The following is a 55,390-nucleotide window of genomic DNA, read 5'->3' on the forward strand; positions in this document are numbered from 1 at the left end:
CGTGGGTTCAATTCCTGCCAGCCGCACCAAAATGTAGAAGCCCGTTACCGCAAGGTGACGGGCTTTTTACTTTGTGCGGCCACTTTCACGGTAAGGTACACGGCTTATGAGCAAAGCCTTTACCCGCGAAACCGATGCCGACCAGGACGAAGACGACGCCCCGGCACCCGCGCCCTTGCCTGCGGGCAGCAAAAACTACATGACCCCCCAGGGCTACGCCCGCCTGCGTGCCGAATTCACCGAGCTAATGGAAGTGGAGCGCCCCAAGATCGTGGACGTGATCTATTGGGCGGCCAGCAACGGCGACCGTTCTGAAAATGGCGACTACATCTACGGCAAGAAGCGCCTGCGGGAGATCGACCGGCGCATCCGCTTCTTGACCAAGCGCCTGGAAATCGCCGAGGTGGTAGACCCCAGCGTGCACTTTGGCAACGACCAGGTTTTCTTCGGGGCCACCGTGGCGTACGAGGATGCCACCGGCCAGGAGCGCACCATCACCATCTACGGGATTGACGAGGCCGACACCGCGCAAGGGCAGGTCAGCTGGGTGTCGCCGATTGCCCGCGCGCTGCTGAAAGCCCGCGTAGGCGATGTGGTGCGCATGCAGTCCCCCGTGGGGGTGCAAGACATCGAGGTGCTGCGGGTGGACTACCCGTCCCCGCCGAAGTCGGTTTAAGCCGCCGGTTTGGCCCGCACCGCCCGCAGCACCGAGGGCGTGCGCTTGAGTTGGCGCAGGGCCACTTCCAGGTGGGCGTGGTCGCGCACCGACACCAGAAACCGCATGTCGGTGGCTTCCTGGTCGCCTTCCTGTCCCATGTCCACATGGGTGATGTCCACTTCGGCGACCGAGAGCGCGGCCGCGGCCTTTGCCAGCACGCCTTTGCTGTTCTTGACGGTGACCACCACGCCGGTTTCGAAGGGGCGCACTGGCTCGTCTGCCCAGTCCACGGCGATGAAGCGCTCGCTGTCCTTGTATTGCAGGCGTTTGGCCACCGCGCAGTCGGCGGTATGCACCACCAAGCCTTCACCACGGCCCAGGTAGCCCACGATGGCATCGCCCGGAATCGGGCGGCAGCAGCGGGCAAACTGGACCGAGGTGTTTTCGCTGCCGTCCAGCACCACCGCACCTTGCGAGTAGCTTTCGTGCGCGGTGAAGCGCTCGCGGGTCAGCAGCAAAGCGTCGGGCTTTGCGCCGTTTTCGGTCAAAAGCAGCACCAGGCGTTTGGCCACGATGCTGGCCACGCGTTTGCCCATGCTGATGTCGGTGAGCAGCTCGGTGCGGGTGCGGTTGCCGGTAAAGCGCAGCAGCTTGTCCCAGATCGGCTGGCTCTCCAGCGTGGCCTCGGGCAAGTGCTCCAGCCCTTCGGAGCGCAGCGCCTGGGTCAGCAGCTTTTCGCCCATGCTCTCGGATTCGGTTTGCGCCATGCTCTTCAGATGGTGGCGGATCTTGGAGCGCGCCCGGCCCGTGCGTACAAAGCCCAGCCAGGCGGGGTTCGGGGCAGACACCGGTGCGGTAATCACTTCAATAATGTCGCCGTTGCGCAGCTCGGTGCGCAGCGGCACCTGTTCGCCATTGATCTTGGCAGCCACGGTGCGGTCGCCCACATTGCTGTGGATGGCGTAGGCAAAGTCCACCACCGTGGCACCGCGCGGCATGGCCATGATCTGGCTTTTGGGGGTGAATACATAGACCGCGTCGGGGAAAAGATCGACCTTGACGTGGTCCCAAAACTCGGCGGCATCGCGGGTTTCGTCCTGGATGTCGAGCAGCGATTGCAGCCACTTGGTGCCCAGCCGCTCGGCGGTGGCGCTATCGGCCTCGTTGTTTTTGTACAGCCAGTGTGCGGCTACGCCGGATTCGGCCACCAGGTGCATGGCTTCGGTACGCATCTGGAATTCGACGTTCACGCTGGACGGGCCCACCAGCGTGGTGTGCAGCGACTGGTAGCCGTTGAGCTTGGCAATCGCAATATGGTCCTTGAACTTGCCGGGTACCGGTTTGTAGAGCTGGTGCAACACCCCTAGTGCGGTGTAGCAGTCGATCACGCTCTGCACGATGACCCGAAAGCCGTAGATATCGGTCACCTGGGCAAAGGTAAGGTGCTTGTCATCCATCTTCTGGTAGATGGAAAACAGGGTTTTCTCGCGCCCGGCAATACGCACCTGCATACCGGTTTGTGCAAACACCGCCTCGACTTCCTGCTGCACTTTTTGCACCAGATCGCGCCGTCGGTTGCGGGCTTTGGCCACCGCTTTGGCCAGAATCGCGTAGCGCCAGGGCCGCAGATGGCGAAACGACAGGTCTTGCAGCTCGCGGTAGGTTTGGTTCAGCCCCAGGCGGTGGGCGATGGGGGCGTAAATGTCCAGGGTTTCCGAGGCAATCCGGGCCCATTTGGAGCGCGGCATGTCGCCCATGGTGCGCATATTGTGGGTGCGGTCGGCCAGCTTGATCAAAATCACCCGCACGTCGCGGGCCATGGCCAGCAGCATTTTGCGAAACGACTCGGCCTGGTTTTCTTCGCGGGTGTTGAACTGCAGCTTGTCGAGTTTGGTCAGGCCGTCCACCAGCTCGGCCACCGGCGCGCCAAAGCGCTCGATCAGCTCGGGCTTAGTTACGCCGCAGTCTTCCATTGCGTCGTGCAGCAGGGCGGCCATCAGCGCCTGGGCATCCAGCTTCCAGGCGGCGCACTGGGCGGCGACGGCAATCGGGTGGGTGATGTAGGGTTCGCCGCTGTTGCGCAACTGGCCCAGATGGGCCTCGTCGGCAAACCGGTAGGCCTGGCGCACCTGCTCCACGCTGGCGGCATCCAGGTAGTGCAGATTGGCCGTCAGGGCGGCAAAACTGGCGGCGGCAGCGTTGGCCGCTGCAGGGCTGGGCGTATGCCCGCCTTTTTTATGGGGAGGTTTGGGGGGCGAACCGTCGGCAGGAAAATGCTTGTCACTCATGGCTTGAATATAGCTTGCGCCTTGCGTCTGCCATGCGCGCAATAAAAAAGGCACCGCAAAATGGTGCCTTTTAAAGTGGGTTCAATCGGGTTTAGGCCCGATGCGATCAGTTGGGTACTTTTTTGAGCATCTCGATGCCAACCTTGCCCGCTGCGATTTCACGCAATGCGGTCACTACCGGCTTGTTCTTGCTCTCGATCTTGGGGGCGTGGCCTTGGCTCAGCATGCGGGCGCGGTAGGTTGCGGCCAGCACCAGCTGGAAGCGGTTGGGGATTTGCACCAGGCAATCTTCGACGGTGATACGGGCCATGAATTTCTCCAGAAAACTAACCAATGTTCAGGGATTTGAAAGTGTCGGCTCGGGCACGGCGTTGTGCCGCAAATTTGAGCCGCTGGGCATGCACAATGGTTTTCAGATCGAAAACTGCCCGGTCAAATAGCTCGTTGATTATAACGAAGTCGAATTTATGGGCTTGTGCCATCTCAATGGCGGCGTTGGCCAGGCGCAGTTCGATCACATCGGGTGCGTCTTCGCCCCGGCGCTCCAGGCGCGAACGCAGCTCTTCCCAGCTGGGCGGCAGGATGAAAATCAGTACCGCATTGGCAAAAATCTCCTTGATCTGCACCGCACCCTGGAAGTCGATTTCCAGAATCACGTCCGCCCCCTGGGCCATGCGCTCTTCAATGGCTTTTTTGGAGGTGCCATAGCGGTTGCCATGCACTTCGGCCCATTCCACAAAGGCGTTGGCCGCCACCATGGCATCAAATTCCGACTGCGAGGCGAAGAAGTATTCACGCCCGTGCTTTTCCTGGCCGCGCGGGTCGCGGGTGGTGTGCGAGACCGAGGGCTGCACTTTCGCGTCCAGCTCCATCAGGGCCTTGACCAGGCTGGACTTTCCGGCACCGCTGGGAGCGGCCACGACGATCAAATTTCCGGGGTAGTCCATGCTGTGTTCACCGTGTAGGTGGTCAAAAAATGGCACATTCTATATTTGCCCCATCTCCCGAGGCCGCAGGGTCGGCCCGTGCAATCGCTGACAATACGGCCTATGAATTGGCTAAACGATGTGAAATGGGACGCCCAAGGGCTGGTCCCGGTGATTGCGCAAGAGGCGGGTAGCGGCGATGTGCTGATGTTCGCCTGGATGGACCGCGAGGCGCTGGAGCAAACCGCCGCCTTAGGGCGTGCCGTGTACTTCAGCCGCTCGCGCCAGCGGCTGTGGTTCAAAGGTGAAGAATCGGGCCATGTGCAAACCGTGCACGAGATCCGGCTCGACTGCGACAACGATGTGGTGCTGCTCAAGGTGACCCAGCTCGGCCACACCCCCGGCATCGCCTGCCACACGGGCCGCCACAGCTGCTTTTTCAGTGTGCTGGACACCGATGCCGCAGGCGAAAAAGCCTGGAAGGCCACCGAACCGGTCTTGAAAGACCCGGAATCCATCTACAAGTAATGGCCATGACTTCTAACGACTCCCTGGCCCGGCTGGCCGCCACCATCGAAAGCCGCAAGGCGGCTAACGGTGGCGACCCCAGCGCCAGCTACGTAGCCCGCCTGCTGCACAAGGGGCCGGATGCCTTCTTGAAAAAAATTGGTGAAGAGGCCACCGAGGCCGTGATGGCTGCCAAGGATGCCGAATACGGCGGCAACACCCCCGCGCTGCAAGCCAAGCTGGTGGGTGAGGTGGCCGACCTGTGGTTCCATTCCATGGTGGCGCTGGCGCACTTTGGCCTCAGCCCCGCCGACGTGCTGGCCGAGCTGGAGCGCCGCGAAGGCACCAGCGGCATCGAAGAAAAAGCCTTGCGTAAAGTTTTAAACCGAGAAGCGGAGTCTCCATGAACGACATCATTGACGTGCGCGCCATCGATAGCGAGAAAGCCCAGGGCTTGAAAACCGTGGGCTGGATCAGCTATTTGCTGCACCTGGTCGTGGCGGTGGGCGCAGTGGTGCCGGGCGCGCAGCCGGGCGCGCTGCTGCTGATCGTGGCGCTGGTGATCGACCTGGTGAAGAAGAGCGAGGCCGAAGGCACCTGGCAGGCCAGCCATTTCAGCTGGCGCATCCGCTCGGTGCTGTGGGCCGGGGTGTTGTACGTGGTGACGGCACCGCTGTGGGTGCTGTTCATCTTGCCCGGCTGGATCGCCTGGGGCCTGATTTCGCTGTGGTTTTTGTACCGCATCGTGCGCGGTATGGTGGCCATGAACGCCAGCAAGCCTGTGGGAGACGCGGCATGAGCGTGCTGGCCCACGACCCGAATTGCCTGTTCTGCAAAATCATTGCAGGCCAGATTCCGTCCAAAAAAGTCTATGAAGACGAAGAACTTCTGGCCTTCCACGACATCCATCCCTGGGCACCGGTGCACTTTTTGCTGATTCCCAAACTGCATATCCCGTCGATGGCGCAGGTGCAGCCCGAGCACACCGCCCTGCTGGGGCGCATGATGGTGCTGGCCCCGCAACTGGCGGCGCAAGAAGGCTGCAGGCCCTACCCGCAAGGGGGGTTTCGGGTGATGGTGAATACAGGGGATGATGGCGGGCAGGAAGTGCACCATCTGCATGTGCACGTCATTGGCGGGCCGCGCCCCTGGCTCAAGGGTTAGTGCCACGGCAAGGGGCAATAGGGAGTCGGGCGTGGACCGTCATCTGCGCCGTCTAAAATCAGAAACACTTTGTTAGGAGTTATTCCATGGGTTCATTTTCTATTTGGCATTGGTTGATCGTGTTGTTGATCGTGGTGATGGTGTTTGGCACCAAGAAGCTGAAGAACATGGGCAGCGACCTTGGTGGCGCGGTCAAAGGCTTTAAAGACGGCATGAAAGACGGCTCTGCGTCGCCCGACGACGACAAGCCCACCGCCCAGGTGTCGGCCAGCGCGGCAGCGGCTGCGCAAAAGAACACCATCGACGTTGAAGCCAAGACCAAGCCCTGAGCCGGTTAAACGTTTGTGATTGATCTCGGTTTTTCCAAGATAGCGCTGATTGGCGCGGTGGCCTTGATCGTCATCGGCCCTGAGAAGCTGCCGCGTTTGGCCCGCACCGTGGGCACGATGCTGGGCAAGGCCCAGCGCTATGTGGCCGATGTGAAGGCCGAAGTCAGCCGTTCCATGGACCTGGACGAGCTCAAGAAGATGAAGGAGACGATGGAAGGTGCGGCGCGCGATGTGCACCAGTCCATCCAGACCAACGCCAGCGACTTCGAGAAGCAGTGGGCTGAGACCGATGCTACGCCCGCCTTGCCCGACGATGCCTACACCCAGTATCCCGAATACAAGCGCCCCCAAAAGCGCTGGCGCAGCAAGGTGGGTGCCACGCCGCAGTGGTACAAGGCCCGCGCCGGGGTGCGTACCAAGGCGCTGTCGGGTGCGGCCCGCGTGGCCCGCTACCGGCCCAAACCGGTGTCCCACAGCATTTAAAAAATCAACAACCTGGGGCCTTTCGGCCTCGGTGTCATTCTGGGCCAGGCCCTGTTTACCCTGTTTAAAGCCCCATGTCCGATCCCCATAAAAGCCCAGACGACGAACTAGCCGGCACCGAGCAACCCTTTGTGCAGCACCTGGTGGAGCTGCGCGACCGGCTCATCAAGGCCGTGATCGCGGTGGGCATTGCCGCTGCGGCCTTGTCGCTGTATCCCGGCCCTGCGGCCTTGTACGACCTGCTGGCATCGCCCCTGGTGGCCACCTTGCCCGCAGGCAGCTCGCTGATCGCTACCTCGGTGATCTCGCCATTTCTGGTGCCATTGCAGGTGATGTTCATGGCCGCCTTCATGCTGGCCTTGCCGGTGGTGCTGTGGCAAGTGTGGGCGTTTGTGGCCCCGGGCCTGTACTCGCACGAGAAAAAGCTGGTGCTACCCCTGGTGGTGTCGAGCACCTTGCTGTTTTTCATCGGGGTGGCGTTTTGCTACTTCTTTGTGTTTGGCCAGGTGTTCAAATTTATCCAGAACTTTGCGCCCGAGAGCATCAAGGCCACGCCTGATATTGAAGCCTACCTGAGCTTTGTGCTGACCATGTTCCTGGCCTTCGGTCTGGCGTTCGAGGTGCCGATTGTGGTGATCGTGTTGGCCCGCATGGGGCTGGTCAGCATTGCCAAGCTGAAGGATTTTCGCGGCTACTTTGTGGTGCTGGCCTTCATCATTGCCGCCATCGTCACCCCGCCCGATGTGGTGTCGCAACTGGCGCTGGCCATTCCCATGTGCATCTTGTACGAGATCGGCATCTGGGCGGCGCAGATCTTTATCAAGCACACCCAGGCTCCCGACGAAGAAGCCGCCACTACAAAATCTTAGCCAAATCGGCTGCTGGCGCTTATTCTATAAGCGTGAGCAGCTATTAAATTTGTAGTAGTTAGCGTTCCACCCGCGCAGGCGGCTTGGGGCGCAGCCCCGGGGTCACTTCCAGTGCCAGCTGCTTGTCCTGGCGCAGCACGCTGAAGCTGGAAGTCTTGCCGGGCTGCAGCATGGCCACGCTGGTCAGCAGCTCCGACACGTTGTTCACCGGCTTGCTGGCCACCTGCAAGATCACATCGCCGGGGCGGATGCCCGCCTGCGCTGCGGGGCCGTTTTGCAGCACGCCGGTGATGATCACGCCACGGTCGGCCTTCACGCCAAAGGTTTCGGCCAGCTCGGGCGACAGGTCGCTGGGCTCCACGCCGATCCAGCCGCGCCGGACCTGGCCGTCGGTAACGATGCCTTCCAGCACCAGCTTGGCGGTGGACACGGGAATGGCAAAACCAATGCCCATGCTGCCGCCCGAGCGCGAATAGATGGCGGTGTTGATGCCCATCAGGTTGCCGTCCACGTCCACCAGTGCCCCGCCGGAGTTGCCGGGGTTGATGGCCGCATCGGTCTGGATGAAGTTCTCGAAGGTGTTGATGCCCAGCTGGTTGCGGCCCAGCGCGCTGACGATGCCGCTGGTGACCGTCTGGCCCACGCCAAACGGGTTGCCGATGGCCAGCACCTGGTCGCCCACCTGCAGGGCATCGGAGCTGCCCAGCACCATCACCGGCAGCTTGTCGAGCTGGATCTTCAGCACGGCCAGGTCGGAGTCGGGGTCGGTGCCGATCACCTGGGCCTGCACGTGGCGGCTGTCGTTGAGCGTGACTTCGATGGCATCTGCGCCTTCGACCACGTGGTTGTTGGTGAGGATGTAGCCTTCGGGGCTGACGATCACGCCGCTGCCCAGCCCCACCTGGGCCTGCGCGCCGCGCTCGCCATAGAAGAACTTGAACCAGGGGTCGTCGCTGCGCGGGTCGCGCTCGGCCATTTTGCTGGTGTTGATGCTGACCACGGCGGGCGAGGCCTTTTGGGCCGCCGCGCTGAAGCCGCTTGCGGCAGGCCTGCCGGAGGGACTTGCAGGGGCTTCGATCAGCGAAATGCTGGAACCGCTGAAAGAGCGCTTGCCCAGCCATTCGGGCTTGAGCGTGCCCACCACAAAATACGCCGCCAGCAAGACGGTGACCGATTGGGAAAAGAGGAGCCAAAAACGTTTCATGTGCAGATTGTCCTTGAACTTGGACCACAATTCGGCGCATGGCCCACCAACCCACTGTACTGTCCGCCTTTGACGACCTGCTGCAACCCGCCCGCTTCAAGGACTACGGGCCCAATGGCCTGCAGGTCGAGGGCAAGCCCGAAATCCGCCGCATCGTCTCGGGCGTGACCGCCAGCCTGGCATTGATCGAAGCCGCCGTGGCGGCGCAGGCCGATGCTATTTTTGTGCACCACGGCCTGTTCTGGCGCGGCCAGTCGGGCACGGTCACCGGCTGGATGAAGCAGCGCCTGGCCCTGCTGCTGCGCCACGACATCAACCTCTACGCCTACCACCTGCCGCTGGACGCGCACCCCACGCTGGGCAATAACGCGCAGCTGGGTGTGCAACTGGGGCTGGAGGGCGTGGGCTGTTTCGGTGACAACGACCTGGGTTTCCTGGGCCAGCCCAGCGACGGCGGGCAATTCGATTCCGCCCAGCATTTGGCGGCCCACATAGAAAAACAGTTAAATCGGCCTCCCGTGCTTATTGCACCGGCGCAAGCAGCTATTAAAAAAATAGCGTGGTGCACTGGCGGTGCGCAGGGCTACTTCGAGGCCGCCATCGCCGCTGGGGCCGATGCCTTCATCACCGGCGAAATCTCCGAGCCCCAGGCCCACTACGCCCGCGAATGCGGCGTGGCCTTCATCGCCTGCGGCCACCACGCCAGCGAGCGCTATGGCGCACCGGCGGTGGCGGGCTTTGTTGCCGCCCAGCTCGGGCTGGAGCACCTGTTCATTGACATAGACAACCCCGCATGACGCAGCTTCCCATTGCCATCACCCTGGGCGACCCCGCCGGGATCGGCCCCGAAACCATCGCCAAGGCCTTCCGCGACGCGCCAGATGCCACCCAGGGCTGCTTTGTGGCGGGCGATGTGGGCACGCTGCGCCGCGCCAGCGCCCTGGTCAGCGGCCCCGGCCAGCCCGCGTTGCCGGTGGCCTTGATTACCGCGCCTGCCGAAGCCTGGGATGTGCCGCCGCAGTGCATCCCGGTGCTACAAATAACGGAGCTGCTTGCGCCTATTCCGTATGGCCAAATCAGCAGTTTGGCTGGAAAAGTGGCAGCCGACTGCGTGCTCTGGGCGAGCCGCGCCGCGCTGCGCGGCGAGCTGGCCGCGCTGGTCACCGCGCCGCTGCACAAAGAGGCGCTGGCCGCCGCAGGCCTGCCGTACCCCGGTCACACTGAGCTGCTGCAGTTCGAGGCCGCGGCCCACTTGGGTAAGGCTTTGCAGGACGTGCCGGTGCGCATGATGCTGGCCAACGACGAGCTGCGCACCGTGCTGGTCAGCATCCACATGTCGCTGCGCCAGGCGATCGAGGCCGTCACTTTCGACAACGTGTTGCAAACCCTGCGCATCACCCACCGCGCGGTGGGGGCGGCGCTGGGGCGGGCGCCGCGCATCGGCGTGGCCGGGCTGAACCCGCATGCGGGCGAAGGCGGTTTGTTTGGGCGGGAGGAAATCGACACCATCATCCCCGCCCTGCAGGCCGCCCGCGCCGAGGGGATGGATGTGCACGGCCCGTTTGCGCCGGACACGGTGTTCATGCGCGCCCGGGCCAAAAATGGCCAGCCCGGCGAGTTCGACGTGGTGGTGGCCATGTACCACGACCAGGGTCTGATCCCGGTGAAATACCTGGGCGTGGAGCAGGGCGTGAACGTCACCCTGGGCCTGCCCCTGGTGCGTACCAGCCCGGACCATGGCACGGCGTTTGACATTGCGGGTACCGGCGTGGCGGATGCGTCCAGCCTGGTCGCCGCGCTGCGCATGGCGCGGCGCTTAAGCGGATTTCAGGCATAAAAAAGCCCTCTACCGCTACAGCAGAGGGCGTGAGCAGCTACTAAAAGTGTAGTAATTACTTTTGCAGGCTGTCGCGGATCTGGCGCAGCAGCAGCACGTCTTCGGGGGTGGCCGGGGCGGCTTCGGGGGCGGCGGGGGCCTCATTCTTCATGCGGTTGATCTGCTTGACCATCATGAAGATGATGAAGGCCAGAATCGCAAAGTTCACTGCCACCGTGAGGAAGTTGCCGTAAGCCAGCACAGGCACCCCGGCCTTTTTCAGGTCCGCCAGCGCCATGCCGGTGCCTTCGGGCACCTTGCCCAGCACAATGAACAGGTTGGAAAAGTCGATCTTGCCAAACACCATGCCGACCAACGGCATGATCAGATCGGCCACTACCGAGTCCACAATTTTGCCGAAGGCTCCGCCGATGATCACGCCGACGGCGAGATCGATCACATTGCCCTTGACTGCAAACTCCTTGAATTCAGCCATCATGCCCATAAAAGTCCCTTTGTTGGTTAATTGACCGCCGTATTGTCCACAAAATGCCCTCGACACAGAGCACAAAGTGTTGCAGGCACGTGAAGTCGCCCTGGACCGCTCCGCTACAATCCGCGGTTGACCCCAAACGAGTGATGATTTTGAGGACCCCCATGAGTGACACCCCAGTCGACACCAGCAAGCGGACGTGGTTGATCGCATCCGGTTGCGCCGGTGCAGTGGGTGGCGTAGCTACCGCCATCCCTTTCGTGAGCACATTCCAGCCCTCAGAGCGCGCCAAAGCCGCCGGAGCTGCCGTTGAAGCCGATATTTCAGCCCTCAAGCCCGGCGAGAAGATGACCGTGGAGTGGCGCGGCAAACCCGTTTGGATCTTGCACCGCACGCCCGAGCAAATCGCCGAGCTGCCCAAGCTGGACAGCCAGCTGGCCGATCCCAAATCGCTGCGCAACCCGGCCGAGTTCACGCCCGAATACGCCAGCAACACCAACCGCTCCATCAAGGACAAATACCTGGTGGTGGTGGGCATTTGCACGCATTTGGGCTGCTCGCCGTCGGACAAATTCACGCCAGGCCCGCAGGCTTCGCTGCCCAACGACTGGGAGGGCGGCTTCCTGTGCCCCTGCCACGGTTCGACATTCGACATGGCGGGCCGCGTTTTCAAGAACAAGCCCGCTCCCGACAACCTCCCGGTGCCGCCGCACATGTATCTCTCCGATACCCGGCTGCTGATCGGCGAAGACAAGAAGGCTTGAGGGACATATGGCTACATTCAAAGAAATCTCGCCCAACGCCAGCGCGCCTGAAAAGCTGATGAACTGGGTGGACAACCGGTTCCCGGCCAGCAAGCTCTACAAAGAGCACATGTCCGAGTACTACGCACCGAAGAACTTCAACTTCTGGTACGTGTTTGGCTCGCTGTCGCTGCTGGTGCTGGTGCTGCAAATCGTCACCGGCATCTTCCTGGTGATGCACTACAAGCCCGACGCGAACCTGGCTTTTGCCTCGGTCGAGTACATCATGCGCGATGTGCCTTGGGGCTGGCTGATCCGCTACATGCACTCCACCGGAGCCTCGGCTTTCTTTGTGGTGGTGTATTTGCACATGTTCCGCGGGCTTCTGTACGGTTCGTACCGCAAACCACGCGAACTGGTGTGGGTGTTTGGTTGCGCGATTTTCCTGTGCCTGATGGCCGAAGCCTTCATGGGCTACCTGCTGCCCTGGGGCCAGATGAGCTACTGGGGTGCCCAGGTGATCGTCAATTTGTTTGCTGCCATTCCCTTTGTCGGCCCTGATCTGGCCTTGCTGATCCGTGGCGACTACGTGGTGGGCGATGCCACCCTGAACCGCTTCTTCAGCTTCCACGTGATTGCCGTGCCGCTGGTGCTGCTGGGCCTGGTGGCGGCGCACATCATTGCGCTGCACGAAGTGGGCTCCAACAACCCCGATGGCGTGGAAATCAAGGGCCCCAACGCCCCCAAGGATGCCGAAGGCCACCCGCTGGATGGCATTCCGTTCCACCCGTACTACTCGGTGCACGACATTTTTGCGGTCAGCGTGTTCCTGATGGTGTTTACCGCCATCATCTTCTTCGCGCCCGAATTTGGCGGCTACTTCCTGGAGTACAACAACTTCATCCCCGCCGATTCGCTGAAGACGCCGCTGCACATTGCGCCGGTCTGGTACTTCACGCCGTTCTATTCGATGCTGCGCGCCATCACCGACGAGATGATGTACGCCCTGATTGCCTGCGTGGTCGGTGGTGCTGTGCTGTCGGTGCTCAAGTTCAAGTTGCCCGCCTTCATCAAGGCGGCCATCGTGGTGGTGGCTGCGGGTGTGGTCGCCATGATGCTGAGCATCGATGCCAAGTTCTGGGGCGTAGTTGCCATGGGCGGCGCGGTGGTGATTTTGTTCTTCCTGCCTTGGCTGGACAACAGCCCGGTGAAGTCCATCCGTTACCGTCCGAGCTGGCACAAGTACGTGTACGCGGTGTTTGTCATCAACTTCCTGGTGCTGGGTTACCTGGGCGTGCAGCCTCCATCGCCCATTGGTGAGCGCGTCTCCCAGGCAGGCACCCTGTTCTATTTCGGCTTTTTCTTGCTGATGCCATGGTGGAGCCGCCTGGGTACGCCCAAGCCAGTGCCCAGTCGCATTACCTTCACTGCGCACTAAGCCGGAGACTCTGACTATGAAAAAACTGATTCTCGGCGTGCTCGCGGCCTTGACCCTGTCTTTTGGTGCCACCACTGCAGTGCATGCTGCGGGTGGCGAGACGATTGCCTGGGACAAGGCCCCCAATAAAACCAATGACCTGGCCGCGCTGCAAAACGGTGCCAAGCTGTTCGTCAACTACTGCCTGAGCTGCCATTCGGCAGCCTTCATGCGCTACAACCGCCTGCGCGACATCGGCCTGACCGAGCAGCAAATCAAAGACAATTTGCTGTTCGCCACCACCAAGGTCGGCGACACCATGAAGGCGTCGATTGATCCGGTGCAGGCCAAGGAATGGTTTGGTGCCAATCCGCCCGACCTGACCTTGATCACCCGCTCGCGCTCGGGCCACGGTGGCACCGGTGCAGATTACCTGTACACCTACCTGCGCAGCTACTACCCCGACCCTTCCAAGCCCACCGGCTGGGACAATCTGGTGTTCCCCAATGTGGGCATGCCGCATGTGCTGTGGGAACTGCAAGGCGACCGCAAACCGGTGTACCAGGAAGTGCAAGAGCACGGCCATGCGGTCAAGGTCTTCAAGGGTTGGGAACAGGTAAGCCCTGGCACCATGACCCCGCTGCAGTATGAGCAAGCCGTGGGCGACCTGGTCAGCTACATGCAGTGGATGGCCGAACCGGCCCAAAACACCCGCGTGCGTGTGGGCGTGTGGGTGCTGCTGTTCCTGCTGGTGTTTACCTTCTTCGCCTGGCGATTGAATGCCGCGTTCTGGAAAGACGTGAAGTAGACCCCATCTACCCCAACGAGGCCCGGACACGTTGTTTGGGCCACACAGAGTGGGCTGCACTGGCATCCCACTCTTTTTGATTTTTAGGAGCCCCCATCATGATGGTGTTGTACTCAGGCACGACCTGCCCTTTTTCCCACCGCTGCCGTTTTGTCTTGTTTGAAAAAGGCATGGATTTCGAGATCCGCGACGTAGACCTCTACAACAAGCCCGAAGACATCAGCGTGATGAACCCCTACGGCCAGGTGCCGATTCTGGTGGAACGCGACCTGATCCTGTACGAATCGAACATCATCAACGAGTACATCGACGAGCGCTTCCCGCACCCCCAGCTGATGCCCGGCGACCCGGTGGATCGCGCCCGTGTGCGCCTGTTCCTGCTCAACTTCGAGAAGGAACTGTTTGTGCACGTTGGCTTGCTGGAATCCCGCGCTTCCAAGGGCAACGAAAAAGCCCTGGAAAAAGCCCGCGCCCACATCCGCGACCGCCTGACCCAGTTGGCCCCCGTGTTCCTGAAGAACAAGTACATGCTGGGCGAGAACTTCTCCATGCTCGACGTGGCGATTGCACCGCTGCTGTGGCGCCTGGACTTCTACGGCATCGACCTGAGCAAGAACGCCGCACCGCTGCTGAAATACGCCGAGCGCATCTTCTCGCGCCCGGCCTATATCGAAGCGCTGACGCCTTCCGAAAAAGTGATGCGCAAGTAATTCGGAGCCACCGTTGTCCACCATGCAAGCCCTGGATTCGACCTCCACCCGTCCCTACCTGATCCGCGCGCTCTACGAGTGGTGTACCGACAACGGTCTGACACCCTATGTGGCCGTGCTGGTCGATGACACGGTGCAGGTGCCGCGCGAATACGTGAAAGACGGTGAGATCGTGCTCAACATCAGCTTTGACGCGACCAGTTCGCTCAAGCTGGGCAACGATTTCATCGAATTCAAGGCCCGTTTCGCCGGTACGCCGCGCGAGATTCTGGTGCCGATTGGCCGGGTGATCGCCATCTATGCGCGTGAAAACGGGCAGGGCATGGCTTTTCCGTCGCCGGTGGCTACCGCTCCTGCGGACGAGCCCGCCAAGCCATTTGCACTGGCCGGGGTGCCCGATGCGTCCTCGAAAGTGGTTCCCTTGTCGCCGGTAGAGTCCAGCGGCGACGAGCCACCCGAGCCGCCAAGGCCTGCGGGCGGGCCCCGTCCGGCGCTCAAGCGCATCAAGTAAAAAATTGCAGGGCCACCAAAATGCCCTGTTCGGTTCGGTAAAATGCGAAATTCGCCGATTTAGCTCAGTTGGTAGAGCACCCGCCTTGTAAGCGGAAGGTCGTCAGTTCGACTCCGACAATCGGCACCACACTGAAAAAGGTTCTGTCCCGCAAGGGCCAGAACCTTTTTTTATGGCCGTTGCAAAGTGGCGGCCCGCATCTGCACCTTGATGCGCAGGGCCGTCACGTCCCAGCCCTTGGTGCGCAAATGCGCCAGCAGCGCCGGCGTGAGTTGCCGCAGCTTGGCCGATGCGGCATTGCTGTTGACCAGCAGGCACCAACTGGCCCCGTCAATCGGGCCGGGCTGGATGGCTGACCACAGGGCCTCGGGGAGCAGGGTTTTGATGGCTTTGAGCCGGTCGTTGGAGTCTTGCGCCAGAGCCGACAGGCGGGCCAGTGTGGGCGAGTCGGCTGCGGCTTGCAGCAGCGTGAAGGAGCGGTTGCTTTGGCGCATGGTGGCCCAATTATCACAGCCGTACCGGCTTTGGGGCCCATGCTGGCAGATAGTAAAATCCCAAGGCTGTGGATTGCAAACTGGCCCCCAAGGGTTGACTTTTGCTGTCAAAGCCTCATCTGACTCCAAGATTATTTAGGAATTTCGATCGCCACCCCCTGGCTTCAGCGGCGGTGACGGTCTCGCATCCATGACCATCAACTTTCTGACCAAAATTTTCGGCAGCCGTAACCAGCGCTTGTTGAAGCAGTACCGCAAGACGCTCGAAGTGATCAATGCGTTGGAGCCGCAGTTTGAAAAGCTGTCCGATGAGGCCTTGCGCGAGAAAACGCTGTCCTTCAAGCAGCGGGTGGCCGGGGGCGAAACGCTGGATGCGATCCTGCCAGAGGCGTTTGCCCTGGTGCGCGAAGGCTCCAAGCGCGTGATGAAGATGCGCCATTTCGATGTGCAGATGCTGGGCGGCATGTCGCTGCACAACGGCAAGATCTCTGAAATGCGGACCGGTGAAGGCAAGACCCTCACCGCCACGCTACCGGTGTACCTGAATGCACTGTCCGGCAAGGGCGTGCACGTGGTCACGGTGAACGACTACCTGGCGAATCGCGATGCGCGCTGGATGGAGCGCCTGTACAACTTTCTGGGCCTGACCGTCGGTGTCAACCTGCCCAATATGCCGCGTGAAGAAAAGCAGGCCGCCTATGCCGCCGACATCACCTACGGCACCAACAACGAATACGGCTTCGACTACCTGCGCGACAACATGGTCTACGAGGTGCGCGACCGCGTGCAGCGCGGCCTGAACTTTGCCATCGTGGACGAGGTGGACTCGATCCTGATCGACGAAGCCCGCACCCCGCTGATCATCAGCGGCCAGGCCGAAGACCACACCGCCACCTATATTGCGATCAACAAGATCATCCCCTTCCTGACCCGCCAGGAAGGCGAGGCCGATCCGCGCACCGGCGAGGGTGTCACCAAGCCCGGCGACTTCACGCTCGACGAAAAATCGCACCAGGTGTTCCTGACCGAAGACGGCCACGAAAACGCCGAGCGCATTCTGGTCGAGCACGGCCTGCTGCCCGAAGGCGCGTCGCTGTACGACCCGGCCAACATCACCCTGATGCACCACCTGTACGCTGCGCTGCGGGCCAACCACCTGTACCATCGCGACCAGCACTATGTGGTGCAAGACGGCGAAATCGTCATCGTCGATGAGTTTACCGGCCGCCTGATGTCGGGCCGGCGCTGGAGCGAAGGCCTGCACCAGTCGGTGGAAGCCAAAGAAGGCGTGCAGATCCAGGCCGAGAACCAGACCCTGGCCTCGATCACCTTCCAGAACTATTTCCGCCTGTACACCAGCCTGTCGGGCATGACCGGCACGGCCGATACCGAGGCCTTTGAGTTCCAGACCATCTACGGCCTGGAAACCGTGGTGATTCCGCCCAACCGCGTCAGCCGCCGCGAAGACCAGCTCGACCGCGTCTACAAAACCACGCGCGAAAAGTACGAAGCCGCCATCAAGGACATCCGCGAATGCTACGAGCGCGGCCAGCCGGTGCTGGTGGGCACCACCTCGATCGAGAACTCGGAAATCATCGACCGCCTGCTCAATGACGCGAAGCTGCCGCACCAGGTGCTCAACGCCAAGCAGCATGCGCGCGAAGCCGACATCGTGGCCCAGGCCGGTCGCCCCAAGATGATCACCATCGCCACCAACATGGCCGGGCGGGGCACTGACATCGTGCTGGGTGGCAACCTGGAAATGGCGATCAAGGCCGTAGAGGCCAACCCCGCGCTCGACGAATCCGCCAAGAACGCGGAAATCGAGCGGGTGCGTGCGCAATGGAGCATTGACCACGAGGCGGTAAAAGCCCTCGGCGGCCTGCGCATCATTGCCACCGAACGCCACGAATCCCGCCGTATCGACAACCAGTTGCGCGGCCGCTCGGGCCGGCAGGGCGACCCCGGTTCGTCGCGCTTCTACCTGAGCCTGGACGATCCGCTGATGCGCATCTTTGCGGGTGACCGCGTCAAGTCCATCATGGACCGCCTGAAAATGCCCGAAGGCGAGGCCATCGAAGCCGGTATCGTCACCCGCAGTATCGAGAGCGCCCAGCGCAAGGTGGAAGCCCGCAACTTCGACGTGCGCAAGCAGCTGCTGGAATACGACGACGTGTCCAACGACCAGCGCAAGGTCATCTACCAGCAGCGCAACGAAATTCTGGACGCGCAAGACCTCACCGCCCAGATCGCCTCGCTGCGCGAAGGCTGTGTGGAAGATGTGGTGCGCCAGTTTGTGCCGCCCGAGTCGGTGGAAGAGCAGTGGGACATTGCCGCCCTGGAAAAAACCATCCGCGATGACTGGCAGCTCGAGGTGCCGCTGGCAGACAAGGTGCAGTCGGCCAGCTCCATCACCGACGAAGACATTCTGGAAACCGTGCTGACCGCGGCCAACACTGCCTTCCAGGCCAAGGTGGACCAGGTGGGCGGCGAGAACTTCACCCAGTTCGAGCGCATGGTGCTGCTGCAAAGCATAGACACCCACTGGCGCGAACACCTGAGCTCGCTGGACTACCTGCGCCAGGGCATCCATTTGCGCGGCTATGCGCAAAAGCAGCCCAAGCAGGAATACAAACGCGAAGCCTTTGAGCTGTTTGGCCAGTTGCTGGACGCGGTCAAGAACGACGTGACCAAGGTGCTGATGACGGTCAAGGTGCAGTCCAACGAGCAACTCGGCGAAGCTGCCGAAGCCATGGAAAGCCGGGGCGAGAGCATTGCCAACGTGACCTACACCGCGCCTACCGAAACCGGCGAAGTGGAAACCCGCAGTGACACCCGATCAGCGGGTGCTGCCATGCCCCGCGTAGGCCGCAACGACCCCTGCCCCTGCGGCAGTGGCAACAAATACAAGCTGTGCCACGGCAAGCTAGCCTGAGTAGCGCTTCGGTTTTTCAACGGGCTTCGGCCCGTTTTTCACATCTTCCTACCCTTTTGAAAGCCCACCATGCCCGTTAACCTGTCCGCCCCCGATCCTGCTGGCCTGCACCCCGTTCCCGGCGTACTGCTGGGCATTGCCGAGGCGGGCATCCGCAAGGTCAACCGCAAGGACTTGACCGTGGTGTTGCTGGAAGAGGGCGCGTCGGTGGCGGGCGTGTTCACGCAGAACCGTTTCTGTGCCGCCCCGGTGCAGATCTGCCGTGAGCATTTGGCGCTGGGTGTGGGCATCCGTGCCATTTTGGTCAACACCGGCAATGCCAATGCGGGCACGGGCCACGACGGCCTGATGCGCGCCAAATCCACCTGCATTGCGCTGGCGCAGCATCTGGACCTTGCGCCCGAGCAAATTTTGCCGTTCTCTACCGGCGTGATCATGGAAACCCTGCCGCACGAGCGCATCAACGCCGGGCTGCCCGCCGCCCTGGCCGATGCCTGCGCCGACCACTGGGGCCGCGCGGCCGAGGCCATCATGACGACAGACACCATCGCCAAAGCCTTCAGCACCCAGGTGCAGATCGGCGGCAAGACGGTCACCGTCACCGGCATCAGCAAGGGCGCGGGCATGATCCGCCCCAACATGGCCACCATGCTGGGCTTTATGGCCACCGATGCCTGTGTGGACCAGGCGCTGCTGGGGCAACTGGCCAAGGACCTGGCCGATGCCTCCTTCAACCGCATCACCATCGATGGCGACACCTCCACCAATGACTCGTTCGTGGTCATCGCCACCAACAAGGCCGCCCACGCGCCCATCACCTCGATGGACAGCGCCGATGGCCGCGCCCTGAAGGCCGCGATGCAGAAAGTCGCCCAGCAACTGGCCCAGGCCATCGTGCGCGACGGCGAAGGTGCCACCAAGTTCATCACCGTGCGCGTGGAAGGCGGCAAAACGGCCGAAGAATGCCGCTTGGCCGCCTACGCCATCGCCCATTCACCCCTGGTCAAAACCGCCTTCTTCGCCAGCGACCCCAACCTGGGCCGCATCCTGGCCGCCGTGGGCTACGCCGGTATCACCGACCTGGACCAGACCCTGATCGACCTGCACCTGGACGATGTGCACGTCGTCGTCCAGGGCGGACGCAACCCCAGCTACCGCGAAGAAGACGGCCAGCGCGTGATGAAACAAAGCGAAATCACCGTGCGCGTGGGCCTGGGCCGTGGCACCGCCGTGGATACCGTCTGGACCTGCGATTTCAGCCACGAATACGTGACCATCAACGCGGATTACCGTTCATGAACGAGAAGTTCGAACGCCTGATCGACCGCGCCGAGCACCTGATGCAGCGCATCGAGGCCGCGCTTCCCCAGCCCGTTTCCGCGCCCGACTGGACCGCCGCCATCGCCTACCGCTACCGCCGCCGGGGTAACGGCCACGGCGTGCTGGAGCCGGTGCGCCACATCGGCCACATGGCCCTGGCCGACCTGAAAGAGATCGACATCCAGAAGGAGAAGATCCAGCGCAACACCTTGCAGTTTGTGCAAGGCAAACCGGCCAACAACGTGCTGCTCACGGGCGCGCGCGGCACCGGCAAATCTTCGCTGATCAAGGCCTGCCTGAACACCTACGCGCCCCAGGGCCTGCGCCTGATCGAGGTGGACAAGGCCGATCTGGTCGACTTGCCCGACATCGTGGACGTGGTAGCCGACCGGCCCGAGAAGTTCATCGTCTTTTGCGACGACCTGAGCTTTGAAGACGGCGAGCCCGGCTACAAGGCGCTGAAGTCCATCCTGGACGGCTCGGTGGCCGCGTCCACGCCGAATGTGCTGGTCTACGCCACCAGCAACCGCCGCCACCTGCTGCCCGAGTACATGGCCGAAAACCTTACCTACACCCACACCGACGATGGCGAAGTGCATCCCGGCGAGGTGGTGGAAGAGAAAATTTCCCTGTCCGAGCGCTTTGGCCTGTGGGTCAGCTTCTACCCCTTCAGCCAGGACGAGTACCTGGCCATCGTGGCCCAGTGGCTGCAGTCGTTTGGTGTGGATGCCGCAGCCATTGCGGCGGCCCGCCCCGAGTCGCTGGTCTGGGCGCTGGAGCGGGGCTCGCGCAGTGGCCGCGTAGCCTACCAGTTTGCCCGCGACTATGCAGGCAAACACGCTGCGTCCGCATGACCGCGACTCCCTTGGTTGCCGACGCCCACCGCCCCCGCGAAGGCGGGCCGGACCGTGCCGTCGTGGACGTGGCCGTGGGCGTGCTGGTGCAGCCCAGCGGCGATTTTCTGGTGACTTCGCGACCCGTTGGCAAGGTCTACGCGGGTTATTGGGAATTCCCCGGCGGCAAGCTGGAGGCGGGTGAAAGCGTGGAACAGGCCTTGCGCCGCGAGCTGGTGGAAGAACTCGGCATCACCATTGGCCCCGCCCAGCCCTGGAAGGTGGAGCTGGTGGACTATCCGCATTCGCTGGTGCGGCTGCATTTCTGCAAGGTGTTTGCCTGGACGGGCGAGCTGGAGATGCGCGAGGGCCAAACCTGCGCCTGGCAGTCTTTGCCACTGCAGGTCGGCCCGGTCTTGCCCGGAACCGTGCCCGTGCTGGGCTGGCTGGCCGCAGAACGTGGCTTTTCCGGTGCTACATATTAAGTAGCTGCTCGCGCTTATGGAATAAGCGCTGGAGCCTTATTTCTTATAAATTTATTGCAGCCGTGCGTCGCCGAAGACCTGGTCGTCTGGCGGCGCGTCGGCGGGCAAGCTGAAGCTGGCGCTGGCCCAGGCACCAAAGTCGATGTTCTTGCAGCGTTCACTGCAAAACGGGCGGAAGGCGTTGCTCGGGGCAAACAGGCTTTTGCCTTTGCAGGTGGGGCAGGCGACCCATTTTTGCGGTGTGTCTGTCATGTTGAAAGCTAAGCGCACAGAGTGAGTTCAAACGACGCATCCTCGCTGCAGGCATGCAGGCGGTCGTCGGCACCGTGGCGCATCATGCGCACCGACACCATCAGGCGGTTGCCGCTGATTTCCGGAATCAAGTCCAGGTCCGGATCGATGCGCAGGCGCAGCAACTGGTAGGTGCGGCCCTGGGGCAGGTTTTGCTGGAACTGGCCACCGGGGGCCACCACTTTTTGCGGCCCACCCGAGTCCCGCAGCATCTTCAGCAGGTGGTGGATGGACTCGGCCAGCGGCGCCAAGGTGGAAGCCCATTGCTCCACCGCGTGGCGGCGCACTTCGGCGGGTTTGTGCTGCCAGGTGGCGTAGGCGGGCAGGTCGAAGCCGCAGGTGCCGCCGGGTATGCCCACGCGGCTGCGCAAGGCCATCAGCCAGTCGTTTTCGGTCAGCGCATGCCCGGCCTTGCCGGGTTGTTCGTGCAGGGCGGTGTAGCAGCGGTCGAGCTGGGCAATCACATCGTCCAGCACCTCTTCGGCAATCGACGGGTTGCCCCGGTAGCCGTTGAGGATGACCTTTTGCTTCTCCAGGTCGCGCATCACGTCGGATTTGAGGTCGGCGCGGGCCGCCACGTCCATCACTTCAAAGATGGTGGTGAGCGCGTAGTGGTGGTCCAGCGGGTGGCTGCGGGGCACCAGTTCCCCCAAGCGCCTGAACAGGTGCTCCAGCCGCAAATAGGTGCGGATGCGTTCGTTAAAGGGGTATTCGTAGAGGATCACGCAGTTTTTCCAGTGGCGGCATCATAGCCCGAACCGCGGGGCGACTTTTTCCACTTCCAGGCGTAGCTGCTCCAGCGTCAGACCGTCGTTGAGGATCACGACATCGGCTGCCGCCAGGCGCTGCGCCCGGCTGGCCTGGGTCTGGATGATGGCGTGCACCGCCGCCTCTGCCATGCCGCTGCGGGCCATGACGCGGGCCACCTGCGTGTCTACCGCGCAGTCCACCACCAGTACCTGGTCCAGCCGGTCTTTCCAGTGGCCGGACTCGACCAGCAAGGGGATGTCGAACACCACGCAGCGGGCTCCGCTGTCCTGGGCTTTTTGGAACTGCGCTTCGATTTCCTGGCCAACCAGGGGGTGGACGATGGATTCCAGGCGCTTTTTCGCGTTGGGATCCGCGAAGACAAGGGCTCGCATACGCTCCCGGTCCATGGCGCCGTCGGCGGCGATGGCATCGGCCCCAAAGGCCGCACGGACCGCCGGGATGGCCGAGCCGCCCGCTGCGGTGGTTTGGCGCGAAATCGCGTCTGCATCAATAATGATAGCGCCCCGTGCTTGTAGCATAAGCGCTACCGTGCTTTTTCCACTACCAATACCGCCGGTGAGTCCGAGCCGAAGGCAGTCTGGCATAGGTTTACAAACCCACAAAATGCAGGATGGCGTTGGGCCCGAAGACCATGGCCGTCAGGCCCGCCCCTGCCAGAAAAGGCCCAAACGGGATGTAGCCGCCTTCGCGCAGGCCGCTGCTGAACTTCATGGCGATGCCCACCAAGGCACCAATCACCGAGGCCATCAGAATCATGGGCACCAGCGCCTCCCAGCCAAACCAGGCCCCCAGCGCCGCAAACAGCTTGAAGTCGCCGTAGCCCATGCCCTCCTTGCCCGTGATGAGCTTGAAGAGCCAGTAAATGCTCCACAGCGACAGGTAGCCCGCCACGGCACCCCACACGGCAGCGATCAAGGGCACGCCGGTCCAGTGCAGTGACGAGGCTATCAGCCCGGCCCACAGCAGCGGCAGGGTGATGTCGTCGGGCAGCAAGGTGGTGTCCCAGTCGATCAGCGCCAGGCTCAGCAGCGCCGCCGCAAAACCGCACCAGGCCAGTCCAGTGACCGTAGGCCCCCAGGTCCAGATGCAAAAGAAGAACAGGGCGGCGGTGGCGATCTCGACCGCCGGGTAGCGTGGGCTGATGGGCGCACGGCAGGCCGAGCACTTGCCGCGCAGGGCCAGGTAGCTGGCGACGGGGATGTTTTCATACCAGCGGATTTGGTGGCCACAGTGTGGGCAGCACGAGCGCGGCACCAGCAGGTTAAATGGCTCGGCAGTGGCCGCGTCGGGTTCGGTGCCCTGCATTTCGGCGTAGTCAGCGGCCCACTGCCGCTCCATGATTTTGGGCATGCGGTAGACCACCACATTCAGAAAGCTGCCCAGCATCAGTCCGAAAAGCCCGCCCAACAAGGCGGCCACCCATTGCATCTCCAGCATCAGACGACTTGGCCCAGCTTGAAGATCGGCAGGTACATCGACACGACGATGCCGCCGATGATGGTGCCCAGAAACACGATGATGATGGGCTCCATCAGGCTGGACAGGCCCGCCACCATGTCGTCCACTTCGGCCTCGTAGAAGTCGGCGGCTTTGCCCAGCATGTGGTCGATGGAGCCAGATTCTTCGCCGATGGAGCACATTTGCAGCACCATGGACGGGAAGATCTTGGCGTTGCCCATGGCCGTGGTCAGGCTGGTGCCGGTAGACACCTCTTGCTGGATTTTGTCGGTAGCCAGCTCAAACACCGAATTGCCCGAGGCCCCGCCCACCGAGTCCAGCGCTTCCACCAGCGGCACACCGGCAGCAAACATGGTGGACAGGGTGCGCGTCCAGCGGGCAATGCAAGACTTTTCCACCAGCACGCCGAACACCGGCAGCTTCAGCATGATGCGGTCCATGACCTGCTGCATTTTGATGTTGCGCTGCCAGGCCTGCATGAAAAAGTAGATGCCGCCGCCAATGCCGCCAAAAATCAACCACCAGTAGCTCACGAACACTTCGCTCACGGCAATGATGAACAGCGTGGGCGCAGGCAGGTCGGCACCAAAGCTGCTGAAGACTTCCTTGAAGGCCGGAATCACAAAAATCATGATCACCGCCACCACCACAAACGCCACCACCACCACCGAGATGGGGTACATCAGGGCCGATTTGATCTTGGATTTGATGGCTTCGGTTTTCTCCATGTACACGGCCAAGCGGTCCAGCAGCGCCTCCAGAATACCGGCGGCCTCACCCGCTTCGACCAGGTTGCAGTACAGGCTATTGAAGTACAGCGGAAACTTGCGGAAAGCCGCGCTCAGCGAGCTGCCGGTTTCCACGTCCTGGCGGATGTCGTTGAGCAGCTTGGTCACGCTGGCATTGGCGTTGCCCCGGCCCACGATGTCAAACGCCTGCAGCAGCGGCACCCCGGCCTTCATCATGGTCGCCAGTTGGCGGGTGAAGATGGCAATGTCCTTGGGCTTGATGCTCTTGCCCCCGCGCATGCGGCGTTTCTTGATCTTGGTGGGAAACACCCCCTGGCGGCGCAGGGATGCGGTGACCTGGTTTTCACCCGATGCGCGCGTCTCGCCCCGGACCTGCTTGCCGTTGCGGTCCTTGCCTTCCCATTCGAAGACGAATTCTTTGACTGTGCTGGACGCGGCTGATGCCATGGAGTGCCTTGGTACGACTAAATAAGTCCGGGTCTATTCATTGCTCACGGCGAGCACTTCTTCCAGCGAGGTCAAGCCCAGCTTCACTTTGTGCAGCCCGGCCTGGCGCAGGGTTCGCACACCTTCGATTTTGGCCTGTTCGGCAATGTCCAGCGCGCTGCCGTCGCGCAGGATGATGCGCTGGATTTCCTCGGAAATCGGCATCACCTGGTAAATGCCGACCCGGCCTTTGTAGCCGTTGTTGCAGGCGTTGCAGCCCACCGGGCCGTAGGGTTTCCAGGAGCCGTCCAATTCTTCGGGCGCGTAGCCGGACTCCAGCAGCGTCTTTTGCGGGATGTCGATCAGCGCCTTGCATGCCGGGCACAGCCGCCGCGCCAGCCGCTGCGCGGTGATCAGAATCACGCTGGACGCAATATTGAACGGCGCAATGCCCATGTTGCGCATGCGCGTCAAGGTGGTAGGTGCATCGTTGGTGTGCAGCGTGGACAGCACCAGGTGGCCGGTTTGCGCGGCCTTGATGGAGATGTCGGCGGTTTCCAGATCGCGGATTTCGCCGACCATGATGATGTCCGGGTCCTGGCGCAGAAACGATTTCAACGCCACAGCAAAGGTCATGCCCGCTTTTTCGTTCACATTGACCTGGTTGACCCCCGGCAAATTGATTTCGGACGGGTCTTCGGCCGTGGCGATGTTCACGCCAGGCTTGTTCAGCAGGTTCAAAAAGGTGTAGAGCGACACAGTTTTGCCCGAACCCGTAGGGCCGGTCACCAGCACCATGCCGTAGGGGCGGCCAATCGCCTGCAAGACGCGTTCTTTTTCTATGGGCTCGTAACCCAGCGCGTCGATGCCCAGTTTTGCGCTGCTCGGGTCCAGAATCCGGATCACGATCTTTTCGCCAAACAGCGTGGGCAGGGTGCTGACGCGGAAGTCGATGACCCGGTCGGGCCCGATCTTGAGCTTCATCTTGCCGTCTTGCGGCACCCGCTTTTCCGAGATGTCCAGGCGCGAGATCACCTTGATGCGCGAGGCCAGCTTGTCCTTGATGGCCACTGGTGGCGAGGCGATTTCGCGCAGTTCGCCGTCAATACGAAAACGCACGCGGTAGTTGTGCTCGTAGGGCTCGAAGTGCAGGTCAGAGGCGCGCATGCCATAGGCATCGAGCAGCATCTTGTGCAGGAACTTCACAACCGGGGCATCTTCCACCTCGGTCATGTTGATTTCGGCGGTTTCGGCGGGTGCCGTGATCATCCCGTCGTCAAAGTCGAAGTCGCCGCCGATGATGTTGTCCATCGCCTCACCGGTGGTGACGGCGTTGGCATCCACCATGCGCGACAGCTTGTCGTATTCGGCAATGATCCAGTCCACGCCCAACTGGGTGGAGAACTTGATTTTTTCGGCGGCTTCCTGGTCCGACGGGTCGGCGGTGGCGACGATCAGCCGGTTATTGCGTTTGCTCAGCACCACCACCCGGTAGGCCTGGCAAATCTTGGCATCCAGCAGGTCTTTGGGCAGGCGGTGGCGGTCTACCGCATCGATGTCCAGCAAGGGCGCGGCAAACGCGGTGGACATGGTGTGCGCCAGGTCCGATGGCGACACCGCCCCCGAGGACATCAGTTCGGCGATGAAGCTGGCGCGGTTGGATTGGGCTTTGCGGTAAATGTCTTCGGCCGCACGTTGGCCGAGTTTGCCTGCAGAAATCAGAACCCTTCCCAAGCCGGGAAGCGCAACAGAAGATGATTCTTTGGTGAAAGGTTCAACAGCGGCCATATGCCCAAAATGTAGCAGGTAGCAAAAGGTTACTGCATCATCACCGATTCAGTCAGACCTGTAAACCGGCATCAGGGGGTGGAAGACCCCGCTTTCGCTGGTAAAAACCGCTGCAGCTCGTCGGGTAAAGCCGCATGCAGCTCCACACTTTCGCCGCTGGCGGGGTGGCTCAGCTGCAAGCGCCAGGCGTGCAAAAACATGCGTTTGAGGCCCTGTTTTACCAAAGCCTTGTTGGCCTCGAAGTCGCCGTATTTGTCGTCTCCGGCAATCGGAAAGCCTTCGGAGGCCAGGTGCACGCGGATCTGGTGGGTGCGGCCGGTCTTGATGGTCACCTCCAGCAGGCTGAAGCCCTCGAAATGCTGGGCCACCTTGACCAGGGTCAGCGAGCGCATGCCGTCCGGGTCGTCCCGGGCCACCACCTTGACGCGGCGCTCGCCATTGGGCAGCAGGTATTTGTGCAAAGACTTGTCCAGCACCTTCTTATTGGCAGGCCACTGGCCGATCACCAGTGCCAGGTAGGTCTTGCCGGTTTCCCGGTCGCGAAACTGGTCCTGCACGTTTTTGAGCGCGCTGCGCTTCTTGGCCAGCAGCAGGATGCCCGAGGTTTCGCGGTCCAGCCGGTGCACCAGTTCCAGAAACGGGGCTTTCGGGCGCGCCATGCGCAGCTGTTCGATCACCCCGAAGCTGACCCCGCTGCCACCGTGCACGGCCACGCCCGCCGGTTTGTCGATGGCCAGCAGGTGCTCGTCTTCCAGCAGGATGGGGAACTCGCGCGCCGGGGCGGGCGCGGCGGCCATGGCCTCGGCCTTTTCGGCCACCCGCTCGGAAATGCGTGTCGGCGGCAGCCGCACCACGTCGCCGCCATTCACGCGGGTGTCGGCAGAAACGCGGCCCTTGTTGATCCGTACTTCACCGCTGCGGATGATGCGGTAGACGTGGGTTTTGGGTACGCCTTTGAGGTGGCGCAAGAGGAAATTGTCCAGCCGTTGCCCGGCATCGTCGGGGTCCACCGTAATGAATTTGACTTCTGGCATGGGGGGTGGTGCGTTAGCACCTATAATATTTTTCACCAGCGTCGTGTCGTAAGTGCTTGATTCACCACAGTTTAGAGCATTGCATCTACGCCGCTGCGAAGTCGATGCCACCCAAGGCGATCTGCTACCACCCCGAGCAACCCAGGCTCCGTTGGCGGCATAAGTTGATGGGGCGGGCTGACGCGATGGAAACTACATACGGAATACCCCCTCACTTGCCAACCTGTGCTGTAGGCCCAGGTTGTGCAACGGATCGAAGCGAGAACTCATTTGTGTTGATGGCGATACTTCAAACCTGCTGGCGGTGGCTCATGGCTCCGGCTATAGCCCCGGTTTTTGGCATGGAATCGCCCCTGGCGCCCACCTATTGGGCGCAAGCAGCTATCAAATTGGTAGCTATTCAAACCAGCACACTTCCCGCTTCCCTCCACCTCCCCCCACTGTCACCCTGTAAGCCCAGGCTTACCTAGTGCAGTCTGGGGTCATTCCGGTTGTTTCCGCGCGTTGGTTCAGGCATCAGTAGGCCCGGTTTGGGCCGTATTGAATTGAAGAACATTTCTGGACCCTTGCCGGTCCAGTCAAAGGAAGCGCACCATGAAACGGATGCTGATTAACGCAACCCAGTCGGAAGAACGTCGGCTGGCGATTGTGGACGGGCAAAAACTGCTCGACTATGAAATTGAAATCGAGGGGCGCGAACAGCGCAAGGGCAACATCTACAAGGCCGTCGTCACCCGCGTCGAGCCTTCGCTGGAAGCCTGCTTCGTCGACTACGGCGAAGACCGCCACGGCTTTTTGCCGTTCAAGGAAATCTCCAAGCAATACTTCCAGCAGGGCGTGCCGGTCAACCAGGCCCGCATCAGCGATGTGATCCGCGAAGGCCAGGAACTGCTGGTCCAGGTAGAGAAAGAAGAGCGCGGCAACAAGGGTGCCGCCCTGACCACCTTTGTGTCGCTGGCAGGCCGCTATGTCGTGCTGATGCCCAACAACCCCCGCGGCGGTGGCGTTTCGCGCCGCATCGAAGGCGACGACCGGGCCGAGCTCAAGGAAGCCATGGACCAGTTGGAATACCCCAACGGCTCCAGCATCATTGCCCGCACCGCCGGCATTGGCCGCAGCGCGCCCGAACTGCAATGGGATCTGAACTACCTGCTCAAGCTGTGGACCGCCATCGACGGCGCAGGCAAGCAAGGCAAGGGCGCTTTCCTGATTTACCAGGAATCCAGCCTGGTGATCCGCGCCATCCGCGACTACTTCAATACCGACATCGGCGATATCCTGATCGACACCGACGACGTGTACGAGCAGGCCCAGCAGTTCATGGCCCACGTCATGCCCGAGCACGCCGCCCGCGTCAAACGCTACCGCGACGACGCGCCGCTGTTCAGCCGCTTCCAGATTGAACACCAGATCGAATCGGCCTACGCCCGCACCGTGCAACTGCCCTCGGGCGGTGCCATCGTGATCGACCACACCGAAGCCCTGGTGTCGGTGGACGTGAACTCCGCCCGCTCCATCCGCGGCGGCGACATCGAAGAAACCGCCACCCGCACCAACCTGGAAGCCGCCGAAGAAGTGGCCCGCCAGATGCGTCTGCGCGATCTGGGCGGCCTGATCGTGATCGACTTTATCGACATGGAAGAGTCCCGCAACCGCCGCGACGTGGAAAACCGCCTGCGCGACGCGCTGCGCCAGGACCGCGCCCGTGTGCAGTTCGGCACCATCAGCAAGTTTGGCCTGATGGAAATGAGCCGCCAGCGCCTGCGCCCGGCGCTTAGCGAAGGTGCTTCGATTCCTTGCCCACGCTGCGGTGGTTCCGGCCACATCCGCGACACCGAATCCAGCGCGCTGCAAATCTTGCGCATCATCCAGGAAGAGTCGCTCAAGGACAACACCGCCTCGGTCATGTGCCAGGTGCCGGTGGACGTGGCTTCGTTCCTGCTGAACGAGAAGCGCACCGAAATCGCCAAGATCGAGCTGAAACAGCGCATCAACGTGCTGATGGTGCCCAACAAAACGCTGGAAACGCCCAACTACAAGCTCGAACGCCTGAAGCACGACGACCCGCGCCTGGACCACATCGAAGCCAGCTACAAAATGGCCGACGTGATGGAAGATGCGACCTCGGTCACGCGCCGCTCGCAAGAGCCTACCAACAAGCAGACCCCGGTGATCAAGGGTGTGCTGCCCGACGCACCCGCACCCCAGGCTGTGCCCAAGGCCGTGGCCCCCGCACCTGTGGTCGCTCCGGTGGCTGCTCCTGCGCCTGTGGCCGCACCGGTGGAAACTGGCTTCTTTGGCTGGTTGAAAAACCTGTTTGGTGCTGCACCCGCACCGGTCGTGGTCGCTGCTCCGGCACCCGCCACCGTGACCGCCACGCCCAAGCCTGAAGACAAGCGCGAACCCCGCAACCCGCGTGGTGAAGCGCCTGGCCGTGGTGGCCGCAATGGCCGTGGTGGTCGCGACGAGACTGCAGAACGTGGCGAAGGCCAAGGCCGCAACCGTGGCCCGCGCAATGCCGAAGGCCGCGAACCTCGTGAACCGCGTGAAGGCCAGGAAGGCCGCCCCGAACGCGCTCCGCGCAATGCGGGTGACCGTCCTGAGCGCGCCGAGCGCCCTGACCGCAACGAGGCACCGCGTGCCGATGGCGAAGCTCCCAACCGCGGCAGCCGCGGTGGCCGTGGCCGTGGCGAGCGGTCCCAGGGTCCGCGTGAGCGTTCCGAAGTGGACGGCCAGGCAGTTGAAGGCGTGGTGAACGAAGCCGCCGCCAACGTCGAAGTCGGTGCTGCCGAGCGCGCCCCCCGCAACGCCGGTGAGCGTGGTGAACGTGGCGAGCGCAGCCCCCGCGGTGGCCGTGGTGGCCGTGGCCCGCGTGAAGACGGTGCCCCGGCCCAAGGCCGTGACCGCCAGGACGAGCCCCGTCCCGACCTGCGCGAACCCCGCGAGCCCCGCGAACCCCAGCTGGATGCCAACGGTGAGCCCGTGGCCGAAGTTCCCCGCGCCCCCCGCCCCGAGCGTGAACCGCGTGCCGAACGCGAGCCGCGCCCAGAGCGTGAGCCCCGCGAACCACGGGAACCTCGCGCTGACCGCGAACCCCGTGCCGAGCGCGAGCCCCGCATGGACCGCGAACCCGCCGAACGCCCCGAGCGTCCGTCGTACTTCGCTGCCGCCCAGGCCGCTGCCGCAGCGCAAGCCGATGCGGGTCAGCCGGTAGCGGAATCCGCCGAGGCCGCCGAGCAACCCGCCGAGCGCAGCGACGAAGCCCGTCCTGAGGGCGAAGAGCCCCAGCGCCGCGAAAAGCGTTCCCGCGACCGCTATGGCCGCGACCGCAAGGACCGTGCACCGCGTGACAACTCCGGTGAACCGGCAGCGTTTGTGCCCAACCCCGTGGAGTCGGACGCACAGCCGCAAGCCGAGTCCCTGGTGGAGCGCGCAGCCGCCGTAGTGGCTGAACCCGTGGCAGCTCCCGCACCAACGCCTGTTGTTGCCGAAGTGGCCGAGGTGGTAGCACCTGTGGTGGTTGAGCCGGTGGCGGCACCTGTGGCCGCCATCGTGGCCGCACCGGTGGTGGCCGCCAAGCCGGTGTTTGCCCTGCCAACCGCTGAACTGGACCAACTGGCCCAGAGCTCGGGCCTGCAATGGGTGGGCACCAGCCCCGAACGCGCCGCAGCCGTCCAGGCCGCCATCGCCGCCGAGCCTATCGTGGTGCACGTACCCCGTGTGCGTCCCGCAGTCGCCCCGGTGCAAGCCGAGCCCCTGGTGATGGTTGAGACCAAGCGCGACCTGGGCAAGATGGACTTGCCGTTCTAAACAGCCTGCCCGGCAACAAAAAATGGACCTTCGGGTCCATTTTTTTTGGGGCATATTCGAGAGAAGGGGGGGTGTTTGCTACTGTTTTTAACTATGTTTTCTGTAGCTGCTTGCGCTCATTCCATAAGCACGAGGTGCCGATTCAGGCCTTTAAAAAAGGGCCTGAATCCTTAGATTCCAGCGACTTGCTTGTAAGCCGCCTGTGCTGCGGCGGTATCGCCGCGCTGCTCGGCCAGGCCGGCCAGGGCGCGCCAGGCGCTGCGTTGCAGGCCGCTGTCTTCCAGCTGGTGGACCGACTGGGCCAGCAGTTGCTGGGCCTTGCCCCAGAGCTGGTGGCGCAGGCAGGCCATGCCGGCCAGGTACTGCAGCCGGGCATCGCGCGGGTTGCGCTGCTGGGCGGCTTCGATGCGGTGCAGCCAGGGCAGGTCGGCCGGGCTGTCGGTGGCGGAGAAACCGGCCTCCAGCGCCCGGACCAGTTTGGTGCCATAGGCGTGTTCTTGCTCGGGGTGGGCCACCATCTGCTCCCAGATGGGCAGCAGCCACAGGCGGGCGGTGGCGGTGTCGCCTTGCAGGGTGGCCAGGCGCTGGGCGGCCTGGATGGCCACGTCGGGCATCAGGCGCTCGGCAGGGTCCAGCTCGGCCCAGGCGCGTTGCAGCTGGGCCGGGTCGTGGGCGGTGGCCAGCAGCTCCAGCGCCAGGCCGCGCAGAATGCTTTGCGCGGCGGCGGGCGAGAAGGCCCGGTGCTTGGCCAGCAGGCGGGCGGTTTCCAGTGCGGGCAGGGTCTGGCGGGCCAGGCGGTTGGCCTTGAGGCGCACGCGCAGGGCCAGGGTGCGGCGGGCTGCGCCCAGGGGCAGGGCATCCAGCCACTGCATGGCGGCATCGGCATCGCGGTCGGCCAGGGCCCAGTGGGCGGCGCGCAGCTGGATGCCTTCGCGGGTTTCCTGGGTTTCCAGGGTGTTGCGCTGGGCGGTGCTGTCCAGGGCCTGCTGCAGGTGGCTGTCGCGGGTGGTTTTGTCTTGCAGCGAATGGCCGCTTTCGGCGGTGACCAGGTGGGCCAGGGCGCGCAGTTTGTCGCCGTGGGCCAGGGGGTGGCCGCTGGCCAGCAGGGCTTGCTCCTGGCGCAGGGCCACTTCGGCGGCCTTGCGGGCGCGCAGAAAACGCCCGGCCAGCAGGTGCGAAAACGCGTCCAGCAGGGCCGAATGGGTGGCCCGTTCCTTTTGCTGCAGCCGCCAGCGCTGGGCCTGCTGCGGCATGGCGAACAGGGCCGACAGGGCTTTCAGGGCGTAGTGCAGGGCGATGAAGGTGGCCACGGTGAGCAGCAGCACCAGGTTCAGCGACAGATCGACCCGGTAGGGCGGCCAGAACACGGTGACCGTGCTTTGGTTGTTACCCGCCAGCAGGGCAGCCGCCACCGCCACGCCAAACAAGGCCAGGAGCCAGGCAATTGCGCGCATTAACCTAGATTCCGTAGTTGGACGTGCCCGAGTGTGCCGCTGGCGGCGCGACTGGGTAGGCGCGACAACGCAGCGGGCACGTGCCCGCAAGGCGGAGTAACGACCCCAGGCGTGGTGCCAGTGGTGCAATCGGGTGCGTAGCGCTGGTGACGTTGGGTGCAGATGGCTAGACGATGGTGGTACTCGGTCAACATGTGCTGTTCCAGACGGTAAGAAGCGGTCAACTGCGGAATCTAGGTTACTAGCGCCCCGCAGCGGCTGTGGCCAGGGCGGCCAGGGTTTCATCGACCTGCGGCAGCTCCACGGCCTTCATCTGGCCTTGCACTTCCTGCAGCAGGGTCGCCATGGACTGGGTCTTGCGCGAGGCGGGGTCGAAATATTTGTTCAGTGCGGCCGAGGCGGCGTTCAGGTCGGCGCGGGCCGAGGCCAACTGGCGGGCCAGCAGGCCCAGGCGTGCGTTCAGCAGCTTGAGCTTGAGGTTTTCCCGCAGGAAAAAGGTTTGCTCGGGCGACAGCAATGCCGCCTCGGGCTGTTCGATGCGGCTCACGCGCAGCAGTTTGCGGGCTTCCTGGTGCACCACGTCGAGCGCGCGCTGCCACCATTCGGCGGCCAGCGGCGGCGCGGCTTTGCCCGCGCCCACGGCGGAGGCGACCACCACGGCGTTGACGGTGGGCAGCTCGTCCACCTGGCGGACCAGCTCGTCCAGCTTGACCAGCAGGCCGGGGGTGTCGGTGGTGGTGGCGGCCTTGATGCGCTCGGTGTCGTGGGCAATGGCGCGCTGCAGCGGGGCCAGGCGGGGCTGGGCGGCGCGGGTGACGCGGTCGTCGGCGCTTTTCAGGGCGGCCAGCAGGGGTTCGATGCTGCCGGTGAGCTGGGCCTGCTGTTGGGCCAGGCGCACGGCGGATTCGATATCGACCACCAGGTTTTCATCGCGCGAGCGCGACAGGCTTTGTATCAGGTCTTCGAGCTGGGTGCGCTGCAGCGTGGTTTCGCTGACGCGGGCATCGGTGACGGCCTGGCGGGCGGCAATGTCGCGGGCCTGGTCCTGCGCCTGGCTGGCGATGGTGCGGGCTTCGACCGCCTGGGCCCCGGCATCGGCGCTTTGGCGGGCCAGTTGTTCCTGGATGTGGCTGAGCTTTTGCCACAGCATGCCGCTGCTGACCAGGGCCAGCACAGCCACGCCCCCGGCCACCAGGGTCAGCACGCCGGGCCCTTTGGCGGTCGGGCTCACTGCCGGGATAGGTGGGGCGGAATTTTCGGGGGGCAGCTCGGCATTCATGCCAGCGATTCTATCGAGGCCACTATGTCGGCCAGCAGGGGACGTGACTCGCAAACAACACCAAAACCCGCCCCCCGCGCGGCCTGCGCAATGCGGCCATGGGTGGCTACGGCGCGGGCGGCGCGGAAATCCTGGCCGGGCAGCAGGCTTTGCAGGTGGGCAATGGCCTCGGAGCTGCTGAACAGCCACACGCTGCCGTCTGTACACGCCTGCCGGGCTGCGCGAAGTTGGTCGGGGCTGAACACCGGCATGCGGCGCTCGTAGGCCACCACGGTGTCGAGCTGCGCCCCGGCTGCCGCTAGTTGCTCGGCCAGCCAGCTGCGCCCTGCGGCCTCGCCGGTGTGGTCGCTGCCACGCACCACCAGGATGCGGCTGCCTGGCCGGACCTGGGGGGCGACGATGTGCCACAGGGCTTCGGAGTCGAACTGGCCGGCCGCTGCATCCGGCGCGTCGATCTGGTGGGCCGCCACACCCGCCTGGTGCAGCGCTGCCACGGTGCCGGGTCCGGTAGCCCATGCTCTTGTTTTTATAGCTTTCCGTGCTGTTTGAATAAGCGCAGAAGCCTGATTTGATGCATAAAAATGCTGCACCGCATTGCCACTGACAAACATGGCCGCCTGGTAATTCGCCATGCCTTCCCAGGCCTGCTGCACCGGCAGCGGGTTGGCGGCGGGGCCGATGGCAATCAGCGGCAGGGCGATGGCCTGCAGGCCTTGTACTGAGAGCTCGCGCACCCAGCGCTGGGCATCTTGCGCGGGCCGGGTGACGATGACCTGGGCCAAAGTTAGACCGCGCCGCCTGCGCGCAGTTGCGCAGCCACCTGTTCGCCCAAAGCCGTGGCGCTGGCCAGGTCGGTAATGGCGGCCTGGGCCCGGGCGGTGACCAGCGGCGCGGGCAGTTCGGCATCGCCCCAGGCGGCATCAATCACCAGCTGGCCATCTACCCAAGTGGCAAATGCGGCCAGCGGCATGGAGCAGCTGCCGCCCATACTGCGGCTGACTGCGCGCTCGGCGGCCACGGCCTGCCAGGTGGCGGTATGGGCCAGCGGGGCCAGGGCGGCCACCAGGTCGGCCCGGTCGGCGCGGATTTCGATCCCTAAGGCACCTTGGCCCGCAGCGGGCAGCATGGCGGTGCTGGCAAAGCGGCTGCGGATGCGCTCGGGCAGGCCCAGGCGCATCAGCCCGGCGCTGGCCAGCACGATGGCATCGAACTGGCCTTCATCGAGCTTGCGCAAACGGGTGTCGAGGTTGCCGCGCAGCGGGGCGATCTGCAGATCGGGACGCAGGGCGCGCAGCAGCACGGTGCGGCGCAGGCTGGAGGTGCCGACCACGCCGCCCTGCGGCACATCGGAAAGCAGGGCGTAGCGGTTGGACACAAAGGCATCGCTGGGGTCTTCGCGCTCCAGCACGCAGGCCAGGGCAAAGCCCTCGGGCAGGTCCATGGGCACGTCTTTGAGCGAGTGCACGGCGATGTCGGCGCGGCCTTCTTCCAGCGCCACTTCCAGCTCTTTCACAAACAGGCCCTTGCCGCCCACCTTGCTCAGCGAGCGGTCCAGGATCTGGTCGCCGCGCGTGGTCATGCCCAGCAGCGTGACGGTGTGGCCGCGCTGCTGCAGCAGGGACTGGACGTGTTCGGCCTGCCACAGGGCCAGACGGCTCTCGCGGGTGGCGATGGTGATGTGCAAAGAGGGGGTGCTCAAACCGGTAACCTGTTGGTAATTTTTAGAAGAAATTGGCGGCATTTCGGGGGGACTTGGATGCTAGCATGGGGTCAGTCCGGTACTTTTAAGCACACGGGACTTACGCAAGTTCCCCCTGTAAGCCCGAAGGGCGATACAGGGGCGCTGCGTAAGTCCCAGCACATTTTTAGGAAATCCACGCATGACCACGGCAGATTCTCCCAGCGTTCCCAAGGCCGCAAAAGCGGCAGAGACCAAGGCACCTTCATCCAAGGCAGCACCCAAGGTCGTCGCTCCGGCGGCCCGTTCGGCCAGCCGCGACAAGGCCAACGAGCGGCCCCTGGTAGAAGATATCCGCCTGCTGGGCCGTATTTTGGGCGACGTGATCCGTGAGCAAGAGGGCGATGCCGCATTTGAGCTGGTGGAGCAGGTGCGCAAGCTGTCGGTGGCCTTTCGCCGCGATGCCGATGCCGAGGCCGACAAGGCGCTGAAGAAGCTGCTCAAGGCCCTGACCGGCGACCAGACGGTGAGCGTGATGCGCGCCTTCACCTATTTCAGCCACCTGGCCAACCTGGCCGAAGACCGCCACCACATCCGCCGCCGCGCCGTGCACGAGCGCGCGGGCGATACGCAAGAAGGCAGCATCGAAGTGGCCCTGTCGCGCTTGCGCTGGGCGGGGATAGCTCCTAAAACCATAGCGCAGACGCTGGCCCATGCCTACGTGGCCCCGGTGCTTACCGCCCACCCCACCGAAGTGCAGCGCAAGAGCATTCTGGATGCCGAGCGCGACATCGCCCGGCTGCTGACGGTGCGCGACACCCTGCGCGAGCGCACCCTGGTAGGTACTTCCAAAGATGCCCTGGCCCCGCGCGAGCTGGCCGCCAACGAGGTGCAGTTACGGGCCCGCGTCATGCAGCTGTGGCAAACCCGCCTGCTGCGCATGAACAAGCTGACCGTGGCCGACGAGATCGAAAACGCGCTGAGCTACTACGAATCCACCTTTTTGCGCGAGATTCCCAAGATTTACGCCGACCTGGAGGGTGCCCTGGGCGACCACCCGGTGCACAGCTTTTTGCGTATGGGCCAGTGGATTGGCGGCGACCGCGACGGCAACCCGAATGTGAGCGCCCAGACGCTGGAATACGCGCTGCGCCGCCAGGCCGACGTGGCCCTGCGCCATTACCTGACCGAGGTGCACTACCTGGGCGGCGAGCTGTCGCTGTCTGCCGGTTTGGCTGGCATGTCGCCCGAGCTGCAGGCGCTGGCCGCCAGCTCGCCCGACACCAATGTGCACCGCCAGGACGAACCCTACCGCCTGGCCCTGACCGGCATCTACGCCCGCCTGGCCGCCACCCTGAAGGGCTTGACCGGTGGCGATGCCGCCCGCCATGCGGTTGCGCCGCAAAACCCCTACCTGCTGGCCGAAGACTTTCTGGCCGACCTGCGTACCATCGAGACTTCTTTGCTGGCCAACCACGGGGCCACCCTGGCGGCCGAGCGTCTGCACCCGCTGATCCGCGCGGTGGAGGTGTTTGGCTTCCACCTGGCCACGGTAGATTTGCGCCAAAGCTCGGACAAGCACGAGGAAGTGGTGGCCGAGCTGCTGGCCACGGCCCGCATCCAGGCCGACTACTCTGCGCTGGACGAGATGGCCAAGCGCGCGCTGCTAATGGGTTTGCTCAACGACGCGCGCCCGCTGCGCGTGGTGGGGGCCAGCTATTCCGAGCACACCTGCAAGGAAATCGCGATTTTCGAGGCGGCCCGCGAATCCCGCGCCCGCTATGGCGCACAGGCTATCCGCCACTACATCATCAGCCACACCGAGACGGTGAGCGATTTGCTGGAAGTGCTGCTGCTGCAAAAAGAAGTCGGCCTGATGCACCGCACGCTGGACAACAAGGCCACCGCCGACCTGATCGTGGTGCCGCTGTTTGAAACGATTGAGGATTTGCGCAACGCCGCGCCCATCATGCGCGAGTTCTACGCCCTGCCCGATGTGGCCGAGCTGGTGCAGCGCAGCGGGGCCGAGCAAGACATCATGCTGGGCTACTCCGACAGCAACAAGGACGGCGGCATCTTCACCAGCAACTGGGAGCTGTACCGCGCCGAGATCGCGCTGGTGGACCTGTTCGACCAGCTGGCCAACAGCCACAACATCACCCTGCGCATGTTCCATGGCCGCGGCGGCACGGTGGGCCGGGGCGGTGGCCCGAGCTACCAGGCCATTCTGGCCCAGCCCCCGGGCACGGTGCGCGGCCAGATCCGCCTGACCGAGCAGGGCGAAGTCATTGGCTCCAAATACGCCAACCCCGAAATTGGCCGCCGCAACCTGGAAACCCTGGTGGCCGCCACCCTGGAAGCCACGCTGCTGCAGCCCACCAAGTCGGCCACCCCGGCCTTCCTCAAGACGGCAGCGCAGCTCTCTACCGCCAGCATGGCCGCCTACCGGGCGCTGGTGTACGAAACCCCGGGTTTCACCACCTACTTTTTCGAGTCCACGCCGCTGCGCGAGATTGCCGAGCTCAATATCGGTTCCCGCCCGGCAGCCCGCAAGCCCTCGCAGAAGATCGAAGACCTGCGCGCTATTCCCTGGGGCTTCAGCTGGGGCCAGTGCCGCCTGACGCTACCGGGCTGGTTCGGCTTTGGTTCGGCCGTGGAAGCGTTTTTGAACGAAAACGGCCCCGCGGGCAGGAAAGACGCGCTGGGGGTGCTACAAAAAATGTACCGCCAGTGGCCGTTCTTCAGCACCTTGCTGAGCAATATGGACATGGTGCTGGCCAAGAGCGACCTGGCCCTGGCATCGCGCTATGCCGAGCTGGTGAGCGATGCCAAGCTGCGCAAGCGCATCTTCGCCAGCATCGAGGCCGAGTGGCACCGCACCGCCCACGCGCTGACCCAGATCACCGGCGAGAAGCAGCGCCTGTCGGGCAACGCCTCGCTGCAGCGCTCCATCCGCCACCGTTTCCCCTACATCGACCCGCTGCACCACCTGCAGGTGGAGCTGGTACGGCGCTACCGGGCCGGGCAGGGCGACGAGCGGGTGCAGATCGGTATCCACATTTCCATCAACGGCATTGCGGCGGCGCTGCGCAACACGGGGTAATACCGCCCGCGGCGCGAAAATGCGCTATGTTGCTCTGCAATAATAAAAACCAACGGTGGTAGGACGCGTTCTACGGCCCTTGGTTTTTTTACCTTTTGGAACTCTATGTTGATTCAACCTGTCGTTCTCTCCGGTGGCTCTGGCACCCGCCTGTGGCCTTTGTCCCGCGAAAAGTACCCCAAGCAACTGCTGCCGCTGATCGGCGACGACTCGCTGCTGCAGGCCACGGTGCGCCGGGTGGAGGGCCTGGGCCTGGGCACGGTGGCCGCGCCCATGGTGGTCTGCAACGAGGAATACCGCTTCGTCATCGCCGAGCAGCTGCGCCTGATGGGCCAGCCCGGCAGCATCGTGCTGGAGCCCACGGGGCGCAACACCGCTCCGGCCCTGACCCTGGCCGCGCTGGCGGGATTGCGTGATGGGGCCGATCCGGTGCTGCTGGTCATGCCCGCCGACCACGTGATCGTGGACAAGCCCGCCTTCCAGGCCGTGGTGCGCCAGGGCGCGGCCTTGGCCGCAGAGGGCGCGGTGGTGACCTTTGGCATCACGCCCGACAGCCCCGAGACGGGCTACGGCTACATCCAGGCCGGGGCGTTGTATGGCAACGGCGGCGCATCCACCATCGCCCGCTTCGTGGAAAAGCCCGACCAGGCCACGGCCCAGAGCTATCTGGACGCAGGCACCTACTCCTGGAACAGCGGTCTGTTCATGGTCAAGGCCTCGGTCTGGCTGGCGGCCATGGCCGTGTGCCGTGCCGACATCCTGGCGGCCTGCCAGACCGCCTGGGACGCAGGCAGCACCGATGGCGAGTTTGTGCGCGTGGGCAAAGAGCTGTTTTCTGCCTGCCCCAGCGACTCCATCGACTACGCGGTGATGGAACGCATCGCCTCCGGCCAGGCCGGTTTGCCGCCGGGCGTGGTGATTCCGCTGGCCGCGGGCTGGTCTGACGTGGGTGCCTGGGACGCACTCTGGTCTGTGCTGCCCAAAGACGGTGCGGGCAACGTGGCCCAGGGCGATGTGCTGCTGCACGACTGCCGCAACACCCTGGCCCTGTCCGAAGGCCGTCTGATCGCCTGCGTAGGTGTGGACGACATCGTGGTCGTCGAAACCGCCGACGCGATCCTGGTGGCCCACAAGGACAAGACCCAGGACGTGAAGAAGATCGTCGAAAGCCTCAAAAAGCAGGGCCGCTCCGAAGGCCAGTTGCACCGCAAGGTGTTCCGCCCCTGGGGCTGGTACGACAGCGTGGACAATGGCGCGCGCTTCCAGGTCAAGCGCATCGTGGTCAAGCCCGGTGGCACGCTGTCGCTGCAAATGCACCACCACCGCGCCGAGCACTGGATTGTGGTGTCCGGCACCGCCAAGGTCACCAAAGGCGAGGAGACCTTTTTGGTCACCGAGAACGAATCCACCTACATCCCGCTGGGCACCACGCACCGGCTGGAGAACCCGGGCCGCGTCGAGCTGGAGATGATCGAAGTGCAGTCTGGCAGCTACCTGGGTGAGGACGACATTGTCCGCTTCGAAGATGTCTATGGTAGGTAGGCAATTTGACCTGATCGCCTTCGACTGGGACGGCACGCTGTTCGATTCCACGGCCATCATCACCCGCAGCATCCAGGAAGCGGTGCGCGACGTGGGCGGCACCGTGCCCAGCGACGCGGCGGCCTCGTACGTGATCGGCATGGACCTGATCCCCGCCCTGGCCCATGCCGCGCCCGATGTGCCCGCGTCTCAGCACGCCGAACTGGGCGCACGTTTCAGCCACCACTACCTGGCGCACCAGCACGACATCAGCCTGTTTGCCGGGGTGCTGCCCATGCTGGCAGAGTTGAAGGCCCGCCAGCACTGCCTGGCGGTGGCCACCGGCAAGTCGCGCCGTGGCCTGAACGAGACCTTGCAGGCGGTGGAGTTGCACGGCCTGTTTGACGGCTCCCGCACCGCCGACGAAACCCAGGGTAAGCCGCACCCGCGCATGCTGCAGGAGCTGATGCGCGAATTTGGCGTGCCCCCCGAGCGCACCCTGATGATCGGCGACACCACGCACGACCTGCAAATGGCCGTCAACGCAGGCTGCGCCAGTGTGGGCGTGGGCTACGGCGCGCACACCACTGGCGCGTTTGCGGCGCTGCATCCGCGTTTTGTGGCGCACTCGGTGGCCGAGCTGCACGCCTGGTTGCTGGCGCACGGCTGATTTTGGGAGGTGGACACCATGCAAGAAATTCCCCTGTGCAATACGGCGGACCTGAGCGACGGCGGCGATGCAGTACCGTTTGATGTGGCCTACCTGGGTGAGACCTGCCGGGCTTTTGCCATCCGCTACAACGGCCAGGCCCATGCCTACCTGAACCGCTGCACCCATGTGCCCATGGAACTGGACTACCAGCCGAACCGCATCTTTGACGATTCCGGCGAATGGCTGCTGTGCGCCACCCACGGCGCAGCCTACCGGCCCGACACCGGTGACTGCGGCGGCGGCCCCTGCCGCGGCGGGCTGGTGAAGATAGCCCTGTCGGAGTCCAGCGGGGTGGTGCACTGGCATACTCGCGCCCAATTGCAACCTGTTGAGTTTTAACAATGAACGACCCGATTCCTCCCACCGACCCTTCTGCGCCTGGTCGCAACCCGACCACTACGCCAGGGTGGGAGCGCGCTACCCTGGAAAAACTGGCTTTTGCCGCGCTGGCCGAGCAAAAAACCGCCCGCCGCTGGCGCAATTTTGTCCGTCTGGCCTGGCTGGTCTGCTTGGTGGCGGCCGCGTGGATCGGCCTGTCGCGCACCACGCCCAGCGCCGACAAAACCACGGCCCACACCGCCGTGGTCGAAATCAAGGGCGAAATTGCCTCGGGTGCCGACGCCGGGGCCGAATTCGTGGTGGCCGCCATGCGCAGCGCCTTCGAGGACGAGGGTGCCCAGGCCGTGGTCTTGCTGATCAACTCGCCCGGCGGCAGCCCGGTGCAGGCCGGCATCATCAACGATGAAATCTGGCGCCTCAAGAAGAAGTACAACAAGCCGGTCTACGCCGTGGTGGAAGAAAGCTGCGCCTCGGCGGCCTACTATATTGCCGTGGCTGCCGACCAGATTTATGTCGACAAGGCCAGTATCGTCGGCAGCATCGGCGTGCTGATGGACGGCTTTGGCTTCACGGGCTTGATGGACAAGCTGGGTGTGGAGCGCCGACTTGTCACCGCAGGTGAAAACAAGGGCTTTCTCGACCCGTTCAGCCCGCAATCCGAGCAACAACGGGCCTACGCCCAGGGCCTGCTGGACCAGATCCACACGCAGTTCGTCGATGCCGTCAAGGCCGGGCGCGGCAAACGCTTGAAAGAAACCCCGGAAACCTTCAGCGGCCTGTTCTGGAGCGGCCAGCAGGCCGTAGAAATGGGTCTGGCCGACCACCTGGGCAACCTGGACTACGTGGCCCGCGAGGTCGTCAAGGCCGAAGAGCTGGTGGACTACACCCGCCGCGAAAACGTGGCCGAGCGGCTGGCCAAGCGCTTTGGTGCCGCCATTGGCGAAGGCTCGGTCCGCGCCTTGCAGAGCGTGCCCGCGCTGCGCTAAAAGTCTAGCGTCCGATCGCAAACACGGCGGGCTGGTCAGTGACCAGACCCGCCTTGTTTTTTTGCCGCCAGCCTTTCACCGTGTCGCTCACCGTGCGGGGGGCGGCCAGGGTCATTCCGCTGCTGACGGCCAGGCGGGTGTTCTGCTGTAAAGTCTGTAGCAACCCCTGCAGCAGGGACCCGTTGCGGTAGGGCGTTTCGATGAAAATTTGGGTCTGCCCGGTTTTCAGCGCGAGGGCTTCCAGTTCGCGGATTTTCTGGCTGCGTTCCGGCTCGGCCTGGGGCACGTAGCCGACAAACGCAAAGTTTTGCCCGTTCAAACCGCTGGCCGCCAGCGCCAGCAACAGCGACACCGGGCCTACCAGCACCACCACCTCCAGGCCCAGCTCGTGCGCGGCGCGCACCACTGATGAGCCCGGGTCGGCCACTGCAGGCATGCCCGCTTCGCTGACCAGGCCGATGTCTGCGCTCTGCAGGGTAGCGGCCAGCAAGGGTTTGGCATCGAAGTTGCCGCCGTGGTCGCCTTTTTTGTGCACTTCGCGCGGCAGTTCCTGGATCTGCAAGGCCTGCAGGGGCTGGGCCAGGGGCACCAGTGCGTCCACCCGTTTCAGGTAGGCGCGGGTGGTTTTGGCGTTCTCGCAGACCCAGTGCTGCAGGCGTGCGGCCACGCGCAGGGTGCCCAGCGGCATCACGTCTTCCAGCGGGGTCTGCGTGGCGCAGCCAAAGTCCAGCGGCGCGGGGACCAGGTAGAGTTTTCCGGGGGTCATAACAGCACCACCCCGGCGGCGCGCAGCAATTGGCAGGTGCGGATCAGTGGCAGGCCGATCAGGGCGGTGGGGTCGTCGCTGTCTATGCTGTCCAGCAGGCTGATGCCCAGGCCTTCGCTTTTGGCGCTACCTGCGCAGTCGTAGGGTTGCTCGGCGAGCAGATAGGTTTCGATCTCGGCATCGCTGAGCTCGCGAAATCGCACCTGCACCGGGGCCAGCGCGCTTTGTGCAAAGCCACTGTCCAGGCAAACCACCGACAGCGCCGTCTGGAACACCACGGTGTGGCCGCGCATCCGGCGCAATTGCGCCACGGCATTGGCGTGGTTGCCAGGTTTGCCCAGCGGCTCGCCGTGTAAATCGGCCACCTGGTCGGAGCCAATGACGACGGCCTGCGGAAAGCGGGCGGCCACGGCCCGGGCCTTGGCCAGCGACAGGCGCAGGGCCAGATCGCGGGGCGATTCACCGGTCAGCGGGGTTTCATCCACGTCTGGCGCGGCCACTTCAAAGGGGATGCGCAGGCGTTGCAGCAGCTCGTGTCGGTAGCGCGAAGTCGAGCCGAGTACCAGGGCACGGGGGGGAGGGGAGGGCAAGGGGGAATGCATCCCGGGATTCTCTTACACTGTGCCCATGAATACCGAGATTGCTTCCACCCCCCTGGACGTGCGCGCCTTTGCGCAAGCGGCAGGCACCCGCTCCGCCCAGGATCTGCTACCAAAATATGAGCGTCTTATGCAGGAAGCATCAGCGCCAGCGGCCGATTTGACTGTGAACTGGAGCGCCCAGGGCGAGCTCCGCCCTGTGTCCAGCGGCGAGGCGGAAATCTGGCTGCACATCCAGGCCGATACCTGCTTGCCCATGACCTGCCAGCGCTGCCTGACCCCGGTGGAGATTCCCTTGGCGGTAGACCGTTCGTTCCGCTTTGTGGCCGACGAAGAAACCGCTGCTGCGCTAGACGACGAGTCCGAAGAAGACATCCTGGCACTCGACCCCGCATTCGACCTGGCCACCCTGGTGGAAGACGAGCTGCTGATGGAAATCCCCCTGGTGCCGCGCCACGACGAATGCCCGGTAGAGGTGACGCTGGAGGTGGTGGACCCGGCTTTTGAGGCTGCGTTGTCCGAAAAACCCCACCCCTTTGCTGCGCTGGCCAAGCTGCGTGGCGAGGGTGCCGACTAGGGGCTGGCGCAGTTGCAATGCCTTGGGCTATAATCTAAGGCTTAGCGCGAAAAGGCTTTGAGCATTTTGACTTCAAAGTTGAGTGGCCTCTCGTGAATTGTCCAATCTTTTAGCGTTTAGCTTTAAACGCATTTACTTAGGAGCCGACCATGGCCGTCCAACAGAACAAAAAGTCCCCTTCCAAGCGCGGTATGCACCGTTCGCACAACGCACTGAACGTGCCCGGCATCGCAGTGGAATCCACCACCGGCGAAACCCACCTGCGCCACCACATCAGCCCCAACGGTTTCTACCGTGGCCGCCAGGTGCTGAAGAACAAATCTGAAGCCTGATCTGCGCTCACCATCCAGGGCCCGGTGCTACGTAACCCGTAGCCACGGGCCTTTGTTTTGATGTTTGCACTCTCTAGACTCCGCACGCCGCTGGGCGCTGCTATGCCATGATCACACTCGCTGTGGATTGCATGGGTGGTGACCACGGCCCCAGCGTCACGCTGCCGGCCTGCCGCCATTTTCTGGACAACACCCCCGGGGTTTCGCTCTTGCTGGTCGGTTTGCCTGCCAGCCTGGCGGGCTTTGTGCATGCGCGCGCCCAGATTGTGGCGGCCAGCGAAGTGGTGGGCATGGACGACTCGATTGAAATCGCCCTGCGCAAGAAGAAAGACTCTTCCATGCGCGTGGCGATCAGCCAAGTCAAGCTCGGCACGGCCCAGGCGGCAGTGTCGGCAGGCAATACCGGGGCCTTGATGGCGATTGCCCGCTATCTGCTCAAAACCCTGGACGGCATCGACCGCCCCGCGATTGCCGGGCAGATCCCCAATGCCAAGGGCGGTGCCACCACGGTGCTGGACCTCGGTGCCAATGTGGATTGCACGGCAGAGCATTTGCTGCAGTTTGCGGTGATGGGCTCGGCCCTGGTGTCGGTGCTCAGCGACAACGAAAATCCCACGGTCGGCTTGCTCAATATTGGCGAAGAAGCCATCAAGGGCAATGAAACCATCAAGCTGTCGGGCGAACTGCTGCGCGCTGCGGCGCGTGCGGGCGATTTGAACTTTTATGGCAACGTTGAAGGCAACGACATTTTTGTCGGCACCACCGACATCATCGTGTGCGACGGTTTTGTGGGCAATGTGGCGCTGAAGACCAGCGAAGGCCTGGCCAACATGATCGTCAACTTTTTGCGCGCCGAGTTCTCGCGCAACATCTTCACCAAATTTACGGCATTGCTCGCCACTCCGGTGTTATCTGCGCTTAAAAAGCGCATGGACCACCGGCGCTACAACGGTGCAGCCCTGTTGGGCCTGCGCGGTCTGGTGTTCAAAAGCCATGGGTCGGCGGACGCGTTTGCGTTTGAGCAGGCGTTGCACCGGGCGTATGATGCAGCCCGTAACAACCTGCTGGACCGTGTCCAGGCCCGCATTGCGCATGCAGCGCCGCTTTTGGCGGCATCTGCGGCCAATGCCTTGGACACGACCGCAACCACGAGCGCATGACGAGTCCATATTCCCGCATCACCGGTACCGGTAGCTACCTCCCCCCCCGTCGATTGACCAACGCCGATCTGGTGGCCGAACTGGCTGCCAAAGGCGTGGAAACCTCCGACGACTGGATCGTCGAGCGCACCGGCATCCGGGCCCGCCATTTCGCCGCCGCCGACACTACCTGCAGTGACCTGGCGGTGCATGCCGCCCGGCAGGCACTGGAGGCGGCCGGTGTCCAGGCCCAAGATATCGACCTGATCATCGTCGCCACGTCCACGCCGGACATGGTTTTCCCCTCGGCCGCCTGCATCGTGCAAAACAAGCTGGGCATCCACGGCTGCCCGGCGTTTGACGTGCAGGCCGTGTGCAGCGGATTTGTCTACGCCCTGACTGTGGCCGATGCGATGGTTCGCACTGGCTCCGCCCGCAAGGCGCTGGTGATCGGCGCCGAGGTGTTCTCGCGCATTCTGGACTTCTCTGACCGCACCACCTGCGTGCTGTTTGGCGACGGCGCGGGCGCGGTGGTGCTGGAAGCCTCGGACACGCCGGGCATTCTGGCCAGCGACCTGCATGCCGATGGCAAGCACGTGGGTATTTTGTGCGTGCCCGGCCAGGTGTCGGGCGGCTCGGTGGTGGGCAGTGCCATGCTGACCATGGACGGCCCGGCCGTGTTCAAGCTGGCGGTGGGCGTGCTGGAGCAAGCCGCCCGTGCCGCCTTGGACAAGGCGGGTAAAACCCATGACGACATCGACTGGCTGATTCCGCACCAGGCCAATATCCGCATCATGCAGGGCACGGCCAAGCGGCTGAAGATGTCCATGGACAAGGTCATCGTGACCGTGGACCAGCACGGCAATACCTCGGCGGCATCGATTCCTTTGGCTCTGGACGCGGGCGTGCGCAGCGGCAAGATCAAAAAGGGCCAGACCCTCATGCTCGAAGGCGTGGGTGGCGGGTTTACCTGGGGTGCAGTGCTGCTTAATTTGTAGCATGCTACGCTTGTCCAATAAGCGACAGCGGCATTTTTGACTCATAAAACCATGAACCATTTCGCTTTTATCTTTCCCGGCCAGGGCTCTCAGTCTGTGGGCATGCTGGATGCCTGGGGCGACCACCCCGTGGTGCGCCAAACCCTGCAGGAAGCCTCCGATGCCCTGGGCGAAGACGTGGCCTTGCTGATCAAGGACGGCCCCAAGGAAGCCTTGGCCCTGACCACCAACACCCAACCGGTGATGCTGGTGGCGGCGGTGGCGGCCTACCGCGCCTGGATGGCCGAGACCGGTGCCGCGCCTGCCGTGGTGGCCGGCCATTCGCTGGGTGAATATTCCGCGCTGGTGGCTTCCGGTGTGTTGACGCTGGCGCAGGCCGCGCCGCTGGTGCGCTTTCGGGCGCAGGCCATGCAGAACGCCGTGCCGGTGGGCGTGGGTGCCATGGCTGCTATTTTGGGGCTGGATGCTACTAAAGTGATAGCTGGTTGTGCCGATGTGACAAGCGCTATGCGCGCTTTAGGCACTGAGTTTGCAGCCGAGGTGGTGGAGGCAGTGAACTTCAACGACCCCGGCCAGACCGTGATTGCGGGCAGCAAGGCCGCGGTCGAAAAAGCCTGCGAAGTCCTCAAGGCCAGCGGTGCCAAGCGGGCCCTGCCTTTGCCGGTGTCGGCACCGTTCCATTCCAGCCTGATGCAGCCCGCAGCCATGCAACTGCGCGACAAACTGGCGCAGACCGTGTTTGCCGCGCCGCAGATTCCGGTGGTCAACAATATTGACGTAGCGGTGGAGCAGGATGCCGACCGCATCCGCGATGCCCTGGTGCGCCAGGCTTTCGGCCCGGTGCGCTGGGTCGAGTGCGTGGCCGCTATCAAGGCCCGCGGCGTGACCACCCTGGTCGAATGCGGTCCCGGCAAGGTGCTGGCCGGTATGGTCAAGCGCATCGACGCGGGCCTGGTCGGCCTGCCTTTGTTCGACCCCGCCAGCATGGCCGAGGTCCAGTCCCAACTATTAGGAGCCGCCGAATGAGCGCCGCTGAATTTGCAGGCCAGGTGGCCTTGGTCACAGGCGCTTCGCGCGGCATTGGTGCCGCCATCGCCCTGGAATTGGCGCAACGCGGCCTGAAGGTCGTTGGCACCGCCACCAGCGATGCGGGTGCCGCAGCCATCAGCCAGGCGCTGGCCGCCTTCCCCGGTTGCAGCGGCAAGAAGCTCAACGTCAACGACGGGGCCGAGGCCGAAGCCGTCATCGACAGCATCACCAAAGAATTGGGCGGCCTGCAGGTGCTGGTCAACAACGCGGGTATCACCCGCGATACGCTGGCCATGCGCATGAAAGATGGCGACTGGGACGACGTGCTGGACACCAATTTGAAGGCGGTGTTCCGCATGAGCCGCGCGGTGATGCGCACCATGATGAAACAGCGCTATGGCCGCATCATCAGCATCACCTCGGTGGTGGGTGCCTCGGGCAACCCGGGCCAGGCCAATTACGCCGCCGCCAAAGCCGGTGTGGCAGGCATGACGCGGGCCTTGGCGCGTGAGCTGGGTTCGCGCAACATCACGGTCAACTGCGTGGCGCCGGGCTTTATCGACACCGATATGACCGCCAGCCTGCCCGAAGAGCAGCAAAAAGCCCTGCTGGTGCAGATTCCGCTGGGCCATCTGGGCTTGCCTGCCGACGTGGCGCATGCGGTGGCCTACCTGGCATCGCCCCAGGCGGGCTACGTGACGGGGCAGGAGCTGCACGTCAACGGCGGCATGTACATGTAGGTATTTTGGCGATAAGGTCAAGGTACTAGTTCACACCAAATCCAGCCGTTCTATCCGTACGGCAGTCTGGGCAGGGGATCTTCTGCAGCCCGGCTAAAATCACGGATTCTTTTACAACCCTCAGAGGGAACTATGAGCGATATCGAAGCACGCGTTAAAAAAATCATTGCCGAACAACTGGGTGTGGAAGAAGCCCAAGTCACCAACGAAAAGTCATTCGTGGCCGATCTGGGCGCTGACTCGTTGGACACCGTCGAACTGGTGATGGCACTGGAAGATGAGTTTGGCATTGAAATCCCGGACGAAGATGCCGAGAAGATCACCACCGTGCAAAACGCGATCGACTACGCGACCAGCCACCCCAAGGGCTAATCTGCCTCTGAGCCTGCTGGCTGTGCATCACCTGCGTGGAGCCAGCCAGTGGAATCAAGCGGCACCCGGTGCCGTTTTTCGCAGCCCCTAGCTGCCCAACACACCCCATACATTTATGTCCCGTCGTCGTGTCGTCGTCACAGGTTTAGGTTGCGTCAGCCCCGTAGGTAACACCGTGGCCGATGCATGGTCGGCTTTATTGGCCGGTCAGTCGGGTATCGACCTGATCAAGTCGTTTGATGCCAGCCCTTTCTCATGCAAGTTTGGCGGCGAAGTCAAAGGCTTTGACATCAATGCCCTGATCCCTGAGAAAGAAGCGCGCCACATGGACCGCTTCATCCACCTCGGGCTGGCGGCGGCGATCGAAGCGGTGGCCGACTCCGGTCTGGCCACTGGCGACGCACTGGACGAAGAAGAAGCCACGCGCATCGGCTGCAACATCGGCTCCGGCATTGGCGGTTTGCCGATGATCGAGCAGACGCATGCCGAATACACCAGCCGGGGCGCGCGGCGCATTTCCCCATTTTTTGTACCGGCCTCGATCATCAACATGATCTCGGGCCACGTGTCGATCAAATTTGGCTTCAAAGGGCCGAACATCGCCATCGCTACTGCCTGCACCACCGGCCTGCATGCCATCGGCCAGTCCGCCCGCATGATCGAGTACGGTGACTGCGACGTGATGATTGCCGGCGGAGCCGAGTCCACCATGTCGCCGCTGGGCCTGGGCGGCTTTGCCGCAGCCCGTGCCCTGAGCACCCGCAACGACGACCCCGCCACCGCTTCCCGCCCCTGGGACAAAGACCGCGACGGTTTTGTGCTGGGCGAGGGCGCAGGCGTGCTGGTGATCGAAGAATACGAACACGCCAAGGCGCGCGGTGCCAAGATTTACGCCGAAATCGTCGGCTTCGGCCTGAGCGGCGACGGCTTCCACATGACGGCGCCCAACGTGGACGGCCCCCGCCGTTCCATGCAGATGGCTTTGAAGAACGCTGGTGTGAATCCCGACCAGGTCAATTACCTGAACGCCCACGGCACCTCCACGCCCTTGGGCGACGCGAACGAAACCAATGCCATCAAGCTGGCGTTTGGCGACCATGCCAAGAAGGTGGTGGTCAATTCCACCAAGTCCATGACCGGCCACCTGTTGGGCGGCGCGGGCGGCATTGAAAGCGTCTTCACGGTGCTGGCGCTGCACCACCAGAAGAGCCCGCCCACCATCAATATCTTCAACCAGGACCCGGAATGCGACCTGGACTACTGCGCCAACACGGCGCGGGATATGCAGATCGACGTGGCGGTGAAGAACAACTTTGGTTTCGGTGGCACCAACGGCACCCTGGTGTTCAAGCGCGTCTAAGCTGACTTCTCCCTCCCCATGCACAACGCCCCACCGGTGACCTATCCGGTGGGGCGTTCGCGCTTCATGGCTGGGCTGCAGGGGGCGCTGTGGCTGTTGGGTGCGGCCACCGTGGCGGCCTGGTGCTGGCAGGTGGATGCCCTGGGCTGGCGGCAGGGCGTGGCGGCGCTGGCCGTGCTGGGTGCGGGCGTGTTTGCCGGGGTCGCCTGGTGGAAAACGCCGACAGCCGCCCTGCGCTGGGACGGCCAGCAGTGGTTTTGGAGCGGTGGCAGTACAACTTTTACGGTGCATGTCAGCGTCCACCTGGACCTGCAGCACCACCTGCTGCTGCGTCTGCGTCCGGAGACGGGGCGGCCGCTGTGGTGCTGGGCCGAAAGGTCAAGCCAGCCCGTGCACTGGCGCAGCCTGCGCCGTGCGGTATATTCGCCCGCCAGACCGCTTGATGCCTCCACCAGTGCGCTCGGATCTGAACCATGACTGCACTACCTCCCCCCCTTCTGACCACCCCGGCCACGGCCACCGATAGCGACCTGATGCTGGTCGAGCGCACGGTGGCGGGCGACCAGCGGGCGTACGGGCTGCTGGTGGTCAAGTACCAGCGCCGCATCCAGCGCCTGATTGGCCGCATGGTGCGCGACGTGGATCTGGTGGAAGACATTGCCCAGGAAACTTTCATCCGCGCCTACCGTGCCCTGCCCAAGTTCCGCGGCGACGCGCAGTTCTACACCTGGCTGTACCGCATCGCCATCAATACCGCCAAGAAGACGCTGATGGATTTCAAGCGCGATCCCACGGTGTCCGAGGCCGCCATGCGACCTTCTGATGACGAGGATGAAACTTACTTCCGAAAGAATGAACCAACCAGTCCTGACACCCCGGACACGGTGCTGGCAGCCAAGCAAATATCGAACGCTGTCAACGTGGCCCTGGAGGCTTTGCCGGACGATTTGCGCCAGGCCGTGACTTTGCGCGAGATCGAAGGCATGAGCTACGAGGACATTGCAGAAATGATGCAGTGCCCGATTGGCACGGTGCGGTCGCGCATTTTCCGGGCACGGGAGGCGATTTCGGCAAGGGTGAAGCCGCTGCTGGAAAACCAGTCTGGCAAGCGTTGGTAAGAAGTTGGTGAGCACATATGAGCAAGCAAGGTGAAGAACATGGCCAAACAACACATTGACACTCCGCAGGATGCCCTGTCGGCATTGGCCGATGGCCAACTGCGCGGCGAGGCGTTTGCGCTGGCGGTCGAACGCGTGGCGCAGCAGCCCGAAGCCCAGGCCACCTGGCATGCCTACCACGTGGTAGGCGATGTGCTGCGCTCCAACGATCTGGCTTTTTGTGCCGACGACCAGGGTTTTCTGGCCCGTTTCCAGAGCCGGTTGGCTTTGGAGCCGGTTTTGGCACCTCCGACAAATACTACAAATTTAATAGCTATCGCCGCTTATGAATCAAGCGCGAAGGCCTTGTTTAATGCCCAAGATTCGGTAGAGACTGTGGCAGAAGATGCCGCGGCCAACGCGCCCCGTTTTCGCTGGAAGATGGTGGCGGGATTGGCCTCTTTGGTGGCGGTAGTGGCGGTAGGCTGGAACGTGGCTGGCGGCCTGGTCAACACCTCGCCCGGCCAGCAACTGGCGCAATCCAGCCCCGCCGCGCCGGTACTGCAAGCTGTGGCGCTGGACACCACGGCCGGTGCCGCGCCCCAGGTCATGCTGCGCGATGCGCGTCTGGATGCCTTGGTGGCGGCGCACAAGCAGTTTGGCGGCACCTCGGCCTTGCAGATGCCCGCGGGTTTTATCAGCAACGCCACCTACGAGACCCCCGCCCGCTAAAGGGTGGATCGCCACAAGATGCCCATGAACACCCGCCAAGGATTGCTGCTGGCCGCGCTGTGGGTGGCCTTGCCGCCGCTGGCACATGCCGCGCCGCCAGTGCCCACCGAGGCCGCGTCTGCTTCTGCCGCCGTGCAAGAGCGCACCGTCAGCGAATGGCTGATGCGCATGCACGAGGCTTCGGGCAAGCGCGCCTACATCGGCACCTTTGTGGTGTCGTACGGGGCGGGCAGCCTGTCCAGCGCGCGGATCTGGCATGTGTGCGACGGCGCGCAGCAGATGGAGCGGGTCGAATCCTTGACCGGCGCGCCGCGCTCCACCTTCCGCCGCAACGACCAGGTCATTACCTTCATGCCCGACACCAAGGTGGCGGTGGCGGAAAAGCGTGAATCCCTGGGCCTGTTCCCCAATTTGCTGCAGGCGGGCGACTTTGCCATTCCGGCGTTTTATGCCGCCAAGCAGGTGGGCAGCGAGCGGGTGGCGGGTTTTGATGCCGACATGGTGCTGCTCAAACCCAAAGACCGCTTGCGCTACGGTTACCGCATCTGGAGCGAGAAAAAGACCGGCCTGGTGGTCAAGCTGCAAACCTTGGATGTGGATGGGCAGGTGCTGGAGCAAGCGGCTTTCTCCGAGTTGCAGCTGGATGCGCCGGTCAAGATGGATGCTTTGGGTCAGATGATGGCCAACACCGCAGGCTACCGCGTGGAGACCTCGTCCATGCGCAAAACCACGGCTTTGTCAGAAGGCTGGGCCTTGAAAAATGGCGTGGCCGGCTTCAAACCTATGAGCTGCTTGCGCCGATCGGTGGGCAATGCGCCGGGCGGGTCGGCTGAGGGCACAGTGCAGTGGGTGTTTTCGGACGGGCTGGCTTCGGTGTCGCTGTTTGTCGAGGCCTATGAGCCGCAACGCCACCTGCAGGAAGGCGTGATGGCCGTGGGTGCCACCCAGTCGCTGACCCGCCGCATGGGTGCCTGGTGGCTGACGGCGGTGGGCGAGGTGCCTTTGGTGACTTTGAAGGCTTTTGGCCAGGGGTTGGAGCGGGTGAAGTAAGGCTATTTCCCGGTTTTCTATCGATTGTTTTGAAGGATGTTGGCTATGTTCCCAGTCAGTTTGAAAAATATCCGTTCGGCTGCCGTGGTGTGCAGTATGGCTTTGGTGGCGGTGGCGACGCTGGTGCCTAGTGCTCCGGTGTGGGCGCAGTCCCGCACGCTGCCAGATTTCACCGATCTGGTGGAGCAGGTCGGGCCGTCGGTGGTCAATATCCGCACGCTGGAAAAAGCTTCAGCCCACGCAGCCCAGGGCAACGGCATGGACGAAGACATGCAAGAGTTCTTCAAGCGTTTCGGTGTCCCCATCCCGAACATGCCGCGCCAGGCACCGCGCCAGCAAAAACCCCCGCAGCAAGAGGAGGAGGTGCCGCGTGGCGTGGGCTCGGGCTTCATTTTGAGCACCGATGGCTACATCATGACCAATGCCCACGTGGTCGAAGGTGCGGACGAGGTCCTGGTCACCCTGACCGACAAGCGCGAGTTGAAGGCCAAGATCATCGGCTTTGACAAGCGCAGCGATGTGGCCCTGGTCAAGATCGATGCCACCGGCCTGCCAGCGGTCAAACTCGGCGACGTGGGCCGCCTCAAGGTAGGTGAGTGGGTGATGGCGATTGGCTCGCCCTTTGGCCTGGAGAACACCGTGACGGCAGGCATCGTCAGCGCCAAGCAGCGCGACACCGGTGACTACCTGTCCTTTATCCAGACCGACGTGGCCATCAACCCCGGCAATTCCGGCGGCCCGCTGATCAATATGCGCGGCGAGGTGGTAGGCATCAACAGCCAGATCTACTCGCGCTCGGGTGGCTTCATGGGCATTTCGTTTGCCATTCCCATCGACGAAGCCTCCCGCGTGAGCGACCAGTTGCGCGTCTCGGGCCGGGTGTCGCGTGGCCGTATCGGTGTGCAGATCGAAACCGTGTCCAAGGAAGTGGCGGATTCGGTGGGCCTGGGCAAGGCGCAGGGCGCGTTTGTGCGCGGTGTGGAAACCGGCTCGCCCGCCGAAAAAGCCGGTGTGGAAGCCGGTGACATCATCACCAAATTCGACGGCAAGGCGATCGAAAAGTCGTCGGACCTGCCACGCCTGGTGGGCAATACCAAGCCCGGCTCCAAGAGCAGCCTGACCGTGTTCCGCCGCGGTGCCACCAAGGAATTGACCGTATCCATCGTCGAGATCGAAGACGATAAACCCGTCAAGAAGGCTTCGGGCAAGGAAGAAAAGCCCAAGGCATCATCCGCCGGGCAGCAATTGGGCCTGGTGGTCAGCGAGTTGACCGATGCGCAGAAGAAAGAGCTCAAGCTCAAAGGTGGTGTCAAGGTCGATAGCGCCACCGAAGGCGCGGCTCGCGCCGGTGTGAAGGAGGGCGACGTGATCGTGGCCATTGCCAACGCCGAGGTCAACAGCGTCAAGGAGTTCGAGGCGGCAGTGGCCAAGATGGACAAAAACAAGCCCATCAACCTGTTGCTGCGCCGGGGCGAGTGGGCGCAATACGCCTTGATCCGGCCTCTGAAGTAAGGCCAGGCGCGTCTTAAAACCCTCTGGGCCGTGCAGGCTTTGGGGTTTTAGACGCGGCAGCCTAGGGAAAATACGCTGTCATAAAAATTTCTTGCAAGCTTCAAAAGTGCGTTAAAAGTTTGTGCCTACTAACTTGAAAACGGGCTAGTAACGATTTTGGATAGAATCAGAGCCTCGTTTGCTAGGTTTTGACCATATCAAAAATGCTGGAATCCACCATGCGGGACGCGTCCCCATGGTGCACAGGTGGTCCACAAACCGCCCACATGTTGTCCAGAAACCTATCCACCGCCCTGTGAATAAACTGTGTATAAAACCCCTGTTGTGGCCTTGCAACGCATGACCCGACCGGGTGTCCGGACTTTGCAAGACAGGCTTTTTGCCTACAATGAAGTCCCAGCTATCGCAGTTGCCAAAGATTGTTGGTTCAGGGCGCGTTCGTTTTCGACGCGCCCTTTTTTCGTTTATTACCCATGATTTGCGTGGACTTGGGGCTGCAGTGCAGCCCGGGTCAGGCAAATGATTTCACTTTAAGTAAAGCTTTTCGTTGATGAAAAACATCAGAAATTTCTCCATCATCGCGCACATCGACCACGGCAAATCAACGCTGGCAGACCGCTTGATCCAACGCTGTGGCGGTCTGGCCGAACGCGAGATGGAAGCCCAGGTGCTGGATTCGATGGACATCGAAAAAG

General features: G+C 63.2%; 58 protein-coding genes and 2 tRNA genes (2 of these 60 only partly in view). 41 read left to right on the top strand and 19 right to left on the bottom strand.

What is annotated here, in order from left to right; all coding sequences use genetic code 11:
• Positions 1-29 (top strand) — tRNA-Arg (locus AC097O_RS07410); it begins 48 nt to the left of the window's first position.
• Between the two features lie 77 nt (positions 30-106).
• Positions 107-676, top strand: coding sequence for a transcription elongation factor GreB (gene greB / locus AC097O_RS07415; protein ID WP_479592199.1), 570 nt, complete (start codon positions 107-109; stop codon positions 674-676).
• Here the strand turns inward: greB and AC097O_RS07420 are convergent.
• The 3 genes from AC097O_RS07420 to gmk form a co-directional block, all read right to left on the bottom strand.
• Positions 673-2,946, bottom strand: a complete 2,274-nt coding sequence (locus AC097O_RS07420; RefSeq protein WP_479592200.1) for a RelA/SpoT family protein — start codon at positions 2,944-2,946, stop codon at positions 673-675. The two genes, greB and AC097O_RS07420, sit on opposite strands and share 4 nt — an antisense overlap.
• Before the next feature lie 106 nt (positions 2,947-3,052).
• The gene (gene rpoZ, locus AC097O_RS07425; RefSeq protein WP_295955342.1) at positions 3,053-3,256 is read right to left on the bottom strand and encodes a DNA-directed RNA polymerase subunit omega; all 204 of its coding nucleotides are present in this window, start codon (positions 3,254-3,256) and stop codon (positions 3,053-3,055) included.
• Between the two features lie 16 nt (positions 3,257-3,272).
• On the bottom strand, positions 3,273-3,893 hold the full coding sequence (gene gmk / locus AC097O_RS07430; protein WP_479592201.1) for a guanylate kinase: 621 nt from the start codon (positions 3,891-3,893) through the stop codon (positions 3,273-3,275).
• A 93-nt stretch (positions 3,894-3,986) separates the two neighbouring features.
• Here gmk and hisI point away from each other — a divergent pair, with 93 nt between their 5' ends.
• The 7 genes from hisI (at position 3,987) to tatC (ending at position 7,224) form a co-directional block, all read left to right on the top strand.
• Positions 3,987-4,400, top strand: coding sequence for a phosphoribosyl-AMP cyclohydrolase (hisI, locus tag AC097O_RS07435; RefSeq protein WP_315202649.1), 414 nt, complete (start codon positions 3,987-3,989; stop codon positions 4,398-4,400).
• 5 nt (positions 4,401-4,405) lie between these two features.
• Positions 4,406-4,786 (top strand): phosphoribosyl-ATP diphosphatase, encoded by a 381-nt coding sequence (locus AC097O_RS07440; protein ID WP_479589166.1) that lies wholly within the window; start codon positions 4,406-4,408, stop codon positions 4,784-4,786.
• Positions 4,783-5,178, top strand: coding sequence for a DUF4870 family protein (locus AC097O_RS07445; protein WP_479589167.1), 396 nt, complete (start codon positions 4,783-4,785; stop codon positions 5,176-5,178). Before AC097O_RS07440 ends, AC097O_RS07445 begins: the two co-directional genes overlap by 4 nt.
• On the top strand, positions 5,175-5,543 hold the full coding sequence (locus AC097O_RS07450; protein ID WP_479589168.1) for a histidine triad nucleotide-binding protein: 369 nt from the start codon (positions 5,175-5,177) through the stop codon (positions 5,541-5,543). Before AC097O_RS07445 ends, AC097O_RS07450 begins: the two co-directional genes overlap by 4 nt.
• Before the next feature lie 86 nt (positions 5,544-5,629).
• Positions 5,630-5,872 (top strand): Sec-independent protein translocase subunit TatA, encoded by a 243-nt coding sequence (gene tatA, locus AC097O_RS07455; protein ID WP_479592202.1) that lies wholly within the window; start codon positions 5,630-5,632, stop codon positions 5,870-5,872.
• A gap of 15 nt (positions 5,873-5,887) precedes the next feature.
• Positions 5,888-6,355, top strand: coding sequence for a Sec-independent protein translocase protein TatB (tatB, locus tag AC097O_RS07460; RefSeq protein ID WP_479592203.1), 468 nt, complete (start codon positions 5,888-5,890; stop codon positions 6,353-6,355).
• A gap of 74 nt (positions 6,356-6,429) precedes the next feature.
• Positions 6,430-7,224 (top strand): twin-arginine translocase subunit TatC, encoded by a 795-nt coding sequence (tatC, locus tag AC097O_RS07465; protein ID WP_479592204.1) that lies wholly within the window; start codon positions 6,430-6,432, stop codon positions 7,222-7,224.
• Between the two features lie 58 nt (positions 7,225-7,282).
• Here the strand turns inward: tatC and AC097O_RS07470 are convergent, their stop codons facing one another.
• Positions 7,283-8,428 carry a S1C family serine protease gene (locus tag AC097O_RS07470; protein ID WP_479592205.1) on the bottom strand — a complete coding sequence of 382 codons (1,146 nt, stop codon included), beginning with the start codon at positions 8,426-8,428 and terminating at the stop codon, positions 7,283-7,285.
• A 38-nt stretch (positions 8,429-8,466) separates the two neighbouring features.
• Here AC097O_RS07470 and AC097O_RS07475 point away from each other — a divergent pair, with 38 nt between their 5' ends.
• Positions 8,467-9,225, top strand: coding sequence for a Nif3-like dinuclear metal center hexameric protein (locus AC097O_RS07475; RefSeq protein WP_479592206.1), 759 nt, complete (start codon positions 8,467-8,469; stop codon positions 9,223-9,225).
• The gene (gene pdxA, locus AC097O_RS07480) at positions 9,222-10,265 is read left to right on the top strand and encodes a 4-hydroxythreonine-4-phosphate dehydrogenase PdxA (RefSeq protein WP_479592207.1); all 1,044 of its coding nucleotides are present in this window, start codon (positions 9,222-9,224) and stop codon (positions 10,263-10,265) included. Before AC097O_RS07475 ends, pdxA begins: the two co-directional genes overlap by 4 nt.
• Before the next feature lie 55 nt (positions 10,266-10,320).
• On the opposite strand, the gene mscL is transcribed toward pdxA, so the two are convergent.
• On the bottom strand, positions 10,321-10,749 hold the full coding sequence (gene mscL / locus AC097O_RS07485) for a large conductance mechanosensitive channel protein MscL (RefSeq protein WP_479592208.1): 429 nt from the start codon (positions 10,747-10,749) through the stop codon (positions 10,321-10,323).
• Positions 10,750-10,901: 152 nt separating this feature from the next.
• On the opposite strand from mscL, the gene petA reads away from it, so the two are divergent.
• From petA to AC097O_RS07515, 6 genes are all read left to right on the top strand, one after another.
• On the top strand, positions 10,902-11,501 hold the full coding sequence (petA, locus tag AC097O_RS07490) for a ubiquinol-cytochrome c reductase iron-sulfur subunit (protein WP_315191115.1): 600 nt from the start codon (positions 10,902-10,904) through the stop codon (positions 11,499-11,501).
• Positions 11,502-11,508: 7 nt separating this feature from the next.
• A complete protein-coding gene (locus AC097O_RS07495) occupies positions 11,509-12,918 on the top strand; it encodes a cytochrome b (protein ID WP_479592209.1) in 1,410 nt (469 codons plus the stop codon).
• Between the two features lie 16 nt (positions 12,919-12,934).
• Complete coding sequence (locus tag AC097O_RS07500) at positions 12,935-13,705, top strand: cytochrome c1 (RefSeq protein WP_479592210.1); 771 nt, start codon at positions 12,935-12,937, stop codon at positions 13,703-13,705.
• A 98-nt stretch (positions 13,706-13,803) separates the two neighbouring features.
• Positions 13,804-14,415 carry a glutathione S-transferase N-terminal domain-containing protein gene (locus tag AC097O_RS07505; protein ID WP_056177195.1) on the top strand — a complete coding sequence of 204 codons (612 nt, stop codon included), beginning with the start codon at positions 13,804-13,806 and terminating at the stop codon, positions 14,413-14,415.
• A 22-nt stretch (positions 14,416-14,437) separates the two neighbouring features.
• On the top strand, positions 14,438-14,926 hold the full coding sequence (locus tag AC097O_RS07510; RefSeq protein ID WP_479592211.1) for a ClpXP protease specificity-enhancing factor: 489 nt from the start codon (positions 14,438-14,440) through the stop codon (positions 14,924-14,926).
• A 53-nt stretch (positions 14,927-14,979) separates the two neighbouring features.
• Positions 14,980-15,055, top strand: a tRNA-Thr gene (locus tag AC097O_RS07515).
• A 41-nt stretch (positions 15,056-15,096) separates the two neighbouring features.
• On the opposite strand, the gene AC097O_RS07520 is transcribed toward AC097O_RS07515, so the two are convergent.
• Positions 15,097-15,420, bottom strand: a complete 324-nt coding sequence (locus AC097O_RS07520; RefSeq protein WP_479592212.1) for a hypothetical protein — start codon at positions 15,418-15,420, stop codon at positions 15,097-15,099.
• A 190-nt stretch (positions 15,421-15,610) separates the two neighbouring features.
• Between AC097O_RS07520 and secA the strand changes: the two genes are divergently transcribed.
• The 4 genes from secA to AC097O_RS07540 all read left to right on the top strand — a co-directional run bounded on the left by secA (position 15,611) and on the right by AC097O_RS07540 (position 20,993).
• Positions 15,611-18,355, top strand: a complete 2,745-nt coding sequence (gene secA, locus AC097O_RS07525; RefSeq protein WP_479592213.1) for a preprotein translocase subunit SecA — start codon at positions 15,611-15,613, stop codon at positions 18,353-18,355.
• Between the two features lie 69 nt (positions 18,356-18,424).
• Positions 18,425-19,654, top strand: coding sequence for a bifunctional glutamate N-acetyltransferase/amino-acid acetyltransferase ArgJ (gene argJ, locus AC097O_RS07530; RefSeq protein ID WP_479592214.1), 1,230 nt, complete (start codon positions 18,425-18,427; stop codon positions 19,652-19,654).
• Positions 19,651-20,529 carry an ATP-binding protein gene (locus AC097O_RS07535; RefSeq protein ID WP_479592215.1) on the top strand — a complete coding sequence of 293 codons (879 nt, stop codon included), beginning with the start codon at positions 19,651-19,653 and terminating at the stop codon, positions 20,527-20,529. Before argJ ends, AC097O_RS07535 begins: the two co-directional genes overlap by 4 nt.
• Complete coding sequence (locus tag AC097O_RS07540; RefSeq protein WP_479592216.1) at positions 20,526-20,993, top strand: NUDIX domain-containing protein; 468 nt, start codon at positions 20,526-20,528, stop codon at positions 20,991-20,993. Before AC097O_RS07535 ends, AC097O_RS07540 begins: the two co-directional genes overlap by 4 nt.
• A gap of 51 nt (positions 20,994-21,044) precedes the next feature.
• On the opposite strand, the gene AC097O_RS07545 is transcribed toward AC097O_RS07540, so the two are convergent.
• From AC097O_RS07545 to AC097O_RS07575, 7 genes are all read right to left on the bottom strand, one after another.
• The gene (locus AC097O_RS07545; protein ID WP_315191086.1) at positions 21,045-21,245 is read right to left on the bottom strand and encodes a DNA gyrase inhibitor YacG; all 201 of its coding nucleotides are present in this window, start codon (positions 21,243-21,245) and stop codon (positions 21,045-21,047) included.
• Between the two features lie 8 nt (positions 21,246-21,253).
• Entirely contained in the window at positions 21,254-22,009 is a 756-nt protein-coding gene (zapD, locus tag AC097O_RS07550) for a cell division protein ZapD (protein WP_315191083.1), read from the bottom strand.
• Positions 22,010-22,030: 21 nt separating this feature from the next.
• A complete protein-coding gene (gene coaE / locus AC097O_RS07555; RefSeq protein WP_479592217.1) occupies positions 22,031-22,639 on the bottom strand; it encodes a dephospho-CoA kinase in 609 nt (202 codons plus the stop codon).
• 4 nt (positions 22,640-22,643) lie between these two features.
• A complete protein-coding gene (locus AC097O_RS07560) occupies positions 22,644-23,492 on the bottom strand; it encodes a prepilin peptidase (RefSeq protein ID WP_479592218.1) in 849 nt (282 codons plus the stop codon).
• On the bottom strand, positions 23,492-24,709 hold the full coding sequence (locus tag AC097O_RS07565) for a type II secretion system F family protein (RefSeq protein ID WP_315191074.1): 1,218 nt from the start codon (positions 24,707-24,709) through the stop codon (positions 23,492-23,494). The genes AC097O_RS07560 and AC097O_RS07565 overlap by 1 nt, the downstream gene beginning before the upstream one ends.
• Before the next feature lie 33 nt (positions 24,710-24,742).
• A complete protein-coding gene (gene pilB, locus AC097O_RS07570) occupies positions 24,743-26,476 on the bottom strand; it encodes a type IV-A pilus assembly ATPase PilB (protein ID WP_479592219.1) in 1,734 nt (577 codons plus the stop codon).
• 71 nt (positions 26,477-26,547) lie between these two features.
• Positions 26,548-27,546 carry an RluA family pseudouridine synthase gene (locus tag AC097O_RS07575; RefSeq protein ID WP_479592220.1) on the bottom strand — a complete coding sequence of 333 codons (999 nt, stop codon included), beginning with the start codon at positions 27,544-27,546 and terminating at the stop codon, positions 26,548-26,550.
• Between the two features lie 558 nt (positions 27,547-28,104).
• Here AC097O_RS07575 and AC097O_RS07580 point away from each other — a divergent pair.
• Entirely contained in the window at positions 28,105-31,320 is a 3,216-nt protein-coding gene (locus AC097O_RS07580; RefSeq protein ID WP_479592221.1) for an Rne/Rng family ribonuclease, read from the top strand.
• Between the two features lie 170 nt (positions 31,321-31,490).
• Here the strand turns inward: AC097O_RS07580 and AC097O_RS07585 are convergent, their stop codons facing one another.
• The 4 genes from AC097O_RS07585 to hemC all read right to left on the bottom strand — a co-directional run bounded on the left by AC097O_RS07585 (position 31,491) and on the right by hemC (position 35,752).
• A complete protein-coding gene (locus AC097O_RS07585; RefSeq protein ID WP_479592222.1) occupies positions 31,491-32,774 on the bottom strand; it encodes a heme biosynthesis HemY N-terminal domain-containing protein in 1,284 nt (427 codons plus the stop codon).
• 241 nt (positions 32,775-33,015) lie between these two features.
• A complete protein-coding gene (locus AC097O_RS07590; RefSeq protein ID WP_479592223.1) occupies positions 33,016-34,053 on the bottom strand; it encodes a uroporphyrinogen-III C-methyltransferase in 1,038 nt (345 codons plus the stop codon).
• Positions 34,050-34,835, bottom strand: coding sequence for a uroporphyrinogen-III synthase (locus AC097O_RS07595; RefSeq protein WP_479592224.1), 786 nt, complete (start codon positions 34,833-34,835; stop codon positions 34,050-34,052). Before AC097O_RS07595 ends, AC097O_RS07590 begins: the two co-directional genes overlap by 4 nt.
• Before the next feature lie 2 nt (positions 34,836-34,837).
• Positions 34,838-35,752 carry a hydroxymethylbilane synthase gene (hemC, locus tag AC097O_RS07600; RefSeq protein WP_479592225.1) on the bottom strand — a complete coding sequence of 305 codons (915 nt, stop codon included), beginning with the start codon at positions 35,750-35,752 and terminating at the stop codon, positions 34,838-34,840.
• 181 nt (positions 35,753-35,933) lie between these two features.
• Here hemC and ppc point away from each other — a divergent pair, with 181 nt between their 5' ends.
• The 5 genes from ppc to AC097O_RS07625 all read left to right on the top strand — a co-directional run bounded on the left by ppc (position 35,934) and on the right by AC097O_RS07625 (position 42,392).
• Positions 35,934-38,834, top strand: a complete 2,901-nt coding sequence (gene ppc, locus AC097O_RS07605) for a phosphoenolpyruvate carboxylase (protein ID WP_479592226.1) — start codon at positions 35,934-35,936, stop codon at positions 38,832-38,834.
• A gap of 105 nt (positions 38,835-38,939) precedes the next feature.
• Positions 38,940-40,376: a mannose-1-phosphate guanylyltransferase/mannose-6-phosphate isomerase gene (locus AC097O_RS07610; RefSeq protein WP_479592227.1), complete on the top strand. Its 1,437-nt coding sequence runs from the start codon at positions 38,940-38,942 to the stop codon at positions 40,374-40,376.
• Positions 40,366-41,025, top strand: coding sequence for an HAD family hydrolase (locus AC097O_RS07615; protein WP_479592228.1), 660 nt, complete (start codon positions 40,366-40,368; stop codon positions 41,023-41,025). Before AC097O_RS07610 ends, AC097O_RS07615 begins: the two co-directional genes overlap by 11 nt.
• A gap of 18 nt (positions 41,026-41,043) precedes the next feature.
• Positions 41,044-41,406 carry a Rieske (2Fe-2S) protein gene (locus tag AC097O_RS07620; RefSeq protein WP_348007889.1) on the top strand — a complete coding sequence of 121 codons (363 nt, stop codon included), beginning with the start codon at positions 41,044-41,046 and terminating at the stop codon, positions 41,404-41,406.
• A gap of 2 nt (positions 41,407-41,408) precedes the next feature.
• Positions 41,409-42,392 carry a S49 family peptidase gene (locus AC097O_RS07625; protein ID WP_479592229.1) on the top strand — a complete coding sequence of 328 codons (984 nt, stop codon included), beginning with the start codon at positions 41,409-41,411 and terminating at the stop codon, positions 42,390-42,392.
• A 4-nt stretch (positions 42,393-42,396) separates the two neighbouring features.
• Here the strand turns inward: AC097O_RS07625 and AC097O_RS07630 are convergent, their stop codons facing one another.
• A complete protein-coding gene (locus tag AC097O_RS07630; RefSeq protein WP_479592230.1) occupies positions 42,397-43,158 on the bottom strand; it encodes an SAM-dependent methyltransferase in 762 nt (253 codons plus the stop codon).
• Positions 43,155-43,760, bottom strand: coding sequence for a Maf family nucleotide pyrophosphatase (locus AC097O_RS07635; protein ID WP_479592231.1), 606 nt, complete (start codon positions 43,758-43,760; stop codon positions 43,155-43,157). The genes AC097O_RS07630 and AC097O_RS07635 overlap by 4 nt, the downstream gene beginning before the upstream one ends.
• Before the next feature lie 25 nt (positions 43,761-43,785).
• Here AC097O_RS07635 and AC097O_RS07640 point away from each other — a divergent pair, with 25 nt between their 5' ends.
• The 14 genes from AC097O_RS07640 to lepA all read left to right on the top strand — a co-directional run.
• The gene (locus tag AC097O_RS07640; protein WP_479589452.1) at positions 43,786-44,334 is read left to right on the top strand and encodes a YceD family protein; all 549 of its coding nucleotides are present in this window, start codon (positions 43,786-43,788) and stop codon (positions 44,332-44,334) included.
• Positions 44,335-44,483: 149 nt separating this feature from the next.
• A complete protein-coding gene (gene rpmF, locus AC097O_RS07645) occupies positions 44,484-44,666 on the top strand; it encodes a 50S ribosomal protein L32 (RefSeq protein ID WP_295955448.1) in 183 nt (60 codons plus the stop codon).
• A 107-nt stretch (positions 44,667-44,773) separates the two neighbouring features.
• Positions 44,774-45,826, top strand: coding sequence for a phosphate acyltransferase PlsX (plsX, locus tag AC097O_RS07650; RefSeq protein WP_315191034.1), 1,053 nt, complete (start codon positions 44,774-44,776; stop codon positions 45,824-45,826).
• Positions 45,823-46,803, top strand: coding sequence for a beta-ketoacyl-ACP synthase III (locus tag AC097O_RS07655; RefSeq protein WP_315191031.1), 981 nt, complete (start codon positions 45,823-45,825; stop codon positions 46,801-46,803). The genes plsX and AC097O_RS07655 overlap by 4 nt, the downstream gene beginning before the upstream one ends.
• A 51-nt stretch (positions 46,804-46,854) precedes the next feature.
• Positions 46,855-47,829, top strand: a complete 975-nt coding sequence (gene fabD, locus AC097O_RS07660; protein WP_479592232.1) for an ACP S-malonyltransferase — start codon at positions 46,855-46,857, stop codon at positions 47,827-47,829.
• On the top strand, positions 47,826-48,572 hold the full coding sequence (fabG, locus tag AC097O_RS07665; protein ID WP_479592233.1) for a 3-oxoacyl-ACP reductase FabG: 747 nt from the start codon (positions 47,826-47,828) through the stop codon (positions 48,570-48,572). Before fabD ends, fabG begins: the two co-directional genes overlap by 4 nt.
• Before the next feature lie 132 nt (positions 48,573-48,704).
• Entirely contained in the window at positions 48,705-48,944 is a 240-nt protein-coding gene (gene acpP, locus AC097O_RS07670) for an acyl carrier protein (RefSeq protein ID WP_315185800.1), read from the top strand.
• Between the two features lie 115 nt (positions 48,945-49,059).
• Complete coding sequence (fabF, locus tag AC097O_RS07675; RefSeq protein ID WP_479592234.1) at positions 49,060-50,304, top strand: beta-ketoacyl-ACP synthase II; 1,245 nt, start codon at positions 49,060-49,062, stop codon at positions 50,302-50,304.
• 18 nt (positions 50,305-50,322) lie between these two features.
• Positions 50,323-50,781, top strand: coding sequence for a hypothetical protein (locus AC097O_RS07680; protein WP_479592235.1), 459 nt, complete (start codon positions 50,323-50,325; stop codon positions 50,779-50,781).
• Positions 50,778-51,422, top strand: coding sequence for an RNA polymerase sigma factor RpoE (gene rpoE, locus AC097O_RS07685; protein WP_479592236.1), 645 nt, complete (start codon positions 50,778-50,780; stop codon positions 51,420-51,422). Before AC097O_RS07680 ends, rpoE begins: the two co-directional genes overlap by 4 nt.
• Before the next feature lie 39 nt (positions 51,423-51,461).
• Positions 51,462-52,133, top strand: coding sequence for a sigma-E factor negative regulatory protein (locus AC097O_RS07690; RefSeq protein WP_479592237.1), 672 nt, complete (start codon positions 51,462-51,464; stop codon positions 52,131-52,133).
• A 24-nt stretch (positions 52,134-52,157) separates the two neighbouring features.
• Positions 52,158-53,183: a MucB/RseB C-terminal domain-containing protein gene (locus AC097O_RS07695; protein ID WP_479592238.1), complete on the top strand. Its 1,026-nt coding sequence runs from the start codon at positions 52,158-52,160 to the stop codon at positions 53,181-53,183.
• A 45-nt stretch (positions 53,184-53,228) separates the two neighbouring features.
• Positions 53,229-54,695 (top strand): DegQ family serine endoprotease, encoded by a 1,467-nt coding sequence (locus AC097O_RS07700; RefSeq protein WP_479592239.1) that lies wholly within the window; start codon positions 53,229-53,231, stop codon positions 54,693-54,695.
• Positions 54,696-55,245: 550 nt separating this feature from the next.
• On the top strand, positions 55,246-55,390 hold the beginning of the coding sequence (gene lepA, locus AC097O_RS07705; protein ID WP_479592240.1) for a translation elongation factor 4. Its footprint extends 1,664 nt past the window's final position; only the first 145 of its 1,809 coding nucleotides appear in the window; the start codon lies at positions 55,246-55,248; its stop codon lies beyond the right edge, outside the window.

The organism is Rhodoferax sp. LS1P39, assembly GCF_056521425.1.

Bases quoted from the DNA above. Each gene is read 5' to 3' on its own strand.
- greB (WP_479592199.1), top strand. From the start codon at position 107: ATGAGCAAAGCCTTTACCCGCGAAACCGATGCCGACCAGGACGAAGAC.
- AC097O_RS07420 (WP_479592200.1), bottom strand. From the start codon at position 2,946: ATGAGTGACAAGCATTTTCCTGCCGACGGTTCGCCCCCCAAACCTCCC.
- rpoZ (WP_295955342.1), bottom strand. From the start codon at position 3,256: ATGGCCCGTATCACCGTCGAAGATTGCCTGGTGCAAATCCCCAACCGC.
- gmk (WP_479592201.1), bottom strand. From the start codon at position 3,893: ATGGACTACCCCGGAAATTTGATCGTCGTGGCCGCTCCCAGCGGTGCC.
- AC097O_RS07440 (WP_479589166.1), top strand. From the start codon at position 4,406: ATGACTTCTAACGACTCCCTGGCCCGGCTGGCCGCCACCATCGAAAGC.
- AC097O_RS07445 (WP_479589167.1), top strand. From the start codon at position 4,783: ATGAACGACATCATTGACGTGCGCGCCATCGATAGCGAGAAAGCCCAG.
- AC097O_RS07450 (WP_479589168.1), top strand. From the start codon at position 5,175: ATGAGCGTGCTGGCCCACGACCCGAATTGCCTGTTCTGCAAAATCATT.
- tatA (WP_479592202.1), top strand. From the start codon at position 5,630: ATGGGTTCATTTTCTATTTGGCATTGGTTGATCGTGTTGTTGATCGTG.
- tatC (WP_479592204.1), top strand. From the start codon at position 6,430: ATGTCCGATCCCCATAAAAGCCCAGACGACGAACTAGCCGGCACCGAG.
- AC097O_RS07470 (WP_479592205.1), bottom strand. From the start codon at position 8,428: ATGAAACGTTTTTGGCTCCTCTTTTCCCAATCGGTCACCGTCTTGCTG.
- AC097O_RS07475 (WP_479592206.1), top strand. From the start codon at position 8,467: ATGGCCCACCAACCCACTGTACTGTCCGCCTTTGACGACCTGCTGCAA.
- pdxA (WP_479592207.1), top strand. From the start codon at position 9,222: ATGACGCAGCTTCCCATTGCCATCACCCTGGGCGACCCCGCCGGGATC.
- mscL (WP_479592208.1), bottom strand. From the start codon at position 10,749: ATGGGCATGATGGCTGAATTCAAGGAGTTTGCAGTCAAGGGCAATGTG.
- petA (WP_315191115.1), top strand. From the start codon at position 10,902: ATGAGTGACACCCCAGTCGACACCAGCAAGCGGACGTGGTTGATCGCA.
- AC097O_RS07495 (WP_479592209.1), top strand. From the start codon at position 11,509: ATGGCTACATTCAAAGAAATCTCGCCCAACGCCAGCGCGCCTGAAAAG.
- AC097O_RS07500 (WP_479592210.1), top strand. From the start codon at position 12,935: ATGAAAAAACTGATTCTCGGCGTGCTCGCGGCCTTGACCCTGTCTTTT.
- AC097O_RS07505 (WP_056177195.1), top strand. From the start codon at position 13,804: ATGATGGTGTTGTACTCAGGCACGACCTGCCCTTTTTCCCACCGCTGC.
- AC097O_RS07510 (WP_479592211.1), top strand. From the start codon at position 14,438: ATGCAAGCCCTGGATTCGACCTCCACCCGTCCCTACCTGATCCGCGCG.
- AC097O_RS07520 (WP_479592212.1), bottom strand. From the start codon at position 15,420: ATGCGCCAAAGCAACCGCTCCTTCACGCTGCTGCAAGCCGCAGCCGAC.
- secA (WP_479592213.1), top strand. From the start codon at position 15,611: ATGACCATCAACTTTCTGACCAAAATTTTCGGCAGCCGTAACCAGCGC.
- argJ (WP_479592214.1), top strand. From the start codon at position 18,425: ATGCCCGTTAACCTGTCCGCCCCCGATCCTGCTGGCCTGCACCCCGTT.
- AC097O_RS07535 (WP_479592215.1), top strand. From the start codon at position 19,651: ATGAACGAGAAGTTCGAACGCCTGATCGACCGCGCCGAGCACCTGATG.
- AC097O_RS07540 (WP_479592216.1), top strand. From the start codon at position 20,526: ATGACCGCGACTCCCTTGGTTGCCGACGCCCACCGCCCCCGCGAAGGC.
- AC097O_RS07545 (WP_315191086.1), bottom strand. From the start codon at position 21,245: ATGACAGACACACCGCAAAAATGGGTCGCCTGCCCCACCTGCAAAGGC.
- coaE (WP_479592217.1), bottom strand. From the start codon at position 22,639: ATGCCAGACTGCCTTCGGCTCGGACTCACCGGCGGTATTGGTAGTGGA.
- AC097O_RS07560 (WP_479592218.1), bottom strand. From the start codon at position 23,492: ATGCTGGAGATGCAATGGGTGGCCGCCTTGTTGGGCGGGCTTTTCGGA.
- AC097O_RS07565 (WP_315191074.1), bottom strand. From the start codon at position 24,709: ATGGCATCAGCCGCGTCCAGCACAGTCAAAGAATTCGTCTTCGAATGG.
- pilB (WP_479592219.1), bottom strand. From the start codon at position 26,476: ATGGCCGCTGTTGAACCTTTCACCAAAGAATCATCTTCTGTTGCGCTT.
- AC097O_RS07580 (WP_479592221.1), top strand. From the start codon at position 28,105: ATGAAACGGATGCTGATTAACGCAACCCAGTCGGAAGAACGTCGGCTG.
- AC097O_RS07585 (WP_479592222.1), bottom strand. From the start codon at position 32,774: ATGCGCGCAATTGCCTGGCTCCTGGCCTTGTTTGGCGTGGCGGTGGCG.
- AC097O_RS07590 (WP_479592223.1), bottom strand. From the start codon at position 34,053: ATGAATGCCGAGCTGCCCCCCGAAAATTCCGCCCCACCTATCCCGGCA.
- ppc (WP_479592226.1), top strand. From the start codon at position 35,934: ATGACCACGGCAGATTCTCCCAGCGTTCCCAAGGCCGCAAAAGCGGCA.
- AC097O_RS07610 (WP_479592227.1), top strand. From the start codon at position 38,940: ATGTTGATTCAACCTGTCGTTCTCTCCGGTGGCTCTGGCACCCGCCTG.
- AC097O_RS07615 (WP_479592228.1), top strand. From the start codon at position 40,366: ATGGTAGGTAGGCAATTTGACCTGATCGCCTTCGACTGGGACGGCACG.
- AC097O_RS07620 (WP_348007889.1), top strand. From the start codon at position 41,044: ATGCAAGAAATTCCCCTGTGCAATACGGCGGACCTGAGCGACGGCGGC.
- AC097O_RS07625 (WP_479592229.1), top strand. From the start codon at position 41,409: ATGAACGACCCGATTCCTCCCACCGACCCTTCTGCGCCTGGTCGCAAC.
- AC097O_RS07630 (WP_479592230.1), bottom strand. From the start codon at position 43,158: ATGACCCCCGGAAAACTCTACCTGGTCCCCGCGCCGCTGGACTTTGGC.
- AC097O_RS07635 (WP_479592231.1), bottom strand. From the start codon at position 43,760: ATGCATTCCCCCTTGCCCTCCCCTCCCCCCCGTGCCCTGGTACTCGGC.
- AC097O_RS07640 (WP_479589452.1), top strand. From the start codon at position 43,786: ATGAATACCGAGATTGCTTCCACCCCCCTGGACGTGCGCGCCTTTGCG.
- rpmF (WP_295955448.1), top strand. From the start codon at position 44,484: ATGGCCGTCCAACAGAACAAAAAGTCCCCTTCCAAGCGCGGTATGCAC.
- plsX (WP_315191034.1), top strand. From the start codon at position 44,774: ATGATCACACTCGCTGTGGATTGCATGGGTGGTGACCACGGCCCCAGC.
- AC097O_RS07655 (WP_315191031.1), top strand. From the start codon at position 45,823: ATGACGAGTCCATATTCCCGCATCACCGGTACCGGTAGCTACCTCCCC.
- fabD (WP_479592232.1), top strand. From the start codon at position 46,855: ATGAACCATTTCGCTTTTATCTTTCCCGGCCAGGGCTCTCAGTCTGTG.
- fabG (WP_479592233.1), top strand. From the start codon at position 47,826: ATGAGCGCCGCTGAATTTGCAGGCCAGGTGGCCTTGGTCACAGGCGCT.
- acpP (WP_315185800.1), top strand. From the start codon at position 48,705: ATGAGCGATATCGAAGCACGCGTTAAAAAAATCATTGCCGAACAACTG.
- fabF (WP_479592234.1), top strand. From the start codon at position 49,060: ATGTCCCGTCGTCGTGTCGTCGTCACAGGTTTAGGTTGCGTCAGCCCC.
- AC097O_RS07680 (WP_479592235.1), top strand. From the start codon at position 50,323: ATGCACAACGCCCCACCGGTGACCTATCCGGTGGGGCGTTCGCGCTTC.
- rpoE (WP_479592236.1), top strand. From the start codon at position 50,778: ATGACTGCACTACCTCCCCCCCTTCTGACCACCCCGGCCACGGCCACC.
- AC097O_RS07690 (WP_479592237.1), top strand. From the start codon at position 51,462: ATGGCCAAACAACACATTGACACTCCGCAGGATGCCCTGTCGGCATTG.
- AC097O_RS07695 (WP_479592238.1), top strand. From the start codon at position 52,158: ATGAACACCCGCCAAGGATTGCTGCTGGCCGCGCTGTGGGTGGCCTTG.
- AC097O_RS07700 (WP_479592239.1), top strand. From the start codon at position 53,229: ATGTTCCCAGTCAGTTTGAAAAATATCCGTTCGGCTGCCGTGGTGTGC.